The following is a 56838-nucleotide window of genomic DNA, read 5'->3' on the forward strand; positions in this document are numbered from 1 at the left end:
CCTGACCGACGCCCCGGCCGACCGGCCCGCCCTCCGGTTCGGCGAGCGCTCCCTGACCTACGCGCAGCTCGCCGCCGCGGCCGGAGCACTCACGGGCCGCATCGGCGAGGCCACGCGGGTCGCCGTATGGGCGACCCCCACCATGGAGACCGCCGTCGCCGTCGTCGCCGCACTGCTGGCCGGCGTCCCCGCCGTGCCGCTCAACCCGAAGTCGGGCGAGAAGGAACTCGGGCACATCCTGTCCGACAGCGCGCCCGAGCTGGTGCTCACGGCACCGGACGACCAACTCCCCGCCCCCGTTCGGGACCTGCCCCGCCTCGACATCGACGTGCACGGCACCGGGCCGGTCCCCGTGGACCAGGCCGACGAGTCCGCCCCGGCCCTGATCGTCTACACCTCCGGCACCACCGGCCCGCCCAAGGGGGCCGTCATCCCGCGCCGGGCGATCGCCTCGACCCTGGACGCACTGGCCGACGCGTGGCAGTGGACCGGCGACGACGTCCTGGTCCACGGACTGCCGCTGTTCCATGTGCACGGCCTGGTCCTGGGCACTCTCGGCCCGCTGCGGCGCGGCGGCTCGGTGCGGCACCTGGGCCGCTTCAGCACGCAGGGCGTCGCCCGGGAGCTGAACGCCGGGGCGACCATGCTGTTCGGCGTGCCGACGATGTACCACCGGATCGCGGAGGCGGTGACGAGCGACCCTGAGCTGGTGAAGGCGCTGACCGGGGCGCGGCTGCTGGTGTCCGGTTCCGCCGCGCTGCCCGTGCACGACCACGGGCGGATCGCGACGGCGACCGGGCGGCGGGTGATCGAGCGGTACGGCATGACGGAGACGCTGATGAACACCAGCGTCCGTGCCGACGGCGAGGCCCGCCCGGGCACGGTCGGCGTGCCGCTGCCGGGCGTGGAGCTGCGGCTGGTCGAGGAGGACGGCTCGGAGGTCGGCGCGTACGACGGTGAGACGGTCGGCGAGATCCAGGTGCGCGGCCCGAACCTGTTCACCGAGTATCTGAACCGGCCCGACGCCACCGCCGCCGCCTTCACCGCCGACGGCTGGTTCCGCACCGGTGACATGGCGGTGCGCGACCCCGACGGCTATGTCCGGATCGTCGGCCGCAAGGCCACCGACCTGATCAAGAGCGGCGGTTACAAGATCGGGGCGGGGGAGATCGAGAACGCCCTCCTGGAACACCCGGGGGTGCGGGAGGCCGCCGTCACCGGGGAGCCGGACGCCGACCTGGGCGAGCGGATCGTGGCGTGGATCGTCCCTGCGGAGCCCGGGTCCCCGCCGTCACTCGACGAGTTGGCGGATCACGTGGCCAAGCGGCTCGCCCCGCACAAGCGCCCCCGGGTCGTCCACCACCTCGACGCCCTGCCCCGCAACGACATGGGGAAGATCATGAAGCGGGCGCTGCCCCATGACTGAGCGCACCCCAGCGGCTGAGCGCCTCTCCGCCCGCGCGGTCGCCGACGCCATCGCCGACGACGCCACGTTCGCCGAACTGCCCGCCGTCATACGGGACTCGAAACCCGACGGCCCGCTCGGCTGGCCCGGCTACGACGCCCTGCGTGCCCGGGCCGCCGAACGCACCGGCGAGCAGGAGTCCGTGGTCTGCGGCACCGCCCGCGTCGGCGGTACCCGGGCCGTGCTGATCGCCTTCGAGTTCGGCTTCCTCGGCGGCTCGCTCGGCGAACGCACCGGCGACCGGCTGGAGGCGGCGTACACCTACGCCCGTGAGCACCGCCTCCCGGTCGTGCCGCTGATCGCCACCGGCGGCAGCCGGATGCAGGAGGGCATGCTCGCCCTGACCCAGCTCCAGCGCGTGGCCCGGCAGTCGGCGCTCACCAGAGAGGCGGGTCTCGCCCAGATCACCGTGGTGCGCGATCCGACGACCGGGGGCGGCTGGGCCACCCTGGGCGCGGGCGCCGACGTGGTCCTCGCGCTGCCCGGGGCCCAGGTCGGCTTCGCCGGCTCCCGGGTGCGGCCGGCGGACGCTGCCCCGGCGGCGTACACGGCCGAGGCGCAGGTCGCGGCGGGCGCGGCGGACGCGGTCGTAGGGCCGGAGGAGCTGCGCGAGACGCTGGGCCGGTGGCTGCGGCTGCTGACGTGCCCGTCCGGCACACCGGCCCCGCCGCCCGAGCCGCTCGGCGACGACGCGGGTCTGCCCGCCACCGGCTGGGACGCAGTCCGGCGCGCCCGCTCACCCCGACGCCCGCGCGCCGCCGCCTACTTGGACGCCTACTTCTCCGACCGGGCCGCGATCAGCGGCGACCGCTGCGGCGGCACGGACCCCGGCGGCATGCTGTGCGGCTTCGGCACGCACGAGGGCCGGACGGTCGCCTACGCCGCGCAGACCGGGACCGCGACCCGCCCCGCCGGTTACCGCACCGCCGCCCGTCTGATCCGCCTCGCGGACCGGCTGGGCATCCCGGTGCTGACCCTCGTGGACACCCCGGGAGCCGCCAACGACGCGGCGGCGGAGCGGCAGGGCGCGGGCGCCGCGATCGCGGACCTGTTCGGCGCGGTGGCGGGCGCCCGCACCCCGGTGACGACGCTGGTGATCGGCGAGGGCGGCTCCGGCGGCGCGCTGGCGCTGGCCGCGCCCGGCAACACCTGGGCCACCCCGGACAGTTACTTCTCGGTGATCGCGCCGGAGCTCGCGGCGGCCATCCTCAAGCGGCCGCCGCGCGAGGTGGAGGCGACGGCGGACCGGCTCCGCATCCGGCCGCAGGATCTGGTGGAGCTGGGGGTGATCCGGGGGACCGTGGGTCCGTGAGAGTCCGGTGGATGCCTCCCGCAACATCAAGTACCTTCCGTAACAATGAAAATGCTCAGTGCAGTGGAACGACGGGGGTGCCGTGGACGGGTTGGTCGAATTCAGGACCGGTGACGGTGCCGTGGTCGCGGTCGAGGCGGTGGAGGAGCGGTCCGGCTCCCGCCTGGTCTCCCGGGGCGACGGCACGGTCCAGGCGACCCGCACCTTCGAGGGCGCCCTGGAGGGAGTGCGCTCGGCGGCGGAGTCCGCGCTGCGGGTGTTCCGGGAGGGCTCGCTGAAGCCCGACGGCGTGGAGATCGAGTTCGGGGTCAAACTGTCCGCGGAGACGGGCGCGTTCATCGCCAAGGGCACCGCCGAGGGCCACCTGGTGGTCAAACTGACCTGGTCCCCGGCCGGTCCGGAGACCAGCCCCGCCTCATGAACAGCGCCGAGTGGCACGCCCGGGTCGAGTTACGGGGCCGGGTGGCCGGAGCGGGTTTCCTGGTCGCGCCCGGCACGGTGCTGACGTGCGCCCACGTCGTGGGGGACGGCGAGGGCCTGACCGTGACGTTCACGGAGCGGCCCGGCTCCCCGCCCGTGCCCGCCCGGGTGGTCGCCCACGGCGGCTGGTCCGGCTCCAGCACCGACGTCGGGGACCTCGCCGTGCTGGAACTCGACGAGGAGGTGCCCGTCGCCCCGGCCGCGCTGGCCCCGGTCGACGCCGCGCACGGCACAGCGCCGCGCAAGCTCGTCGTCTACGGCTTCCCGGCCGGCTTCGACGAGGGCACCCTCGCCGAATACCGCGTCACCGCACCCCAGTTGATCAAGCAGGAGTGGCTCCAGCTGGAGGCCTGGCACCCGGGCGGCCAGCCCCTGGCCCCCGGCTTCAGCGGGGCCGCCGTCACCCTGGCCGACACCGGCGAGGTCGTCGGCATGGTCACGGCGGCGGCCGGCACCCGGGAGGTCCGCACCGGCCGGATGATGCCCACCCAGGTCATGGCCCGCTACTGGCCCGCACTCCAGAGCCTGGTCCCCACCTCGGACCACACCACCGCCGACCGGGCCCGGCTGCGCGCCCTGGTCGAGAAGGCGGCCCGCGCGGGCGTGGAGTGCGACCCGGTCCGGCTCTACACCGCGGCGGCCGACCCGTTCGATCCGCCGCCGCCCGCGGAGGGGTTCGACTCGCTGTGGTCGGCGGCCCTGTTCGTGCTGTGCGAACTCGACGGCCCGAGCGCCGCCCGCACGGTGTCCCGGTTCGCCGACCGGCTCCAGGACCTGCTGCACACCCCGGCCGTGGAGCCGTCGGCGCCCGACTGGTCACCCATCCTGGTCGAACTCGGGCACAGCGGCGCGGGCGACGACCTGGTCCGCGTCGAGGTGTCCGCGTACAGCGAGGGGCGGCGGCACCCGGTGGACTCGGGCACGGTCGAGCAGCACCGGCTGGGCGCGTACGTGCAGGACCGTATCGAGGCGGCCTTCCGGTATCTGACGCCCGGCGCCGACGAGTTGGTCGCCTTCGCGCTGCCCCGGGACTGGCTGGACTGGCCCGTCGACCGCTGGGAGAGCGCCCCCGACGACGCCACCCCGCTCGGCTGCGTCTATCCGCTGGTCGTCACCGACCACGCCCGGCTCAAGGCCAGCACCCGGCACGTGCTGACCCGTACCTGGAAGCGCCTCGACGCCCTGCCGGGCGCGCGGATGCACCGCGTGGAGTGCGGCGGCCCGGAGGAGCCCGGGCGGCTGCGGCTGCGGCTGCGGCAGCCCGACGCCTGCCTCGCCGGGTTCGGCACCGCCCCGGCCGCCTCCCGCACCCGGCCGCACTTCGACACCTCGCTCACGGCGCCGGCCCCGGTGATCGTGTGGTCGCGCGACGGCTGCGGCTCGGGGCAGGAGGACTGTTCCGGAGCGGACGGCTGCACCGGCAAGGCCTTCCTCGACGCGCTCGACGCCTGCCTCAAGGCCGTACCGCCCGCCGAACTCCCGCGCCGGATCCTGGCCCTGCGCGAGGAGGCCGATGCCGAGGAGGACCACTGGGCCCACGGCATCCAGCTGCTCTGGGACGACCCGCGCGTCTTCACCGACCCGCACGCCGTGGCCGCCGCCCACGCCCGGACCCCCGTGGCCTGACCCACCGCGGGCCCGGCCCGGCGCACCTGAGAACCACCAGCTCGAAACGGAGAGCGGAGAACATCCCCCATGCCGCACTGGTCCGTCTACACCGGCGAGAACGAGCCGCACGACGGCATCGACCACCTCCCCGCCCCACCGCCCTGGCGTGCCTTCGACGGCGGGCCCGCCGTGCCGCCGCCCCTCGACAGCGACGACGCGACGGCCGTCTCCCCCGACCGCGTGCACCGGGCGAAGTCGTACGTGGCCACCCCGGAGAGCGTCCGGCTCGTCAACGCCGCGCTGTGCCTGCGCCGCCCCCTGCTCGTCACGGGCCCGCCCGGCACCGGGAAGTCCTCACTCGCGTACGCGGTGGCGCGCGAGCTGCGCCTCGGACCGGTCCTGCGCTGGAACATCACCAGCCGCAGCACCCTCGCCGACGGCCTCTACCAGTACGACCCGCTGTCCCGGCTGTACGCGGCCCGGGAGCGGCAGGGCGGGCCCGGCGGTGCCGCCGGCGACGTCGAGGACCACCTGCGCCTCGGCCCGCTCGGCACCGCCCTGCTCCCCTACGAGCGGCCCCGCGCCCTGCTCGTCGACGAGATCGACAAGAGCGACCTCGATCTGCCGAACGACCTGCTGAACGTCCTGGAGGAGGGCCAGTACGAGATCCCGGAACTGGTCCGGGCCGCCCGCCACTCGGGCGATGGCACGGCCGACGTCCTCGCGGACGGCACGGACACCCCGGTCACCGTGCACCGCGGGCGGGTCCGCTGCCGGGCCTTCCCGTTCGTCGTGCTGACCAGCAACGGCGAACGCGAGTTCCCGCCCGCCTTCCTGCGCCGCTGCGTCCGGCTGAAGCTGCGCCGCCCCGACCGGGAGCAGCTCACCGACATCGTCCGCGCCCACCTCGACACCCCGGACGGTCACGCGGACCGTCTGATCACCCGCTTCCTGGAGCGGGCCGGCGGCGGCGAACTCGCCACCGACCAGCTGCTGAACGCCCTCTACCTCACGGGAGTCGCGGGCCTCGACGCCGAGTCCCGCGACGACCTCGCCGAGCAGCTGATGCCGTACCTCAGCGCGACGGCCGACGGCGATGGTCTCTGACCACGGCCCCGGGCCGTCCCCGGTCGCCCGGCTGGCCGCGGCCCTGTCCGCGGCCGGCGCGTCGCCGACGCCGCGAGAGCTGGCCGAACTGCTGTGGATGGCCGCCCTGTTGGACCCGGACCGGCAGGAGGAGGAGCCGCTGCCGGAACCCGGCGACGGCCACGCCCCCTCGTCCGTCACGCCCGCACCCGAGGCAGGCGCCCCCCAGCAGGCGGAAATCCCCGAGAAGGCAGACACCCCCGCCCCCGCACCCCCGCAACCGGCGCCGGAGCCGGTCCGCCCCACCCCCGACCGCGTCCCGCTGACCCTGCCGGCCCCGCGCTCCCCGCACCACCGGCACGACTCCCCGCCCGGCGGCGGATCCCCCCTCCTCGCCCCCGCGCCCCCGATGCTGCCCCACCCCCTCGCGCTCCAGCGCGCCCTGCGCCCGCTCAAGCGCAAGGTGCCCTCCCCGCACACCCGGGTGCTGGACGAGCGGGCGACGGCCGACCGCATCGCCCGGCTCGGCGCCCACCCCGACGTGTGGTTCCCGGTCCTGCGCCCGGCCCCCGACCGCTGGCTGCGCCTGAACCTCGTGCACGACACCGGCCCCACCATGCCGGTCTGGCGCCCCCTGGTGAGCGAACTGCACTCCGCCCTCGCCCAGTCGGGCCTCTTCCGAACGGTCACCCTGCACCCGGCGACCCCGGACGGCCGGGCCCGCCACGTCCCCGTCCTCGACGACGGCCGCACCGTCACGCTCGTCGTCAGCGACTGCATGGGCCCGCAGTGGCGTCCGGGCGAGGCGGGCGAGCGCTGGTACCGCACGCTGCGCCACTGGGCCCGCCACCTGCCGCTCGCCGTGGTGCAGCCCCTTCCGGAACACCTCTGGCCCACCACCGCGCTCCCCGCCGAGCCGGGCCTGCTCACCTCCCCCTCCACGGCGGCACCTTCGGCGACCCTCGCCTTCACCCCCTACGAAGCCGCACCACCCCCCGACCAGGCCCTCCCCCTACCGGTCCTGGAACCGGGCGCCCCCTGGCTCGCGCACTGGGCGGCCCTGGTCGCAGGCCCGGGCGGGGCCCGCACGCCGGGCGCGGCCGCCTGGCTGCCGCCCTCCCCCGCCCCGCCCGCCGAACCGACCCCCGACATCGCCTCGTCCTCCCCGGAGGAGCTGGTCCTGCGCTTTCGCGCGACCGCGTCCCCGGAGGCCTTCCGCCTCGCCGGGCACCTCGCCCTGGCGGTCCCCTCGGTGCCGGTGATGCGCCTGGTCCAGCGCACCGTGGACCGCGACCCGCGCCCCCAGCACCTGGCCGAGGTGATCCTCAGCGGCATGCTCGCCTCCGTCCCCGGCCCACCCGGCTCCTACGAGTTCCGGCCCGGCGTACGGGAGTTGCTGCTGCGCTCCCTCCCCCGCACGGCCCGGGGCCGCACCCGCGAGTTCCTCGCACAGGTCGGAGGACTGATCGACGAACGGGCCGGGCTCGCGGCCGGCGATTTCCGGGCCGAGACGACCGGCGAACGCGACGGTTCGGGCACGGCGTTCGCGACGGTGAGCGAGGAGACCGTACGCCGGCTGGGCCACCGCGCCCGCCCCACGATCCTCTTCGAGGCCGACGACCTCACCGGCCACCCCGAGGCCCGTATCACCCTCGAACACGCGGTGCACGAGATGCTCTCCCGCGGCGCCCTCACCGCTTCCGGGTTCGACGTCCGGGTCCGCGGCAACGGCTACGTCGTCCACACCGAACCCGGCACCTATGTGCTCCCGGTGCTGGTCGCGGTCCTGCGCGGGCTGCCCGAGGTGCTCACCGGGCTGGTGGACCCGCCGCGTCTGACCGTGACGTTCTGGGACCGGCCCACCCCGCCGCCGGAGGAGGAACCGCACACCTCCGCCGACATCCAGGTGGTCGTCTCCCCGGAGGTGTACGAGCAGTTCGCCGGCAGCTCGGCGGCGCAGGGGCCGCAGCGCTTCCAGCCCCTCTACCGGGGCGGCGCCCCGGACACCCCGCCCGTCGCCTGGTACTGCCCGCTGTCCCCTGCCACGGCCGCCCCCGACCCCGAGGCCCGCGACCTGGTGCGGGGCCCGTTCATCACGCGCGACCTGCGCCGGCTCGGGATACCGGCCCCGGGCCGCACGGCCGTCGTCCACACCCGGCCCGACGGCCCGCTCACCCTCCTCAACCCCGCCCAGCCGCACGGCGACGGGCCGCCGCGGCTCGTGACGTACTACGAGGTGGACCTCACCACCCACCACTCCCACCACCAGGTCTCCCTGCCGAGTTCCGGCAAGGGCGCCTTCACCGCCGCGGTCGAACTGTCCTGGCAGGTGGACGACCCGGTCGCCTTCGTGCGCGCCGAGGTGCCCCGGGTGTCCGAGCCGCTGCTCGGCCGTCTGCTGGAGGAGGCGGCCCGTATCACCCGCCGCCATCCACTGCGCCGGGCGGGCGCGGCCCAGCGTGCGGTCAACGCCGGGCTGCGCAGGTGGCCGGTGCCGGGGCTGTCGGTGGCGGCCTCGGTGCGGCTCGCCCCGGAGGGAGCGGCACTGCCCGGACCGCAGGGCCCGGCCCCGTCGCCGGACCGCCCGCTGCCCGGCCTCCTCGGCGACGCCGAGACCGTGCTGTTCGGCTTCGACGGACCCGTTGCCCGGCTGTTCTCGGCGAGCACCGCGCGCGAGGCCGTACTGGATCTGCTCGCCCTCGTCGCCGAGCACCGCGGCCCTCGGGACACCGGGGCCGGAGCGGGGCAGGAGGCGTTCGCGCATCCACTGGACGTCCTGCGGGCCTTCGCGCAGGACCGGCTCGGTCCGCTGCTGCGGGAACGCCTCGACGACCTCGAACTCCAGGCCGTGCCGCACGCGCCGGCGACACACAACTTCGCGCCCCTGCTCCGCACCCTGCACGCCTCCGGCCGCCGCGTCTGCGTGGTCACGGATGCCTGCGCCGAGGCCGCCCACCGCTACCTGAGGCCCTACGGCACGCTCCCCCTGGCCGGCGTTCACGGCCGTGCCGAGGATCTCGCTCTCCTCACGCCGCACCCGGACTGCCTACTGCGCGCCCTGGACTCCGGCGCCGGGACCGCCACCACGGGCCTGGTCATCGGCTCCACGGTCGCCGAGCTCGCCGCCGCCCAGCGGGCCGGGCTGCGCTTCGTCGGCCTCGCCCGCAACGCCACCACCGACCGGCAGCTCCGCGAGGCCGGCTGCGAAACCACCGTCACTTCCCTGACACCGCTCCTGGAGGCCGCACGGTCCCTGTAGTCCGGTGGGGCCGAACCCCCCGTTCGGCGGCACCCCGCCCGGCCCCCTCAGAAAGGCGCCCCGGGCCCTTCCCGCGCAGGATGCGAGGGAGGCCCGCCGCCCGGCGGCCCCACGTCTGCGAGGCCCGCCACCTGGCGGCTTCCCACGGTCTGTGCTCTCGGGAGGACCTGCCATGACCGCCAGTCTGGAGCAGTTGCGCCGCTGCCACTTCGCCGTCGACCTGGGGGCGGCCCGCACCCGGGTCTACGTCAAGGGCGCCGGGCTCGTCGTCGACCAGCCGTCCGCCGCCGCTGTGAACACCCGCACCGGCGCGCTGATCGCGGTCGGCGAGCTCGCGGAGAAGATGACGGGCCGCACACCGGACTACATCCGGGTGGCACGGCCGGTCTCCGGCGGCACCGTCGTCGACATCGAGATGGCGCAGCGCATGCTGCGGCACCTGCTCGGCGACAAGATGCGCCGCAGCCTGCGCCGCAAGCCGATCCTGCGCGCCGCGGCCTGCACCCCGCACGACGCCGACCCGCTCGCCCAGCGCGCCGCCATCGAGACGCTGGTCGGCCTCGGGGCCCGCCGCGTGGAACTGGTCGACACGCTGATCGCCGCCGCCGTCGGCTGCGGACTGCCCGTGGAGCAGCCCGAGGCCACGATGATCATGGTGTGCGGGGCGGCGGCGACGCAGGTGGCCGTGCTGTCCCTCGGCTCGATCGTCACCGCCGAGCGCATCCCGGTGGGCGGCGAGGCCGTCGACCAGGCGATCGTGCAGCACCTGCGGCACCGGCACGAGCTGATGCTGCCCAGCCAGTCGGTACGGCCGCTGCAGCTCGCCCTGTCCGGCAACGGTCTCACCCCGCAGGGCCCGGCCTCGACGGAGATCCACGGGCGGGACGTCGCCACGGGCCTCGCCCGTTCCGTCCAGGTGGACACGGCCGCCGTCCGGGACGCCATCCAGACGCCGCTGACCGCCATCCTCGACGGCATCGGCGCGGTGCTGCGGTCCTGCCCGCCCGACCTGGTCGCCGACCTCGTCGACCGGGGGATCATGATGGTCGGCGGCAGTGCGCTGCTGCCGGGCCTGGACCAGATGCTGCGTCAGGCGACCGGTATGCCCGTGCACATCGCCGAGCGCCCGGACGTGTGCGCCGTGCAGGGCCTCGGCGCGATGATGGAGGGCAGGATCGCACCGCTGGCGCTGGATCCGCTGGGGTCCTGAGCCACCGGGCCCCGAGACCCTGGGGCCCTCAGCGGGCGAACCAGCAGCGCACGGTCGTCCCGCTGTCCCCCCTGTGCACCCGCACCAGGTCGGCGATGAGATTCACCAGCAGCAGCCCGCGCCCGCCGCGCTGGTCGCGGGGCACTGGCCGGCGCCCGGCCAGCGGGTCCGTGAGCCGCCCTTCGTCGCGCACCTCGCAGACCACGTACCCGTCCTCGGTCCACACCCGCAGCACCCCGCGGCCGCCGCCGTGCACCACGCTGTTGGTCGTGAGCTCGGCCACGGCGAGGGCCAGGTCGTCCAGCTTGACGCCGGTGAGGCCGAGCCGCGCGCCCTCCCCGACGGCCACGTGCCGGGCCTGGGAGAGCGAGCCGGAGTCGAAGGCGAACGTCAGCGCGTCCGGCACGGGCGGCAGCGCCTCGTTGTAGCGGTCGACGACGTCCCCGGGCGCGTACGCGTCGCTGCCCTGCTCCAGCCGGGAGCCGGAGGGGATGACGGTCGGATGGGTGGCGTAGGCGTCGGCGAGGACGTGCTCGGGGAGCTGCTCGACGTCGTACGGACACAGGATGGTCGCCGTACGGCCCCGGAAGGCCGCGTTGATGAGCGCCTCGTGCTGGACGCACGCGGGGTACTCGGTGTCGGAGCGCCCCGCCCAGATGGGCTCGCCGATGATCCGCACCCGGCGTCCGGGCGGCTGGGCGTCGGCGAACGCGCGTAGCACACCGGGGATGATCCGCCCGGGGTTGCGGCCGGCCTCGCGCATGTCGAGGAGCCGCACCGACTCGGCGGCCTCGCCCAACGCGTCCCGGATCAGCGCGAGGTTCTTGCCCGGCACCGCGACGGCCACGGGTTCGCCGGCCGCCAGGCCCTCGCGCACGAAGGGCACGGTGACGTCGAGGTACTCCGCCTCGTCGCGGTAGAAGAGCGCGGGATGGACGAAGGGTTCGAGAGGACCGAAGGGTTCGGCCACGGGAGCGGTCACGACACCGACACCTCGATCCCCGCGTGGTCGGGCCACAGCAGGTCCAGCGTCCGCCGCAGGGCGGGCGGTGGCCGTCGCACCACGAACCGCCGGCCGTCCCCGAGCTGCCCGGCGGCCGTCGCGAGCGCACCCGCGCCCGCGACGTCGACGAACGTCACGTCGGACAACTCCAGGTAGTACACGTCCTCATCCTCGCGAACGGCCTGCTCCAGTACGCCTTCCCAGATCGCACGTGTCGTCAGGACGACCTCGCCCGCCGCCCGGACACCCTGCCGCCCGGACAACGGGAACACAGCCAGGCCCGGCACGGGATCACTGGACCCGGCCGCCGGCACCCGATACTGAGTGTTCAAGCCCCTCTCCCCACGCTTGTGGACCACAGCGCTCGTACCCGCCCGGGAGAAGCTCATTCCCCGCTGTGGTGTGTAGTACGCCGTACGGCGGGCAGGCGCACCTCACACCGACGTCCACGGGGGCGAGTGACGTCGTGCGGTTCCGCGAGGAGGAACACGACCGAAGAGGACCGAAGAGGCGGTGACATGACGTCTGCGGCATCAGCACATCGCACAGGAGGGTTGAACACACTGGTCATCAGTGGCCGCGTGGACGCGGAACGGGCTGAGCTCACCCCGTGCGGTGAGCTGGTTCACGGCTGCGCGGAAACACTGGCCAGGACCCTGACCGAACTGCCGCCCACCATCACGCGGGTGGACCTGGACATGGGGGGCGTGCACTTCATGGACACGGCGGGTCTGCAGTTCCTCGACGTGCTGGGCGACTTCGCCCGGCAGCGATTCGTGACGGTCACGACCACGAACTGGAACGGCCAGCCGCGCCGGATCCTGGAACTGGCGGGCCTGGACACGACCGACCCGCTGCGCGCCACGCCCCACCCCGGCCCGGAGCCGGGCCGGCCGTCCGCCCCGGCCCCGTCCGCGGTCGCCCTGGAACGCTCGGAGCGCCTGCACGTCCTCCAGGAGGAGGTCCAGCAGCTCCGCCAGGCCATCGCCTCCCGCCCGGTCATCGACCAGGCCCGGGGCATCCTCATGGCCACCCACGGCTGCACGTCCGACGAGGCCTGGCACATCCTCCGCGAGACCTCCCAGCTCTCCAACACCAAGCTCCGCGACGTGGCCGCCGCCGTGACGGCCAGCACGAAGCCCGACGGTCCCCGCCCGTCCCCCGCCCTCCGTGAGGCCTTGCAGCGAGCCATCACCCGTCGCGGCCGGACCTGACCCCGGCCCGAGGAACCCACCCCCGGCCGCCGCCCCGGTACGCCGCCGGCCGGGCCGCCCGCCGCTGCCACGGTGCTTCGCAGCCCGTCGGGGTACCCGGCCCGGAGCGGAGCACGCGGCAGCTCCGGTCCCACCGGCACGGGAAGGAGGCACCCGATGAGCGACCACACCCCGTCCCAGGCAGAGGGCGACCGCGACGACCAGCAGGACACGCCCGACCGCACCGCGCCACCGCACCCCACGCCGTCCCAGGCGGAGGGCGACCGCGACGACACCGACACCGAGGACGACGGCACCGGCTCCTGACGGCACCCCGACCCACATGCACCAGCCCGGCCGCACGTCGCACAACCTGGACGTGCCGTCCTCGTTGTGTGCGGTGTGCCTCGCGCGAACACACGACCGGAAGACCGACGAGCGACCTCCGCACGGGCGGTGATCGGCGACGATCCGGCGCTGCGGGCCGCCTACGGGCTGTGCCGGCACCGGACCAGGGAGCAGGACCCGGCGGAGTACGCGCTGATCCAGCTGGTGCCCGCGGCGCTGCGGCCGGCCTGCTGGGCCCTGTGGGCGGCGGCCAACGCGCTCGACGACCTGGGCGACGACCGCACCGCGCCCGCCGCCGAACGGGCCGCCCGGGTCGAGGAGTGGATCACCGCCCTGCACCGCGAACTGCCCGCCGGCACCAGCCCGGACCCGGTCCGCCACGCCTTGGTCGACACCGCCGCGCGCTGGCGCCTGGACCTGTCCGAGCTGCACGGCGCCATGGTCCAGGTCCAGGACGACACCCGCGGCAGGCACTTCACCGACTGGGCCGCGTGGCGCGGCTGGGGCCGGGACAACCTGCTGCCCTGGTTCGGCCAGGTCCGCACCCTCTTCGACCGGGCGGGCGTCCCCGTGGCGCTACGGCTGGACTGCCGGGAGACCTACGAGGAGTTCCTCGACGGCGTCCGGCTCACGGACATCCTCACCGACCTGTCCGCCGACCTCGCCCAGGGCGACCTCCTCCTGCCCGACGAGGCCGTGCGGCCCTGTCCGGGAGCCGCGGACGACCTGGCGCACCGGCGCTGGAGCCCCGCCGTCGCCGCCCTGGTCACGCAGCTGACCGGCCTGGCCCGCCAGTGGGTGACCCAGGACGGCCTCGGCCGCGGCATGCACCCCGGGCCCGCCACCGTCGTGCACACCATGGCCGCCCTGCTCCACGCCCAGCTCGACGCGATCGACTCCGCCGGCCCGGCCCTCCTGCGGCGCCCGCCCCGGCCCGCGCTCCGCACCCGGGTCCGCATCCTCGCCCCCGCCCGGGCCCGCGCCGCGCTGGCCTGGGGTCTGACTCCGCTGACGGTGCCGCCCGCCCGGCCGGCCGGGCCCGGCAGCCCGCCCGCGGCCGGCCGGGCGGCACACACCCGGAGCTTCCGGCCCCCGCCACCGCACCCGGGCGGCCACCGGCCCCCGCACATCCCGCCGGACCGCCTCCCCGCCCACGTCGCCGTGATCATGGACGGCAACGGCCGCTGGGCCCAGCAGCGCGGCCTGCCCCGGCACGCGGGACACCGGGCCGGCGCCGCCGCCGTCCGCGAGGTGGTGCACGGCGCCCTGGACATCGGGCTGCGGCACCTGACGCTCTACACCTTCTCCACCGAGAACTGGCACCGCGATCCGCGGGAGGTCGACGCGATCCTGGACCTCCTGCGCCGCGAGGTCGTCGACGACCCCTTCCGCGATCTCGACGTCCGGCTGCGCTGGCACGGCCGCACCGGCCGCCTGCCGCCGGACCTGGCGGACCTGCTCCACCTGAGGGAGCGCGGCACCCGCACGCGCACCGGCCTGACGCTGACGATGTGCATCGACTACGGCGGCCGCGACGAGCTCACCCGCGCCGCCGCGGCCCTCGCCCGCAGGGCCCGGGCCGGCCGGCTGGATCCCGACCTGATCGGCGAGGAGGACTTCGCGCGGCACCTGCCCCACCCGGACATGCCGGACGTCGACCTGCTCTGGCGTACCGGCAACGAGCAGCGCACCTCCAACTTCCTGCCCTGGCACACCGCCTACGCCGAGCTGCACTTCACGCCGGACCTCTGGCCCGACACCGACCGCCGCCACCTGTGGCAGGCGATCACCACGTACACCCACCGCCAGCGCCGCCTCGGCACCGCCCCGACGTCGACGCCCTGACCCGAACACCGACGAGGACCACCCCCAGCCCCGAAGTGGCGGCACCACCAGGTCAGTCGCAGCAGGCGCCGGCCGGGGCGCAGCCGCAGGCGTCCTCGGCTCCGGCCGGATCGCCGCCGGCCTTCAGCGTGCTCAGCCCGGCCGGCGCGCAGCAGCCGTCTCCGCGCCACGCCTCCCGGCCCTCCTTCACGGCGATCCCCGCTATCACCAGAGCGGCCATGGGATCCGCCCACGACCAGCCGAACGCCGCGTTGGCGAGCAGTCCCACCAGCAGGACCGCCGACAGATAGGTGCACAGCAGCGTCTGCTTGGAGTCCGCCACGGCCGACGCCGACCCGAGCTCCCGCCCGGCCCGTCGCTGCGCGGCGGAAAGGAACGGCATGACCGCCAGGGACACGGCGGCCAGCACGATGCCGGTCACCGACGCCCCGGCTTCCCCGCTGCCCGCCAGGGACCGGACCGCGTCCACTGCCACGAAGGCGGCGAGCGTGAAGAACGACACGGCTATGACCCGCAGCGCCTTCCTCTCCCGCGCCTCGCGCACGGCGTGCTCGCGGGCCGAGAACTGCCAGGCCACCGCGGCCGCCGACGAGACCTCGATCACCGAGTCCAGACCGAAGCCGATCAGCGCGGAGGACGACGCGACCGACCCCGCCGTGATGGCGACGACGGCTTCGATCACGTTGTAGGTGATCGTCGCCGCCACCAGGAGCCGTATGCGTCGCGCCAGGACCTCCCGGCGCGCAGGGGCCGGGCCGAGGGAAACCTCCGCGGTCATCAACAGCAGCCCTTCTCCTCGGCGTCCGGGCACGTGCTGTCCTCGGCGACAGCCACGACGGCCGTGCGCAAGTCGTCCAGCGCGTGACCCAGACGGGGATCGGCGAGCTCGTAGCGCGTACGACGGCCCTCGGGAACGGCGACGACCAGTCCGCAGTCACGCAGACAGGCCAGGTGGTTGGACAGACGCGTGCGGGAGATACCGATGGCTTCGGCCAGATCGGACGGGTAGGCCGGAGCCGCACGCAGGACGAGCAGCAAACGGCAGCGGATCGGATCGGCGAGCGCGCGACCGAACCGCGCCAGCACCTGGATGTCGGACGCGAGGTTCAGCACGCGCACGACGATACACAAATCTCTGAATTCAGGAAAGCTTGAACTGAGCCCCAGCTGAGTCGGCGCCGGCGTCCTAGAGCGCGTCCACGGCGCTCACCTTCCAGCCCTCGGCGGTGCGGGTGAGCGTCATCCGCACCCGGTTCAGATCCACGCGGGACCCCCTGACCTGGGTGCTCGTGGTGACCTGGTTGACGAACAGCAGGACCACGGCCTTGTCCGGTCCGGCCGACACGACGGACGCCGCGGGCCGGCCACCGCCTGCGGGTGCCGCCACCGTCGCCTTCACCACGCCGTGGTACTTCCTGGCAGTCGGTCCGACGACCGTCTTCGTGGTCCTGCGGTACTCGTCGCGAAAGGTGCCGGTCAGACGGGTGCGGGCCTGGGCGAAGTCCCGGTCGAGATGCCGGTAGTCGTACGACAGGACGACGGGAGCCGCCTTCCGCGCGGCCGCGAGCGCCTCTCGCCGCGCCTGTTCCGCGCGCAACCCCTCCCGGTACTGCCACCCGAGCACGGCGATGGCGACCAGACCTGCCACGAGCACGGCGCAGAGCGCCATGGAGAGCGGCCGTCGCCAGGGCCGTACGGACGCGCTCTTTTCCGGCACCTCCTCGGACTCGGACACCTGGTCCGGCTCCGGGGCCGGCTCCGGCGGGTCGTCCCAGCCGCCCGCAGCCTCGATCACCAATGTGCGCCCGGAGTACCGCTCCTCACCCCCTGGACGTGCCTCGTCCGCGGGGTGCTCCGCGCGTTCGGTGCGCTTGGCCGCCGCGCGGGCGGCCGCGGTCATGGTGCGGCGGGCGGGGGAGCCGACGCCCCGGCCTCGCGAGGTCGTGTTCGCCACGGTCTTCGTCCTCAACTCTCGTGCCTGCTGTTCGTACGGGAGGCCGGTCGTCAGCCCACGAACTCGACGTCGGACGTCAGCCACCGGCCGCCCTCGAGTACGAGGTCGAGCTGGAGCCGGTACGTGCGTGCCTCTCCGTCGGGCACGGCGGTGTTGGTCACCTTGCTGTCGGCGACGACCAGGACCCGGGCGGACCGGGCGTCGGACCGCACGATGCCCGCTTCGAGGACCTGCCCCTCGGACACGGACTTGTTCTCGGCGACCAGTTCGGTCAACTGCTCGGTCTGCGCGGTGAACTGCTTCTTGAAGTCGCCGGTGGCGCTCTTGAGCACGTTCCCGCTGTCCCGCTGGTAGTGGCGGTAGTCGAGCGAGGTGAAGTTCAGCGCCGACTGGCGGGCCGCCGCCAGGACGTCCTGCCGCCGCTGCTCTGCCGCGCGCTGTCCGGTCAGCCCCACGGCGAGCCAGATCGACAGCGCGGTCGTCAGGACGGTCGCGACGACGAGTCCGACGGTCAGCGCCCTGCGGGGCCCCCGCTTCCTGCCGTCGGCCTTCATGCCATCGGTCTCGGCGTTCATGCCATCGGGCCGACGAGTAGCCATTGCCACGACTCCTTTCCGAAGACGGTCTGTTCGCCACCCGTCGAGCCGATCTCGACGGGTGTCCCGTCCGGGCCGGTGGCGGTGCCGGTGTCCGGGTCGTACGGGGTGACGTACGCGGCCCGGTCGGCGCCGTACGAACCCGCCGACGCGCCGGGGGCGTTCTGCGCGCCGCGCACCGAGGTGTCGCTGCCGCGCGGTGCCGTGCAGTGCGCGTCGGTGTTCGCCGGGCGGGTGCTGGTGTCGGCGGGGTCGCGGCGCCGCGTCCCGCCGTAACCCTGGGTGCACGCCGGCGGGTCGTCGGCGCCGAGGACGAGACCGAAGTGGGTGGTGCCGTCGCCCGGGACGACCGTGTAGCTGCCGGCGACGACGACCGGGAAGGTGACCAGGGCCTGTTCGACTCCGGGCAGCCGCGCCACGGTGACCTGGCCGCCGCTGATGAGGTTGGCCAGCAGGACCGGCAGATCCGGCCGGGTCGACTTCAGCAGGGAGTCGATCTCCTGCCCGGCGGGCACCGCGTTGCCGATCAGCCGGCGCAGGTCCCCGTCGCTCGACTTCAACTCGGCGGTGAGCGCCGCCAGGTCGCGGGAGAACGACTTGATGGCCGAACCCTGGTCGGACTGTGTCTTGAGCACCGTCCGTGAGTCCTCGATCAGCGAGACCGTCTCCGGGAGCGTGTCGGAGGCCTCCTCGACGAGTTCGTTCCCCGAGTCCACGAGCCGGCTCAGCCGTGGCCCGGTGCCGGCGAAGGCCTTGCCCAACTCGTCGACGGTGGTGCGCAGATCGTCCTTGCCGACCGAGTTGACCAGCCGGTCGAGGCTGACGACGAGGTCGGTGGTGGGCAGTGGCACGCGGGTGCGTGCGCGCGGTATCGGGCTGCCGTCGATCAGGTACGGGCCACCGGTCCGCCGCGGTTGCAGATCGACGTACTGCTCGCCCACCGCCGAACGGTTGGCGACCACCGCCAGGGTGTCGGCCGGTATACGGGGCGCGTCGTCCTCGATCTCCAGGGCCACCGACACCCCTGACCCGGACAGCCGCAGCTCGCCCACCCGGCCCACCGGCACCCCTCGGTAGGTGACCTCGGCGCCGGAGAAGATGCCCCCGGACGCGGCGAAGTCGGCCCGCACGGTGTAGCCCCGGTCGAGGACGTCGTCCACCAGGCCGGTGTACTCGGCGCCGACGTACGACACCCCGACGGCGGTGAGGGTGGCGAAGGCGAGCAGCTGGGCCTTGACCGTACGGGTGATCACGGCTGTATTCCCTTCAGCATGAGCTCGGCGAGCGCGAGGTCGATCCCCGCGGGGAGGCGCCCGGAGTCTCCTCGGGGGCCGTAGGCCGCGGTGCACACCGGCGGGCACAGCAGGTCGTCGCCGTCCGTGGGCGCCGAGGGTTCGACCGGAACTTCCGGGGTCTCGGGCAGCGGGGTGGGTTTCGGGAGGCCGGGCACGTCCGGGAGGTCCGGCACGTCCGGCAGGTCCGGGGTGTCGGGGCCGTCGTCCCCCTCACCGGAGCCGCCGCCGGGCTTGTCCGTGACGTTGCCGTAGATGCCCGCCAGGTCGAGGTCGGCGGTGACCGCGAGGTTGACGTAGTCGCCCTTGACAGCGTCGACCACATTGCGCGGAAACGGATAAGTGGTCAGCAGTTCAAGGGAGTTGGGCAGGTCGTCCCCCGCCTTGTTGAGCTGCTGCAGGATCGGCTTCAGCTGCTTGAGGTTGGCGACGGCGTCGTCCCGCGAGGCGTTCACGACCCGGGTGCCGGTCTTGCTCAGCTTCGACAGGGCGGTGAGCATCCGCGTCAGGTCGCGGCGCTGGTCGGCGAGGACCTTCAGCGCGGGCGGCAGCGTGTCGACGGCCTCGGCGATCGTCTTCTTCTCCGTCCTCAGCCGCTTGGCCAGCCGGTCGATGCCCTTGAGGGCGCGGACGATGTCCGCGCGCTGCCCGTCGAGGCCGCCGAGGAACGTGTCGAGTTCCGTGAGCAGGGACCTGACCCGGTTCTCGCGGCCCTCCAGGGCCTTGTTGAGCTCAACGGTGATCGTCTTGAGCTGGGCGACGCCGCCGCCGTTGAGGAGCGCGGACAGGGCGGACAACACCTCCTCGATCTCCGGGTTGCGGCCGCTGCGGGACAGCGGGACGCGATCGCCGTCGCGGAGCCGTCCGACGGGCGCGGTGCCGACCGGCGCGGACAGCGCCACGTACTTCTCGCCGAGCACGCTGGTCTGCCGGAGATCGGCGACCGCGTTGGCGGGCAGCTTCACCGAGTCGGCGACGCGCAGCCGCACCCGGGCGTGCCAGCCGTCCAGCTCCACCTTCTCGACCGCGCCCACGGTGACGTTGTTGACCTTGACCGCCGACTGCGGCACCAGGTCCAGTACGTCCCTGAACTCGACCGTGACGTGGTAGGCGCGGCCGTCCGCCGCCGCTCCGCCGGGGAGCTGGACGTCGTACCAGCCGTTGAACTGGCAGCCCGACAGCAGCAGCGAACCGGCGGCCGTCCACGCGGCCACGCCCGTCCTACGGGAGACACTCATGCGCGGGCCTCCAGGATTCCGCCGAGCGTCCGGTCGACCGTGCCCGTCACCGCGGGGGCCGTCGGCACCTCGGGCAGGGAGTCGAAGAGCTTCTTCAGCTCCGCGCAGTCGGGGTGCTTGCCGCCCTCGTCCCCGGTCGTCTTCAGCAGGGAGCACAGGAGGGACGCCGGGTCCTGCGGCCCCTCGGGGTTGTTGCGGGTGTCGAGGGTGCCGGCGGAGGCGTTGTAGGCGTTCTGCAGGTTCGACAGACCCGTGGGGGCGACCTCCAACAGCTCCTCCAGCGCGGCGCGTTGGGTGATGAGGACCTTGGTGACCCTGCTGAGGCCGCGCACGTTCGACGTCAGCGACTTCTTGTTCTCCTTCACGAACTGCGACACGTCGCCGAGTGCCGCACCCAGGTGCTTCAGCGCCGCCGCGAGGTCCTCGCGCTCTCCGGCGAGCTGCTCCGCCACCTTGGCGAGGCTGGTGTTGAACGACCGCACGCGTCGGTCGTCGGCTGCCAGCGCGGCCGTGAACACCTGGAGGTTCTGTACGGTGCCGAACAGGTCGCCCCGCCCGTCGGACAGCGTGGTGACGGCCTGCGAGAGGTCCTCGACGGTCTGGTTGAGGTTCTCGCCCTGGCCTTCGAGGTTGTCCGCGCTCACGCCCAGCAGCCGCGACAGGGAGCCGTCCTTGTTCGCCCCCTTCGGGCCGAGCGCCTCGGACGTGGTGTGCAGGCTGTCGAAGATCCGGTCCAGCTCGACGGGGACGGCCGTGCGGGACTCGGGAATGACGTCGCCGTCCCGCAGCACCGGGCCCTTCCGGTACACGGGCAGCAGTTGCACGTAACGGTCGCTGACCACCGAGGAGTTGATGATGGCGGCCTGCGCGTCGGCCGGCAGCTTGCGGCCCTCCTCGTACTCCAGCTCGACGCGCACCCGGTCGCCCTCCGGCGTGATCCGCTCGACCTCGCCGATGCGGATGCCGAGGACGCGGACGTCCGAGCCGGGGTAGATACCGACGGTGCGCGGGAAGTACGCCGTGACCCGGACGGTCCCGGGGCGGGGCCGGAGCACGACGGCGAGCGCGGCGACGACCACGAGCACGGTGAGCAGCACCAGGGTGCGCTGGGCGGACGAGCGCCTGGTCATCGTGAGCCTCCCGTACGTGGTGCCACCGGGGCGGCGACCAGGTTCTGAACGTAGGAGTCGAACCAGCGGCCGTTGCCGAGGGTGTTGGTGAAGACCCGGACGTAGGGCGCGAGCAGCTTGACGCTCCGGTCGAGGCTCGCCTGGTTGCGTTCGAGCATCCTGACGAAGGTGTTGAGGTTCTTGAGCGCGGGCCCGATCTCCTCGCGGTTGTCGTCGACCAGTCCGGACAGCTCGATGCCCAGCAGGGCGGTGCTCTTGAGCAGTCTGTGGATCGCCGTGCGCCGCTTGCTGATCTCCTTGAACAGCTTGTCGCCGTCCTTCACCAGCGCGGAGAAGTCCTTCGAGTGCTGGGCCAGCACCCCGGTGACTCCGTTCGCGTGGTCGAGGAGCTCGCGCAGCGCCTTGTCGCGCGAGGCCACCGTCCGGGAGATCCGTGACAGTCCCCTGATGGAGGCCCGGACCTCCGCGGGCGAGTCCTGGAAGGTGGTGGAGATCGTGTCCAGCGCCTTCGCGAGCCGCTCCGTGTCGACCTCCTCCGTCGTGGTGGTCAGGTCGCTGAACGCCTGTACGACGTCGTACGCCGACACCGTCCGCCGCAGCGGGATCTCGCTGCCCGGGTTCAGCCGGCCCGGCCCCTTCGGGTGCAGCGCCAGGTACTTCGCGCCGAGGATCGTCTTGACCCGGATCGACGCACCGGTCTCGGTGCCGAGGTCCGGGTCGTCCTTGACCTTGAAGGTCACCTTGACGTGGTCGCCGTCCAGATCGACGTCGTCGACCTTGCCGACCTTGACCCCGGCGATCCGCACCTCGTCGCCCGGCTTGAGGCCGCCCGCCTCCGAGAAGGCGGCGCTGTACGTCTCGCCGCCGCCGATCACCGGCAGGCTGTCGGCGTTGAACGCGGCCGCGGTCAGCAGCGCGAGGGTGGTGAGCCCGACCGCACCGACGACCACGGGGTTGCGGTCCCGGAACGGCTTCAGCCGCGGACCGCCCGCCTTCCGGCGCAGCCTGATCCTCGGCAGCTTCGGTGGCAGGACGCGCACCTTCACCAGGGGCTCGGGGCGGCGGCGCCGCGTCCTGCGCGCCGCGATGCGGATCCTCATGCGCCGCACCTCGCCCGCGCCACGTGGAACTCGGGGGTGAGCACCTGCTTCGTCTTCGGCAGCACGATCCGGCCGTCGAAGTCGCAGAGGTAGAAGTTGAACCACGAGCCGTAGGACGCCGTCCCCGTCAGCTCCGTGAGCTTGTTCGGCAGCCGCTTCAGCACGCCGTCCACAGTCCTCTCGTTCCTGTTCAGCGTTCCGGTGAGCTCGCCCAGCTCGGCGATGTCGTCCTTCAGCGGCGGGCGGACGTCGTGCAGGAGCCCCGACGTGGCCTCGGTGAGGTCGCCGATGCTCACCAGGGACTTCCCGATGGGCTTGCGGTCGGCGGACAGTCCGGAGATCACCCGCCGCAGCTGCTTCAGCAGTCCGGAGAAACGGCCACCGCGCTGGTCGAGCGTCTTCAGTACGGAGTTGAGGTTGTCGATCACGGAGCCGATCAGCTCGTCGCGGTCGGCGAGTGTCGTGGTGAGTGAGGCCGTGTGCGCGAGCAGGCTGTTCACCGTGCCGCCCTCGCCCTGCAGGGTTTTGATGATCTCGGTGGCGAGCTGGTTGACGTCGCTCGGGCTGAGCGCGGCGAACAGCGGCTTGAAGCCGTTCAGCAGCGCGTTGAGGTCCAGCGCGGGCTGGGTCCTGGACAGCGGGATGGTGCCGCCGGGCCGCAGCCGGGTGCCGTCGCCGGCGCCCTCCGTGAGCGCGATGTACCGCTGCCCGACCAGGTTCCGGTAGCGGACGACCGCGCCCGTACTGGTGAGCAGCGGGCGCTCCGCGGTGACCGTGAAGGTGACCTCGGCCAGTGTCCGGTCCTTGATCTGGATGCCCTCGACCTCGCCGACGCGCACCCCGGCCACGCGGATGTCGTCGCCCTCCTCCAGGCCGGTCACATCGCTGAACACCGCCCGGTAGGTGTCCTTCGCCGCGAAGGAGACGTTGACGATGGTGGCGGCGAGCAGAGCCGTCGCCAGGATCGTGGCCAGTGCGAAGAGGCCGAACTTGACCAGCGGGGCAGCGGTTTGACGGGCTCCTGTGGTCCTCATGCGACGCTCACCGCCGTTCCCCGGGCCAGCGGGCCGAACAACAGGGTCGCGACGGGCGGCACCTCATCCGCCGGTACGCCCATGACGGGGGCCACGAGCGAGCCCACGGCCCGCTGCTCGGCCGCGGTGGCGGACACGTCGACACCTCCGGGCAGGGCGCCGCCCGAACCACCGGGCGACGTGCCGTCGTTGAGCTTCGTGTGCGGTGCGGGCACCTGTGGACGTGGCAGATCCCGGCAGTTCGGCCCGGACCGCTCGGCGTAACGCGGCTCCTCGCCCGGCTCGTACGCGGCCTGCGGGCGTACGACTTCGAGGGTGATCCGCATCCGGCCGCCCCGGAACGCCTCCTCGGACGCCTTCTCCTGGCGGACCAGCCCTTCGAGGAGGCAGGGGTACTCGGGCGAGTAGCGGGCGAACAGCTGAAGGGTGGGGCGGGAGACCCGGCCCAGCGTGATCAGCCGGTCGCCGTTCGCGTCGAAGAAGTCCTCGCCGGTGCCCGAGACGGTCGCCGTGGTGCGGAGCGCGGCGGCCAGCCGGTCCTTCTTCTCGACGATCGTGCGGCTGGTGGTGACCGTGTTCCGCAGGATCCGCATCAGGTCGGGCGCGGCGTCCCCGTACACCTCGGCGACGTCGGCGAAGCGCGCGATGTCCTCCTTCAGGGACGGCAGATGCGGGTTGATGCGGCGCAGATAGCTCTCGACGCGGGTGAGGTTGTCGCCGATCCGGTCGCCGCGGCCCTCCAGCGCGGTGGCGAACGCCGAGAGTGTGGCGTTCAGTTCGGCCGGCTCGACCGTGCGCAGCAACGGCAGCAGGTCGTTCAGCAACTGCTGCAGTTCCATGCCCGCCTTCGTGCGGTCCTGGGTGATGACGTCCCCGGCGCGGATGGGCCGGGCCGAGGAACCGCGCGGGGCGACGAGGTCGACGTACTTCTCGCCGAACAGCGTCTTGGGCAGCAGCCGGGCGTGCACGTCCGACGGGATGAACGCGACGTACTCCGGCTTGAGCGCGATGTCGAGGGTCGCCTTCTCGCCGTCCGCGCGCACCGAGCGCACCTCGCCGACCAGCAGTCCGCGCAGCTTGACGTCGGCGCGCGGATCCAGCTGGTTGCCGAGGCTGCCGGCCTCCAGGGTGATGCGCACCACCGAGGTGAACGCCTGCTGGTAGACGGCCACGGCGAGCGACAGCAGCAGCGCGAGCACGGCCAGGAAGGCGACGCCGTACAGCCGGAGTCTCAGTACTCTCGTCCCTCTCATCGGCCTCACCCCGCGATCCGTACGGTCGTGTTGGCGCCCCAGATCGCGAGGCTCAGAAAGAAGTCCAGGACGTTGATGGCGACGATCGAGGTCCGCACCGCACGGCCCACGGCGACGCCGACCCCGGCGGGACCGCCGCTCGCGTAGTAGCCGTAGTAGCAGTGCACCAGGATGATCAGGACGGCGAAGACGATCACCTTGCCGAAGGACCACAGCACGTCGACGGGCGGCAGGTACTGGTGGAAGTAATGGTCGTACGTGCCGGTCGACTGCCCGTAGTAGACGGTGGTGATGGTGCGGGCGGCGAGGTAGGAGGACAGCAGGCCGATCACGTACAGCGGGATCACGGCGACGAAACCGGCGACCATCCTGGTGGTCACCAGGAACGGCAGCGAGGGCACACCCATCACCTCCAGGGCGTCGGTCTCCTCACTGATCCGCATCGCTCCGAGCTGTGCGGTGAACCCGGCGCCGACCGTGGCGGACAGGGCGAGTCCGGCCACCAGTGGGGCGATCTCCCGGGTGTTGAAGTACGCCGACAGGAAGGCCACGAAGTTGGACGTGCCGAGCTGGTTGAGGGCCGCGTAGCCCTGGAGACCCACCTCGGTGCCGGTGAAGAACGACAGGAACGCGATGACGCCGACCGTGCCGCCGACGACGGCCAGTGCCCCGCGCCCGAAGCTCACCTCGGCGAGCAGCCGCACGATCTCCTTCTTGTAGCGGCGCAGGGTGCGGCCCGTCCACGCGAGTGAGCGGCCGTAGAAGGAGAGCTGGGTGCCCAGTTCCTCCAGGCCTTTCAACAGCGCCATGCCTCAGCCCCTCTGCGGAACGACTTGGAAGTACACGGCGGTCATCACGAAGTTCGTCACGAACAGCAACATGAAGGTGATCACCACCGACTGGTTCACCGCGTCGCCCACACCCTTGGGGCCGCCCTTCGCGGTCAGCCCCTTGTACGAGGCGACGATCCCGGCGATCGCCCCGAACACCAGCGCTTTCAGCTCGGCCGCCCACAGGTCGGAAAGCTGGGCGAGAGTGGTGAAGGACGCCAGGTACGCGCCGGGCGTGCCGTTCTGGAGGATCACGTTGAAGAAGTAGCCGCCGGCCACGCCGACGACCGACACCAGGCCGTTGAGCAGCACGGCCACCACCATGGAGGCCAGGACGCGGGGTACGACCAGCCGGTGGATCGGGTCGATGCCGAGTACCTGCATGGCGTCGATCTCGTCCCGGATCTTGCGCGCCCCGAGGTCCGCGCAGATCGCCGTGCCGCCCGCGCCCGCGATGAGCAGCGCCGTGACGATCGGCGAGGCCTCCCGCAGGACGGCGAGGACGGAGGCGGCACCCGCGAAGGACTGGGCGCCGAGCTGCCGGGTCAGGCTGCCGATCTGGAGGGCGATGACGGCCCCGAAGGGGATCGACACGAGGGCCGTGGGCAGGATCGTGACGCTCGCGACGAACCACGCCTGCTGGATGAACTCCCGTGCCTGGAACGGCCGTCGGGGTATGGTCCGCACGACGTCCAGCGCCATGGCGAAGAGGTTGCCCGAGTGCCGCAGCGCTCCGGCCGGCGACAGGCTCACGCTCCGGCCACCTCCTTCTCGTGCAGCGCGGCCTCGCGTCTCGCGATCGCCTGCCAGCGGGGCGGGCGGGTGATGCCCGGGCCCGGCAGCAGGCGTGGAGTCAGCTCCTGCGCGGGTGACCTGTCGGTGAGCTGGGCGAGTTCCTGCTCGACCTGGGCGGCGTCCTTCTCCTCCGCCATGCCGATCGGCCCCTGCATCCGGCCGTTGAGGAACTGTCGTACGACAGGCTCGTCGCTGGTCAGCAGCTTCTCCCGCGGGCCGAACATGACCAGCTCGCGCCGGAACAGCAGTCCGATGTTGTCCGGCACCTGGCGGGCCGAGGCGATGTCGTGCGTGACGATCAGGAAAGTGGCGTCGATCTGCGCGTTGAGGTCGACGATCAGCTGGTTGAGGTAGGCGACGCGTACGGGGTCGAGCCCCGAGTCGGGCTCGTCGAAGAGGATGATCTCGGGGTCCAGCACCAGTGCCCGTGCCAGCCCGGCCCGCTTGCGCATACCGCCGGAGATCTCGCCGGGCAGCTTCCCCTCGGCTCCGATGAGCCCGACCATGTCCATCTTCTCCAGCACGATGCGCCGGATCTGGCTCTCGGACTTCCGGGTGTGCTCGCGCAGCGGGAAGGCGATGTTGTCGTACAGGTTCATCGAGCCGAACAGCGCGCCGTCCTGGAACAGCACCCCGAACAGCTTCCGCACCTCGTACAGGTCGTGCTCACGGAGCCTGGTGATGTCCCTGCCCTGGATCGTGATGGAGCCGCGTTCCGGCTTCAGCAGCCCGACGAGCGTCTTGAGGAACACCGACTTGCCCGTGCCCGAGGGGCCGAGCATGACCGATACCTCCCCGGCGGGCAGCGTCAGCGACACGTCCTGCCAGATGACCTGGTGGCCGAAGGACTTGGTCAGCCCTTCCACACAGATCTCGACCCCCATCCGGTCCACCCTTCAGCCGTGGAGCAGCTCCGACATCTGCTCTACGGGGGGTGGAGGGGCGTCCGTCGCTACGAGGCCGATTTTTTCGGACGGGTTTGCGGACGGCTGGGCACGCGGCCTTACCGGACGGGCCGTACGACGACGGACGTGTCCGGAACCGACGACACCGACGTCACTGAGGGGACGGCCGACTCGACCGGTACATCCGGTACATCCGGTACATCCGGTGCATCCGGCACATCCGGGATATTCGGCATGTCTGGTGTGTCCGGCGTGTCCGGCAGCTCGGGCACGCCCCGGACCTCGGGCATCTCAGGAACCTCGGGTGCCGGCAGCGCCGGAAGCGGGGACACCGAGACCTTGGGCAAGGGCGGCACGGACAGCGGCAGCACCGATCCGTCGTCGGCCGCGGCTCCCGCCGGACCGCCGCCGGGAGCCGCCGACGCGGGCGACGATTCGCGCGGCACCGGCGTGCGCACCCGGCCGTCCCCGTCGGTCGTGAGCGCCTCCGAGGGCCCGGACACGGAGGGCCGCGGAGCCGGACCGTCCCCGCCCCCGTCGAACGCGTACGGCAGCACGAACCCCGCCACCGCCAGGGTCGCCGCCGTCGAGGCGACGGCCAGGGCCTGTGCCCTCCCGCCTCCCCACGGCCGTCCGCGCCCGAGCAGGAACAGCGCTACCCCGAGCGTCCCGGCCAGCGAGGCGCGCAGCGTCCGCCGGGCCCGGGCGAGCAGCGACTCGACGGTCCGATAGCTCAGCCCCATCCGCAGGGCGACCTGGCCGACGTCGAGGTCCTCGGACTTGAGCCGCAACGCCTCCGCCTGCCGGGCGGGCAGCTCCCCGCTGCGCACGGCCAGCCACTTCGCCTCGGCCCGGTCGCACACCACCTCGTCGACGGGCACCGGGCCCGGTGCGATCAGCGTGGGACTGGTGCGCACCTCGGCCTCGCGGTTGACCTGCCGGTACCGGTCGACGCACAGCCGCATGGTCACGGTCGTCAGCCAGGCGCCGAGGCGCTCGTCGTCGAGGTCCGGGCGCTCGGCGGCGCGCAGCATGGCCTCGTGCACGGCGTCCTCGGCGTCCTCCGGGCTCATCGACCTGCGCCGGGCCACCTTGAGCAACTGCTCGCGGTGGCTCCACATGCGCTGCCAACGGTTGTCGTCCGTCACTGTCCCAGCAGCCATGGCCGCCTCTGTCTCAGCAGGCATGTCCGTCGCCATGAGGGCCCCTTCGCGCTCACTCCGCCGTCTCGTGCCGTCCGGCGGGGGGCGACATTACCGCCCGGTATCCGCGGTTGTGGAGGGGGAGGGGCGCATCGTTTCCTCACCGTTGCTGGTCAGGGGGCCGGCACTGGGCAGTACGTCGTCGGGCAGCTCCACGCCCGGATCCGGCACCGAGAGCGGCGGCTCCTCCGCCTCCCTCGCTCCGCCCGCCGGACGGGACGGGGAGGGAGAGGGGGATGGAGAGGCGGGCGGTGTGGACGGCCTGGGGGACGGGCTCGCGCCCGGGCGCTCGGACGGCTTCGGCGAGGGTTCGCGTGTGCTGCTCGGTCGCGACGGCTCCGGCCGCGGGGACGACCCGGCGCCCGGGTCCGGTACCACCCGATGCCCTTCCAGGAAGTAGGCGTACCAGGCCCTGACCGTGCGCAGATAGGCCTCCGAGTGGTTGTAGCCGAGGATCGCCCCATCCAGGTCGGCCGGGTCGGAGAGGTCCCGTCCGCCCGCGCACAGATAGCGCCCGGCTGCGAGTGCCGCGTCGAAGACGTTGTCCGGATCGGCCCGTCCGTCGCCGTTGCCGTCCGCGCCCCAGCGGGCCCAGGTCGACGGGATGAACTGCATCGGGCCCACCGCCCGGTCGTACGCCGTGTCCGCGTCGTACCGGCCGCCGTCGGTGTCCCGGATGACCGCGAAGGCGCCGCCGTTCAGCCGGGGGCCGAGGATCGGTGGCACGGCCGTGCCGTCCGAGGTCACCCGGCCGCCGCGCGCCTGCCCCGACTCCACCTGGCCGATGGCGGCCAGCAGCTGCCACTCCAGCCGGCATCCCGGCGCGGTGCCCGCCAGCTCCGACTCGGCGCGCCGGTACGCGGCGAACACGGTCGCGGGCAGTGCGGCGCCGGCCGGCCCCGCGGCCGTGTCCCCGTCGGGCTTCCCGGCCCGCAGCGGCGGAAGCTCGGTGCGGTACGGGGCGTCGCCGGACACACTCGGCCCGTGCTCGGCACGCGCCGCGTTCCGCGTCGGCTCCACAGCCTTTGCCGAGGTTCCCGGCGCCTGGGAGGCGGTCAGCGCGGCCATCGCCGCCGCCGCGATCGCCGTGCATCTGGTCCCTCTGCCTGCCCCTCTCGCCGTACCGACCGTTCTGAACAACATGCGCACCGCCACCTCGCGGCCCCTCCCTGTGCGGATTCCGTCCTCTGCTCTACGCGGGCGGTCGGCACGTCCGTCGCGGGAGGCGCACTGGCGCTCCGCACCGCCGCCGGCACCCTCACCGGGCAGGCCACCGGCGCGGCCGTCGAGGAGCAGGACGTCGAGACGATCCTCGATCACGTCCGCGCCATCTGGCCGGACGGCGTCGAAGCCGTGCACTCCCACCGGCTCGTCGGGGCCCTCGCCCGGTTCCATCCCGACCTGTACAAGCCGTGGACGGAGATGGACGCCGCCGGGTCGTCTACCGCACTCAGTGCGGCCCTCAAGCCCTTCAAGGTGGCCACCAGGCAGCTCACCATCCGCGACTGCTGCGGGGGCACCAAGGCCTGCGGCAGGCCGATCTCCCGGCCGCCGAGGACGGCGAGTAGGGGCCGCCAAGCCGGTTTCGGGAAGGGGTAGTAATTTCACCCCGCCCCGAAACCGGTTTCGCCCCCGATATCGGGGCTGAGCTGGGAAGTTTCTGGTTTCAGGGCCTCCCGTCGCGCCCAAGACGGACTCGACGAGCAGCATTCGCCAGAACCTCGGACACTGAAATCACCACCGAAGACCAGCATGATCAGCTAGGGGGCTCAGTGGTGGCTGCAGCACGATCAAGCAAGCGGTGGGCGCTGCTGCTCGCGATCGTCTCAGCGCTCGCACTGGCCGCTGGCGGCCTCCTGCTCTCGCTGTCCGTGAACCTGGGGCTCAGCCCTGATGCAGAGAGCCCCCCGCCTGCGTCTTCGCTTTCTCCACCTGAGGAAACCGACACGGATGAATTTCCGGAACCACCCACCGTGGGGTCACCCACTGAGGAGTCACCCCCGGACGAGGGCACACCGGACGAGACACGCCCTCCGGTGGGGTCACCCCCGGACGAGGGCACACCGGATGAGACACCCCCAGAGGAGGAGCCTGCACCGGAGGAACCGCCAGCCGCCTCCCCGACACCACCCCCCGCTGCGACTACCCCGGACGACGAATTCGGCGCCTCCGAGATAGTCACAGCGGTGACGGGAGCCATCTCTGCGTTGGGTGGCGCCTGCGGAGGCATCGCCGCCATCCTCACCGTCAAACGCTCCGCGCAAGCGCCCCAACCGGCAGACGGGTCAGACCGCAGACCACCAGCCGCCTGACGCGCATCATGGAGACCATGGAGTCGCAGATGATCCGGCCCGGCCACCTCACCGCACACCAGACCGCCCGCCTCCTCGACACTGACCTCGCCGGCGTCCGCAAGCTCGTCCAGCGCGGCCACCTCGAACGGTCCGGAGGAAGCCCGCGACAGCCTTGGTATCCCGCCGCAGGCGTCGCTGCGCTCGTTGCGAAACGCTCCGCAGCCAAGGCCGCTTGACCGCAGGTCAGCGCCCTGTCACGATCTCGGTGTACAACTGTGCCCTGAATCGGCATCACAGGCGCGCACGAGCCTCCGCCCTCGATTGCATAGCGGAGGCTTCGCCAATCCTCCCAATGATCTGGGCTACGTGCCCGCGTCACCCTGCCCTCATCGAAGAGAAGCGCAGCCAGCCGAGCTCTGCTCCTAGCCAATTCCTTCGACGTATCAAGCATGAAGAACACCGGGAACAACAGGACGGCGACGAAGCCAAGCACTGTCCCGGCCCACGCCAGCGAGCCCACAATCAAAGCAGCCGCACCACGCATCGGTGAGACCAGCCAGTACAGGCACATTGCCTCCAGCAACAACAGCACAACGGCGAGGCTGTAGTAACGGAACCAGTACCGCCGCACCACCCTCCAGTAAATGGGAGGACGCGCCCGGGTGGACATCAACAGACTGGCAGCCCTCATGGCCAGGTCAGGCGACGCGTCGCCGGCTGCGGAGTCGAGTAACTGGCGAGGTGCCCATGCCCCGGCGAGCCATGCAAATCTGCCCTACACCAGGCTGTCCCACCCTCACGCCGGGCGGACGCTGCGGCGACTGCCAGCGCCGCGCCGGCCGTCAACGCAGCAGCGCAGCCTCCAAGGGCTACGACGCACGATGGGCACGCACACGGGCCGCCTACCTGCGTGTCCACCCCATTTGCGAGTGCGAGGAGTGCGAGGCGCTTCCTGCCCTGACCAGGCCAAGGGCGACCGAGGTCAACCACCGTGACGGGCTGGGCCCGCTGGGTCCACGTGGTCACGACTGGGCGAACTTGCAGGCCATGACCAAAGCCCATCACAGCAGACACACCGCACGTGAGCAGCCAGGCGGGTGGAACGACCGCGCCTAGTCGAATGCCCCACAGGTGCACCAGGACTTGAAATCATCCCGGTTCATCAGCGTGGCGCGTTCCGCAATGTCCTTCAGTGTGACCGTCTCCCAGTCGTCCTGCTCTGCGAACCGAGCCAGGGTGTCCGTGAGTGACTCGGCGGATCCACGGTCTGCGCTGGGGTCCGGTCTGCCTGAGTCAGCATCCCTGCGGCAGCGATGGCCTGCCGAAGCCAGTGTCCCGAGTACAGCGGGCAAGTCCGGCAAACGCACGGGCGGCCCGGCGACGACGGCACCCGGACACGACAGGACAGGATGGCGAGCCGGGGGAGGACGGAGCCCCAGGCGCGGACGTAGAGTAGGGGCCGGCCGGGCCGGAGAGACCACAGGGACCACAGGGACCACAGGGACCGCCCGGCGGTCAGGGCCCGCACAGCGAGCAAGGCCCCCGCGACGAGCAAGGCCCTCCCGGCCAGGACTGCCCCGACGGCTACTCCCTTCAGGCCCCGAGCTGGGACCCGGATGCACTCGTGTGCCGCCGCGACGGTGCACCACAGCCGAGCCCGAGCGACGGCGGCGGCCTGCTCTCCATGGCCCTCGATCCGTACCGCCGGCAGTACCCGTGACGACCGCGGCCCCGCTCTCCTTCGGGGGGGGCGGGGCCGCTTCGTCGTGCCCGGGGTCAGTCGTCGAGGTCGATGCGGAAGTCGACGACGGTGGTGTCGCCGCGGCGCACGATCGGGTGGGCGACCTCGACGATACGGCCGGTGTCGGCGATGTGCCTGCGGGTGTACCGCAGCACGGGCACGCCGGCGCCGATCCGCAGGGTCGCCGCCTCCAGCTCGGTCGGCATGGCCGCGGTGAACGACTCCGTGATCTGCGTGACGCGGATGCCGAGACTCCCCAGCTGCGCGCGGGTGCCACCCGGCCAGGGCTCGTTGATGGGGTCGGCGACCGGGGTGTCCGCGACGTCGGCCCACCGCACGTAGGACGTGCTCATCTGGGTCGGCTGGTCGTTGTCATAGAAGACGAAGTGCCTCGCCAGCAACCTCTCGCCCACCTCGCACTCGAACAGGCCCGCCAGCTCGGCGTCGGCCTGGACCCGCTCGTACCGCTTGTCGAGCCGGTACTCCGACCAGGCGATGCCCTGATCCCGGGTGTAAGGCGTGGACTTGGTGCTCGGGGTCGAGCGGTACCGGTCGGCCGCCATGCGGTGAACCGGCGGACGCGGGCGGACACGCGTGCCCGCCCGGGCCCGTGCTTCGATCAGGCCCTCGTTCGTGAGTAGGCGCAGCGCGTTGCGGACCGGCGCCTCGGATACGCCGTACTCGGCGCATAGCTCGGGGATGGTCGGGATCTGATCTCCAGGCCCGAACTCGCCGCCCGGTGAGATGCGACGCCGCAGGTCGGCGGCGATCCGCAGGTACTCAGGCTGCGCCACCACGGCACCCCCACTTTGAGCGATCACGTCAATCCGGATACACATACTCTCCCCTCCCGCTTGACCAGCGCCAACCCCCGACAATCTGGATACAGATAAGCACTACCCGTATCCGGAAACCAGTGAAATCCGGGGGACACTCATGCCCGAGTCGGGTCAAACATGGCAGAAGCCATTCAAGGCCGAGCCCATCGAGGCGCGCCATGTCCGCCTGTGGGTTGCCGGCCGCGTCAAACACCAGGACGCCCCGGCCATCGCGAATGAGCTCTACGTCGCGATCCTCAGCTCGGGCGCCCCGCCGTTGCCGTAGAGATGGCCCTGTCGACGGCCGGACCGCGCATCCGCATCACAGTGCTCGGCCCCGAGCCACTCCCGCTTCTGTACAGCCACGGGCCCGGCTGGCAGATCGTCACCGGGCTCGCCAACACCTCCGGTCTCACCACCGACGAGTGCGGGCTGTGGGCGCAGTTAGGGACGAGCCGGTGACCAGGCCCCGGGAAACCGCCATCGCCAACCAGCACACCAAGAGGGGCAGCCGATGATCAGCAAACAGACCGAGTGCACACCCGTAGAGCTGGCGTTGGGACTTCTGGAGCTCCCCAGCCTCGACGGTCTCACCGAGGAGCAGGTGCGCGGCTTCACGTGCATCTGGGACAGCGACGAGAAGCCGCTCGCCGAGGAGGCCGCCGTCGCCCTCGGGCCGCGCCGCAAGGCGCGCCTGGACGGCGAGTACGACTGGCACCCCCGCGACTGCCCCGAGCACGTGGCGCACGCGGCCTACGAGGCCCTGTTCGTCCACTGCATGGGCGACTGCGAGCCGTGCAGCGGGGAGGAGGCCGTCGTCGTAGACGGCATCGTGCAGGAGGTCCGCTGTGAGATCGCCGTGACCCTGCGCCGACTGGCACTCCGGAAGGGGCGACTGTGCCCCCCCGACCCACACACGTCGACCTGCCGCTCCCTGAGCCGCCCCCAGTACATGACTGCGCGGAGTGTCAGGCGCTGGCCCGCCAGCGAGAAGAAGCGAGGCGGCAGCGTGACCACACCACCGTCATCGACTGCAACGTCCGCATCCGCCGCCACCCTCACGGACCGCCCTGGCTGGCTCTGCACCAGCCCACCGACGAGGACGTGGCCACCCTCAGGCGCACAGCTCTCCAAGATGGGCGCGAGGTCACGATCCACTGGATGCCCGACGGCTCTTGTGCCCTACAGGTGAACTACGGCGACGATCTAGAAGCCGCCCAGAAGCTGGTTGCGAAGGCGGACGAGCTCGCTGACGACGGCGAATGACGACCCTGCCCGTCTTTGATCGTCCGCCTTCCGGGCCAGCAGGGGGCCAGCTAATGATCTCCGGAGACGACGAAGCCCCCTCTCTTTGGAGGGGGTTTACGCTGCGCCGCAGGTGAAAACGTTCCTGCGTTGCCGCGCTGGAGTGGGGCGGGTGGGACTCGAACCCACGGCCGACGGATTATGAGTCCGCTGCTCTAACCGGCTGAGCTACCGCCCCATAGCGGCGTGTCGCGTACATGTGTGCGCGCCGTCTGCCGCAGCATAGCCGCTCATACGATCTCCTGCTTCGGATGGTCGGCTTCGCACGGCCTTCGCGACCATGAGGACTGCGCCCGGCGCCGCGCGGTTCCCGGAAGATCGGAACGGACATGAAAAAGGACCCCTGCGGGGGTCCTCGTTCACCATGCTCCCCCGACTGGACTCGAACCAGTAACCTGCCGGTTAACAGCCGGCTGCTCTGCCAATTGAGCTACGGAGGACCGAGCTCCCCGGACTGGACTCGAACCAGTAACCTGCCGGTTAACAGCCGGCTGCTCTGCCAATTGAGCTACCGAGGAAGGTCTCGTTTTGCATCGAACGTACCTACCTGGGTATTCGCCAGAGGGCGCGCGCTCGCTGCGACACATACATTAGCGCAAGCAGGGGGGTGCTCCGCCAATCGGTACTCCCCGGCGCCGTCGCCGCACCGGAGACCTACGCAAGGGAAGGGTGGTCGCCATGCGTTACCGGCTCACGTTCGTCGCCGGAGTCGTGCTGGGTTACGTGCTGGGCACGAGGGCCGGACGCGAGCGCTACGAACAGCTGAAGAAGTCGGCTCGCCAGTTCGCGCAGAACCCCGCCGTCCGCAACACCGCGGAGTCGGCGGCCCACCAGGGCCGTGAGTTCGCGGGCAAGGCGTACCACGTGGTGAGCGACAGGGTCGGCGACCGCGTCCCCGACTCGGTGGCCGAACGGGTCCGCCACCTCAAGGAGCGGGCCACCCACAACGGCGGCGAGGACGACTGGGGTACGAGCAACACGTAACAGTTCTTCGCCGACGCCGGGTGCGGGTCCTGCCACCTCAGGGGCGCGGGGACCTGCGCGACCAGCCACGACGCGCCCCGCGCCCGAAACCCGGCGTCAAGATCCACGGCGCCCACGGACCGACCCCGGCGGAGCGTGCGGCAGAATTTTGGCCATGGGGATAGTCGCCGGGTTGGACAGTTCACCCGATTTCACTCGCATCGTCGTCTGTGACGCGGACACCGGAGCCGTGCTCCGGCAGGGATATGCGCCGCATCCGGTGGAGAGCCCCGACGGCGGCCGGCCCTCCGACGTCGACCCGCAGGCCTGGCTGCTGTCCCTGGGCGAGGCCGCGGGCGGCGGGCTGCTGGAGGGCGTGCAGGCCATCGGCGTCTCGGCGCAGCAGAACGCCGTCGTGCCGCTGGACGCGCAGGGCAACACCGTGCGGCCGGCGATGGTCGGCGGCGACAAGCGGACGCAGGTCGCGGCGGCCGACCTGATCGACGCGCTCGGGGGGCGCGAGGCCTGGGCGCAGGCCGTGGGGTGTGTGCCCCAGGCCGCGCAGCCGGTGACGAAGCTGCGCTGGCTGGCCCGGACCGAGCCCGAGAACGCACAGCGCACCGCGATCCTCCTGCAGGCGCACGACTGGCTGGTGTGGCAGCTGCTGGGCCGGCCGGTCCGGAGAACCACCGACCGGGGCGGGGCGTCCGGCACCGGGTACTGGTCCGCGGCGACCGGCGCCTACCGGCCCGACCTGGTCGAGCTGGCGCTCGGGCACCAGGTGATGCTGCCGGAGGTGATCGGCCCGGCGGACGCGGCCGGTACGACGCCGGAGGGGCTGCTGATCTCCGTGGGGACCGGCGAGACAATGGCGGCGGCCTTCGGGCTCGGCATCGGGCTCGGGGACGCGGTGGTGTCGCTGGGCGCGTCCGGGTCCGTGATGGCCGTGCATCCCGAGGCGCTGGTCGACGGCTCCGGGATGATCACCGCGCTGGCCGACGCGACCGGCATGCACCTGCCGGTCGTCACCACGCTGAACGCCGTACGGACGCTGCGCGGGACCGCAGAGCTGCTGGGGCTGCCCGATCTGGAGAGCCTGTCCGAGCTGGCGATGAAGTCGACGCCGGGGGCGCACGGGCTGGTGCTGCTGCCCTATCTGGAGGGCGAGCGGACGCCGAACCTGCCGCACACCGCCGGGACCCTGGCGGGCCTGCGGCGCGAGTCGATGAAGGCGGAGCATCTGGCGCGGGCCGCGTTCGAGGGCATGCTGTGCGGGCTCGCGGACGCGCTGGACGTGCTGCGCGCCCGGGGCGTGGAGGTGCGGCGGGTGTTCCTGCTCGGTCCGGCCGCCGAACTGCCCGCCGTGCAGGCGGCCGCGCCCTCGCTGTTCGGGACGCAGGTCGTGGTGCCGCAGCCGGCGGACTACGCGGCGATCGGAGCCGCCCGGCAGGCGGCCTGGGCGCTCGGGGCGTCCCAGGGCACGCTCGACGCGCGGAACCCGCCGGCCTGGCAGGGCGCGGTCGCGCAGGTACTGGAGCCCGGGGAGGAACTGGCCGTGGGGCAGGCGGTGCGGCAGCAGTTCGTGTCGGTACGGGAGCAGACGCATCCGGGGGCGATGCGGCCGTAGTGGCCGAGGGTGCGGATCCGAGGGAGCCCGGGGCTTTTTGACCGCCTGTTGGGTTAATTCGGTTGAGGTAACGCGGGTGGAGTGTTCGACGATAGGGGCCAGGGGCAACGAACCGGCCCCGTCACCCACCCGAGAGAAGCAGCGTGCTCATACCACTCCTGCGGGTCCACCTCAGGCCCTACAAGAGACCCATCGTCCTGCTGGTGCTGCTGCAGTTCCTGCAGACCTGCGCCACGCTCTACCTGCCCACGCTGAACGCGGACATCATCGACCAGGGTGTTGTGAACGGCGACACCGGCTACATCCTGGGCTACGGCGCCCTCATGATCGGCATCTCGCTGGTCCAGGTCGTGTGCAACATCGGTGCCGTGTACTACGGCGCCCGTACGGCATCGGCGCTCGGGCGGGACGTGCGAGCCGCCGTGTTCGACCGGGTGCAGTCGTTCTCTGCGCGTGAGGTGGGTCACTTCGGCGCGCCCTCGCTGATCACCCGTACGACGAACGACGTCCAGCAGGTGCAGATGCTGGCGCTGATGACGTTCACGCTGATGGTGTCGGCGCCGATCATGTGCGTGGGCGGCATCGTGCTGGCGCTCGGTCTCGACGTGCCGCTGTCCGGGGTGCTGGTGGCGGTCGTACCGGTGCTGGGCATCTGCGTGACGCTGATCGTGCGGCGGCTGCGTCCGCTGTTCCGGGCCATGCAGACGCGGCTGGACACGGTGAACCGGGTGCTGCGCGAGCAGATCACCGGCAACCGCGTCATCCGGGCCTTCGTCCGGGACGAGTACGAGCAGCAGCGCTTCCGTAAGGCCAACACCGATCTCACGGACTTCGCCCTGGGCACCGGCAACCTGCTCGCGCTGATGTTCCCGATCGTGATGACGGTGGTGAACCTGTCGTCGATCGCCGTGGTGTGGTTCGGCGCGCACCGGATCGACAGCGGGGGGATGCAGATCGGTGACCTGACCGCGTTCCTCGCCTATCTGATGCAGATCGTCATGTCCGTGATGATGGCCACCTTCATGTTCATGATGGTGCCGCGCGCGGAAGTGTGCGCCGAGCGCATCCAGGAAGTGCTGGACACCTCGTCGAGCGTCGTGCCGCCGTCGGCGCCCGTGCGTGAGCTGCGCCGGCACGGGCATCTGGAGCTCCGCGGGGCGGGCTTCCGCTATCCCGGTGCCGAGGAGCCGGTGCTGCGCGCCGTCGACCTGGTCGCCCGGCCCGGCGAGACGACCGCCGTCATCGGCTCGACCGGCAGCGGCAAGTCGACCCTGCTGGGGCTGGTCCCGCGGCTGTTCGACGCGACCGAGGGGCAGGTGCTCGTGGACGGGGTCGAGGTGGCGGAGATCGACCCCGAGCTGCTCGCGAAGACCGTCGGCATGGTGCCGCAGAAGCCGTATCTGTTCGCGGGCACGGTGGCGACCAACCTGCGCTACGGCAATCCGGACGCCACCGACGAGGAGCTGTGGCACGCGCTGGAGGTGGCGCAGGCCAAGGACTTCGTGGAGCGGCTGGAGGGCCGGCTCGACGCGCCGATCGCCCAGGGCGGGACGAACGTCTCGGGCGGTCAGCGGCAGCGGCTCGCGATCGCCCGGACGCTCGTGCAGCGCCCGGAGATCTACCTCTTCGACGACTCCTTCTCCGCCCTCGACTACGCCACGGACGCCGCCCTGCGGGCCGCGCTCGCGCAGGAGACCGCGGAGGCGACCGTCGTGATCGTCGCCCAGCGGGTGGCGACCATCCGGGACGCCGACCGGATCGTCGTCCTCGACGAGGGCCACGTCGTCGGCACCGGCCGGCACCACGAGTTGATGGCCGACAACGAGACCTACCGGGAGATCGTGCTCTCCCAGCTCACGGAAGCGGAGGCTGCCTGATGGCGGGGCCCATGGGGCGGATGATGGCCGGGGGCGGCCCCGACCAGCGCTCGCTGGACTTCAAGGGATCGGGCAAACGGCTCGTCGCGCAGTTCCGGCCGGAGCGCATCACCCTCTTCGTGCTGCTGGCGTGCGTGGTGCTCAGCGTCGGCCTCAACGTCGTCGGGCCGAAGATCCTCGGCAAGGCGACCGACCTGGTCTTCGCGGGCATCGTCGGGCGGGACATGCCGGAGGGGGCGAGCAAGGAGCAGGTCCTGGAGCAGATGCGGCAGCGCGGGGACGGTGACGTCGCCGACATGCTGCGCAGCACCGACTTCACCCCGGGCGAGGGCATCGACTTCACCACCGTCGGGCATGTGCTGCTGCTCGCGCTGGGCGTGTTCCTGGTGGCCGGGCTGCTGATGGCGGTGGCGACGCGGATGGTCAACCGGGCCGTGAACCGCACCATGTTCCGGATGCGCGAGGACGTGCAGACGAAGCTGTCGCGGCTGCCGCTGTCGTACTTCGACAAGCGCCAGCGCGGTGAGGTGCTGTCCCGGGCGACGAACGACATCGACAACATCGGGCAGACGCTCCAGCAGTCGATGGGGCAGCTCATCAACTCGGTGCTGACCATCATCGGCGTCCTCGCGATGATGTTCTACGTCTCCTGGCTCCTGGCGCTGGTCGCGCTGGTGACCGTGCCGCTGTCGTTCGTCGTCGCCACGCGCGTGGGCAAGCGGTCGCAGCCGCACTTCGTGCAGCAGTGGCGCTCGACGGGCAAGCTGAACGCGCACATCGAGGAGATGTACACCGGGCACGCGCTCGTGAAGGTGTTCGGACGGCAGGAGGAGTCGGCGCAGCAGTTCGCCGAGCAGAACGAGGCGCTGTACGAGGCGGGTTTCCGGGCGCAGTTCAACAGCGGGGTCATGCAGCCGCTGATGTTCTTCGTGTCGAACCTCAACTACGTGCTGGTCGCGGTCGTCGGCGGGCTGCGGGTCGCCTCGGGTTCGCTGTCCATCGGTGACGTGCAGGCCTTCATCCAGTACTCGCGGCAGTTCTCCATGCCGCTGACGCAGGTCGCTTCCATGGCGAACCTGGTGCAGTCGGGCGTCGCCTCGGCGGAACGCGTCTTCGAACTGCTGGACGCGGAGGAGCAGAGCGCCGATCCGGTGCCGGGCGTGCGGCCCGAGGAACTGCGCGGGCAGGTGGCGCTGGAACACGTGTCGTTCCGCTACGACCCCGAGAAGCCGCTGATCGAGGACCTGTCGCTGAAGGTCGAGCCCGGGCACACGGTGGCCATCGTCGGCCCGACGGGCGCCGGCAAGACGACGCTGGTGAATCTGCTGATGCGGTTCTACGACGTCAGCGGCGGGCGCATCACCCTCGACGGGGTCGACATCGCTCGGATGTCCCGGGACGAACTGCGCGCCGGGATCGGCATGGTGCTCCAGGACACCTGGCTGTTCGGCGGCACGATCGCGGAGAACATCGCGTACGGGGCCGCGCGGGACGTCACGCGGGGGGAGATCGAGGAGGCGGCCCGGGCGGCGCACGCGGACCGGTTCATCCGTACGCTGCCGGACGGGTACGACACGGTGATCGACGACGAGGGAACGGGGGTCAGCGCGGGTGAGAAGCAGCTGATCACCATCGCCCGGGCGTTCCTGTCCGACCCGGTGATCCTGGTGCTGGACGAGGCGACCAGCTCGGTCGACACCCGCACGGAGGTGCTCATCCAGAAGGCGATGGCCAAACTCGCGCACGGGCGTACCTCGTTCGTCATCGCACACCGGCTGTCGACGATCCGGGACGCGGACACGATTCTGGTGATGGAGAACGGGGCGATCGTGGAGCAGGGCGAACACGAGGAGCTGCTGGCGGCGGACGGGGCCTACGCCCGGCTGTACAAGGCGCAGTTCGCGCAGGCGGCGGCCGAGGTCGACTAGACGGGCGGGGCCGCCGGGACGGGCGGCCCCCCTCTCACTCCGGCTCGGTCCGGCTCAGTCCAGGTAGCCCCGCAACTGGTCCGCGAAGGCGTGGTCGCGGAGCTTGTTCAGGGTCTTCGACTCGATCTGCCGTATCCGCTCCCTGGTGACACCGAAGATGCGGCCGATCTCCTCCAGCGTGCGGGGGCGGCCGTCGGCGAGGCCGTAGCGGAGCTGGACGACCTTGCGCTCCCGCTCCCCCAGCGTCGACAGGACCGCTTCCAGGTGCTCCTTGAGGAGGAGGAACGCGGCGGATTCGACGGGGCTGGTGGCGTCGCCGTCCTCGATGAGGTCGCCGAGGGCGACGTCGTCCTCCTCGCCCACGGGCGCGTGCAACGACACGGGCTCCTGGGCGAGGCGCAGCACTTCGCTGACGCGCTCCGGCGGCAGGTCGAGGTGGGCGGCGACTTCTTCCGGTGTGGGCTCGTAGCCCCGCTCTTGGAGCATGCGGCGCTGGACACGGACGACCCGGTTGATGAGCTCCACGACGTGCACGGGGACCCGGATGGTGCGGGCCTGGTCGGCCAGGGCGCGGGACATGGCCTGGCGGATCCACCAGGTGGCGTAGGTGGAGAACTTGTAGCCGCGGGCGTAGTCGAACTTCTCGACGGCCCGGATGAGTCCGAGGTTGCCCTCCTGGACGAGGTCGAGCATGGTCAGGCCGCGTCCGACGTAGCGCTTGGCGACGGAGACGACCAGGCGCAGGTTGGCCTCGATGAGGCGGCGCTTGGCCATCCGGCCCATGACGACGAGCCGGTCGAGGTCCAGCGCCAGCTGGCTGTCCAGGTCGGGGGCGAGCCGCAGCTTCTCCTCGGCGAACAGGCCGGCCTCGACACGGCGGGCGAGTTCGACCTCCTCGGCGGCGGTCAGCAGGGGAATGCGGCCGATCTCCCGCAGGTACTGGCGGAACAGGTCGGAGGAGGGGCCGCCGGTGTCGGGGCGGGCCGGCGGCGGTTCGACGGCCTCGGGAGCCTCCGCCGGCTCGATGGCCTCGGCGGGCGGCTCCTCCGGTTCCGTCTCGGGGCGGAGCACGACGCGGCCTTGCGCCGGGACCGCGGGGAGGACGTCGTCCTCCGCGTCCGGTGCGGCGCCGTCGGCGCCGTCGGCACCGCTGACGTCGGTCTGGGTGAGGGTCTGGGTCTGCACGGGGGCGACCTCCAGGATGATCGCTGCCAAGGCGGGCGGCAGCGGTACTTCGGGGGCGGAGTGGGCGGCCTCGCCGCTGTCCGTCCCGTACGCGATGAGCGGAACCGCGGGGGTCTGGGACCCGTCGGGGACGGATCGGCCGCGCTCCGAGGACTCAGGCACCGGAACCCAGTGTGGGGTAAGACACATCGTCGCCACGAGGGGCGTGCGATGACTTTTTGCTTCCGGTCCGTGACCGCGCGGTGACGTCAGAGCGCGGCGGCGCCGTGCTCCCTGAGGGCCTGGTCGTACTGCTGGAGGACCCAGAGTTCGTTCTGCACGGCGGCCAGCTGGGCCGGGTCGCCGTGGGTGCCGAGGCGGGTGAGCTGGCCGGTGATGTCGCGGATGCGGCGTTCGACGGCGCGGCGGCGGACGGTGACCAACTGGGCGCCCGCGTAGGTCTCGTCGACGCCCTTCACGCCCTTGTGCAGCAGGATCGCCTCGACGGCCAGTTCCGTCACCATCGCGCGGACCGCGTCGTCCGGGGCGGCCTCGCGGACCTTCACCAGGTAGTCCTGGGGGTCCGCGACGCCCAGTTCGGCGCCGCCGGCGTCCAGGATGGCCTGGCGTACGGCGGCGTAGGGCGGGGCGGTGAACTCGTCGACGCCGTACGCGTCGAAGGCCGGGGAGACCAACTCGGGGCGCTGGAGGGCGAGTTTGAGGAGTTCGCGTTCGGTGGCGTAGACGGGGTTGCGGAGGTTGAGGGCCGGGCCGCGGGGGGCGGCGGACGGCTGGGCGGCGGCGTACTGCTGCGATCCGTGCTGGTGCCGGTCCGGGGCCGGGCCCTTGCCGCCGCGGTCGCGGGCCCAGCGGGCCAGCTGGGCCACGCGCTTGACCACGAACTGGGTGTCGAGGATGCCGAGCATGCCGGCGAGCTGGACGGCGACCTCGTGCTGGGCGCCGCTGTTCTTGATGCGGGCGACGATCGGTGCTGCCTCGTCCAGGGCGGCGGCGCGGCCGGCCGGGGTGTCGAGGTCGTAGCGGCTCACGATCTGGCGGAGGGCGAACTCGAAGAGCGGGGTGCGGGGTTCGACCAGGTCCGCCACCGCCTCGTCGCCCTTGGCCAGGCGCAGGTCGCAGGGGTCCATGCCGTCGGGGGCGATGGCGATGTACGTCTCGGCGGCGAACTTCTGGTCGTCCTCGAAGGCGCGCAGGGCCGCCTTCTGGCCGGCCGCGTCGCCGTCGAAGGTGAAGATGACGCGGGCCGAGCCGTTGTCCATCAGCAGCCGGCGGAGGATCTTGATGTGGTCGCCGCCGAAGGCGGTGCCGCAGGTGGCGATGGCGGTGGTCACCCCGGCCAGGTGGCAGGCCATGACGTCCGTGTAGCCCTCGACGACCACCGCGCGGCTCGTCTTCGCGATCTCCTTCTTCGCCAGGTCGATGCCGTAGAGGACCTGGGACTTCCGGTAGATGGCCGTGTCGGGCGTGTTGAGGTACTTGGGGCCGTTGTCCGCCTCGTAGAGCTTGCGGGCGCCGAAGCCGACGACGTCGCCGCCGATGTCGCGGATGGGCCACATCAGGCGGCCGCGGAAGCGGTCGATGGGGCCGCGGCGGCCCTCCTGGGCGAGCCCGGAGAGCAGGATCTCCTTGTCGGTGAAGCCCTTGCCGCGCAGATAGCGCGTGAGGTGGTCCCAGCCCTGGGGGCTGTAGCCGACGCCGAAGTGGACGGCCGCGGCCTGGTCGAAGCCGCGCTCGGCGAGGAAGACCCGGCCGGTGTCGGCCTCGGGGGAGGTCGCGAGCTGTTCCGCGTACCACTCGGCCGCGATCTTGTGGGCCTCGACCAGGCGGATGCGTTCGCCGCGCTGGTGGGAGGGGTTGTACCCGCCCTCCTCGTAGCGCAGGGTGATGCCCGCCTGGCCGGCCAGGCGCTCGACCGCCTCCGAGAAGGAGAGGTGGTCGATCTTCATCACGAACGTGATGGTGTCGCCGCCCTCCTGGCAGCCGAAGCAGTGGAAGAGTCCCTTGCTCGGGCTGACCTGGAAGGACGGTGACTTCTCGTCGTGGAACGGGCACAGGCCCTTGAGGTTGCCGCCGCCCGCGTTGCGCAGCTGGAGGTACTCGGACACCACGGCGTCGATCGGGACCGCGTCCCGTACCGCCTTCACGTCCTCGTCGTTGATCCGTCCAGCCACGCAGCGATTCTACGGGGGCGGACCGACAGTGCTGACGGCTATGAGGCGAGGCTGTCCAGCGATGCGTGCGGGTCGGCCAGCGCCTCCGTGTTCACCCGGGCCTTGGAGCGGATCAGCTGCTGGATCTTGTCTGTGACATCCCACACGTTCACGTTCATCCCGGCCAGCACCCGGCCCTCCTTCACCCAGAAGGCGATGAACTCGCGCCGGCTCGCGTCCCCCCGGATCACCACCTGGTCGTACGACCCAGGGGGCGCCCAGCCCGAGTACTCCATGCCGAGGTCGTACTGGTCGGAGAAGAAGTAGGGCACACGGTCGTAGGTCACGTCCCGGTCGAGCATGCAGCGGGCCGCCGCCGGGCCGCCGTTCAGCGCGTTGGCCCAGTGCTCCACCCGCAGGCGGGTCTCGAACAGAGTGTGGTGGAAGGAGGCCACGTCGCCGGCCGCGTAGATGTCGGGGTCGGAGGTGCGCAGCCGCTCGTCGACCACGACGCCGCCGCCGCGCGCCCGGTCGGCGATCTCCAGCCCGGCCGCCTCCGCGAGAGCGACCCGCGGGGCCGCGCCGATCGCGGCCAGGACGTCGTGCGCCGGGTGTTCCTCGCCGTCGTCCGTGCGGGCCGCGAGGACCATGCCGTCCTGGCCGACGATCTCGGTGAGCCGGCTGCCGAAGTGGAAGCGGACGCCGTGAGCGCGGTGCAGATCGGCGAAGAGCTGGCCGAGCTCGGGGCCGAGGACGTGGTGCAGCGGGGTCGGCCCGCTGTGGACCACGGTGACCTCGGCGCCGTACTCGCGGGCGGCCGCCGCGACCTCCAGGCCGATCCAGCCGGCGCCCGCGATCACGAGGTGGCCGTTGTCCCGCCCGAGGTTGGTCAGTACGTGCTTGAGCCGCTCGGCGTGCGCGAGCCGGCGCAGGTGGTGGACGCCGGCCAGGTCCGTGCCCGGGATGTCGAGGCGGCGGGGTTCGGCGCCGGTCGCCAGGAGCAGCTTGTCGTAGCGGACGACGGTGCCGTCCTCGCCGAAGCGGACCGTCTTGGCCGCACGGTCGATCGCGTCGACGGTCTGACCGAGGTGCAGCTCGATGTCGTTCGCCGCGTACCAGGCGGGCTCGTGCACGAAGACGCTGTCGCGTTCCTCCTTGCCGAGGAGGTAGCCCTTGGACAGCGGCGGGCGCTCGTAGGGGTGGTCACGTTCGTCGCAGATCAGTATCACCCGGCCGGTGAAGCCCTCCGCCCGGAGCGTCTCGGCCGCCTTGGCGCCGGCGAGTCCGCCTCCGACGATGATGAAAGTCTGATCCGCGTCGACCACTTGATGCCTCCTCGTAAGGGTGTCGCCACTTGCGAGCGTCCCGCACGGAGCGTGATGCGGGAAGAGGGAGTGACCCGATCAGGCCACGGAGGGTCACGATCGGGCATGCCGGGATCCCGTGTTTCCCGGGTGTTGTCCCCTGTTTCCCACGGGTTTTTCCACCAGTCTCATGCGTGCCCCGTCAGACGGGCGTGAAGCGAACGGGCGGAGGTGTCGGTGAGGGACGCGATCTGGTCGACGATCACCCGTTTGCGGGCCCGGTCGTCCGGCGCCAGGTCGAACAGCGCGCGGAACTGCGGGTCCAGGCCGTCGGGGGCGCGGGCGGTGAGCGCCTCGGCCAGTTCGGCGACGACGACGCGCTGGTCGGCGCGCAGGCGTTCCTGCTCGGCGCGCTGCATGACGTAGAGGTCGGCGACGGCCTTGAGGACGGCGCACTCCAGACGGGCTTCGCGCGGCACGACCAGTTCCGCGGCGTACCGGGTGAGCCGTCCGGCGCCGTACGCGGTACGGGTCGCGGTCTCGGCGGCCAGGCAGAAGCGGCCGATGAGCTGACTGGTGGCGTCCTTCAGCCGGGCCTGGGCGACGGCGGTGCCGTCGTAGCCGTGCGGCCACCACTCCTGGACGAGCAGCCGGTCCAGGGCCTCGGCGAGTTCGGCGGGGTCGGTGTCCGCCGGTACGTAGCGGTCCCGGGCGACCTGGAAGACGTCCTGCCGTTCGGGTTCCGCGTGCAGGCAGTTCGGGTCGATGTGGCCGGCGTGCAGGCCGTCCTCCACGTCGTGCACCGAGTAGGCGACGTCGTCGGACCAGTCCATGACCTGCGCCTCGAAGCAGATGCGGGTGCCGGGGGCGTCCTTGCGGACCCAGTCGAAGACCGGGCGGTCGTCCTCGTAGACACCGAACTTGCGGGACGCCGGGTCGGTGGGGTGGGCGCCGCGGGGCCAGGGGTACTTGGTGGCTGCGTCGAGGGCGGCGCGGGTGAGGTTGAGGCCGACGGAGCCTTCGGGGGTGAACCGTTTGGGCTCGATGCGGGTGAGGAGTCTGAGGGACTGGGCGTTGCCCTCGAAGCCGCCGCAGTCCGCCGCGAACTCGTTGAGGGCCTGTTCGCCGTTGTGGCCGAAGGGCGGGTGGCCGAGGTCGTGGGAGAGGCAGGCGGCTTCCACGAGGTCGGGGTCACAGCCCAGGGCTGCGCCCAGCTCGCGGCCGACCTGAGCGCATTCGAGGGAGTGGGTGAGGCGGGTGCGGGGGCTGGCGTCCCAGGCCGGGCCCAGGGTGCCGGGCGTTACCACTTGGGTCTTGCCGGCGAGTCTTCTCAGGGCGGCGCTGTGCAGGACTCGGGCTCGGTCGCGTTGGAAGGCGGTGCGGCCGGGGCGTTTGTCTGGTTCCGGGGCCCAGCGGTCGACTGACGTCGGGTCGTAGGCCGGGGGGGTTTGTGAGGTGCCTGCCATGTGTCGACAGTACGGGCATGGGTGTGCTGTCTGCCTGAGCGTTTGCGGGGTTCAGTTGTGTGGCGGGTGCGGGTTGGGGGTGGCTGGTCGCGCAGTTCCCCGCGCCCCTTGGGTAAGTGCGGTACCCCGCGTTCTATGCCGAAGCCAATTCGGGCACAGCCGACGAAGCCGCCGCCAGCGTCTCGTCGTAGCGGTGGAGGAGGAGGCGGGCCATGGACGGGTGCGTGCCGAGGGGGGCCGCCGCTATCCAGGGGGCCGACCGGGCGCATTCCGTGGCGAAACGGCCCGGGGCCGTGAAGTAGGAGGCCAGGGCGATGCGGTGGCGGCCCCTTGCGAGGAGGGTGCGGACGGCCGACTGGACCGTCGGGGTCGCTGCGGAGGCATAGGCGGGGATGACGGGGACGCCCAGGCGGGCGGCGAGGAGGTGGGCCGTGCGGCCGGTGTCCGTCTTGGCGTCGGGGTCGCGGGAGCCGGCGGCGGCGAGGACGACGGCGCTGGTGCGGCGGGTCGCCTCGTCCAGATGCGTGGGCCAGCCGGCCTCCGTCAGGCGGGCCTGGAGGGCGTCCACCAGGAGGGGGTGCGGGCCCAGGGGAGCCGCCAGGTGAGTGCGGGCCTCGGCGGCCGCGGCCATCTCGGGGATGTCCTGCTTGACGTGGTAGCCGCGGCTGAGGAGGAGGGGGACCAGGACCGCCTCCGTGTCTCCCAGGGCGGCGAGCGTGTCGGGAAGCAGGGGGGCGTTCAGTTCGATGTGCCCGAGGTGCACCGGCACGTCGGGGCGCAGCGCGCGGACACGGTCCAGGAGCGCGCGTACGGTGCTCAGCGCGCGGGGGTCGCGGCTGCCGTGCGCCACGACCACGAGGGCGGGCGGGGCCGGGCGGCGCGTGGCGGGCGGCGGGACGAGGCTGAGCTGGCTGGACATGCCACCGATGGTCGCCGCCGCACGTTGCCTTCCCGTTGCATGGGCGTCACGGGTGTTTTCCAGCGGTTCACCATGTGGGACAGGTGGAGTGTGAGGCTGCTTGACCTGGGAGTTCCGTGTAACGCGTGAAGCTGGTCACGCGCGGGCGGATGAACCGGGCGGCCCTGGCGCGCGTCCCTGACTGTCGAGGGGCCGACCTGGGGAGGGACCGTCCGATGCGTCGTGTGACGTTCCGCAGACCGCGGCTGCCGCGTACCCGGCGAGGTCAGCGGCGCCTGGTGCAGGCCGTGATGGCCGGGTGTGTGCTCGCGCTGCTTCCGGCGACCTGGATGTACGTGGCCGCGGGTGACCGGCTGCGGACGGCGGCGGACGTGCCGCGGACCGAGGTGGCCGTGGTGTTCGGTGCCGGGCTGTGGGACGGGGAGCCGTCGCCGTACCTGGCGCACCGGCTGGACGCGGCGGCCGCGCTGTACCGCGAGGGGCGGGTCGAGGTGGTGCTCGTCACCGGGGACAACAGCCGCGAGGACTACGACGAGCCGGACGCGATGCGGGTGTATCTGACGCGGCACGGGGTGCCCGACGGGCGGATCGTCAGCGACTACGCGGGGTTCGACACCTGGGACTCCTGTGTGCGGGCGAAGAAGATCTTCGGGGTGGACGAGGCCGTGCTGATCAGCCAGGGCTTCCACATCCGGCGGGCGGTGGCGCTGTGTCAGGCGGCGGGGGTCGAGTCGTACGGGGTGGGGGTGGACGCCGTGCATGACGCGACTTGGTACTACGGGGGTGCGCGGGAGATCCTCGCCGCCGGGAAGGCGGCCCTGGACGCGGTGTTCCGGCCGGATCCGCGGTTCCTGGGGCCGAAGGAGCCGGGCGTGGAGCGGGCGCTGGCGACAGCGGCCGGGTGACTTGGCGCAGGTGCCGCGCTCTCGCACGCCGGGCTTGACGCGCTCACTTCACCCTGCGGTGTGAAGAACGCCTCGGATGCTCTCCGCAGTCATTCGATCACGGATAGTGTCCACGGTGTGCGGCGGCGGATCGGGCCGTCCGCCGCGACTTGGGGGAAAGGACACCTGATGACTGGACTTCGCTCCGCGTTCGTCACGGCGGTGGCGGCGGCGCTGTTCGCCGTCCCGGCCGCCGTGGGGACCGCCTCGGCCGCACCCGCGGGCGAGGCGCAGGTGAGGGAGCCGGGCTGCGCCAAGCTCGCCGGCTCCGGCCACGGGTGGGCGAACATCTACAACGCGTGCGGGCACACCATCTCGGCCAGTGTCGAAGTGGACGGGTGGGACCCGGACTGCATCCAGATCTCGGCCTACGCGACCGAGACCATCGGCCTGGAGCCGGGTGACGAGCCGTACTACGCGTACGAGTGCTGACCCGGGGGACTGAGCGCAGTCCCTGAACGGGCCGGGGACGGGAGTGGCGGCCGGCACTCCCGTCCCCGGCGGGTCCGCGGGGCTCGCGCCCCTCACCGGCCGCGGAACACCGGCGCCCGCTTCTCCAGGAACGCGCTCATCCCCTCCTTCTGGTCCTGCGTCGCGAACAACGCGTGGAACACCCGCCGTTCGAAGCGCAGGCCGTCCCGCAGGCCCGTCTCCAGGGCCCGGTCGACGCACTCGCGGGCCGCCCTGACCGCCGTACGGCCGTACGAGGCGATGGCCGCCGCCGCTTCCAGCGCCTCGGCGAGGACCCGGTCGTCGGGGACCACGCGGGAGACCAAGCCGCAGCGCTCGGCCTCCCGGGCGTCCATCGTGCGGCCGGTGAGCACCAGGTCCAGGGCCTTGGCCCGGCCCACGAGCCGGGTCAGCCGCTGGGTGCCACCGATGCCGGGGATCACGCCCAGCTTGATCTCGGGCTGGCCGAAGAGGGCCGACTCGCCCGCGACGACCAGGTCGCACATCATGGCCAGCTCACAGCCGCCGCCGAGCGCGTAGCCGGACACGGCGGCGATCTTCGGGGTGCGCAGGTCCGCGAAGTCCTCCCAGGCCGCGAAGTAGTCCTCGGACATCATGTCGACGGCCGACCTGCCCGCCATCTCCCGGATGTCCGCGCCGGCCGCGAAGACCTTCTCCGAGCCGGTGACGACGAAGCAGCCGACCTCCGGGTCCTGGTCCAACGGGCCGAGCACGCCGAGGAGTTCGGCGAGCAGCTCGGAGCTGAGCGCGTTCAGGGCGTGCGGCCGGTGCAGGCGTACGGTCACCACGCGGCCGTCCCGTTCTGCTTTCAGGTGGTTCATCTTCACTCCCTGGAAGGTGGGTTACGAGTCCCAGATGGCGCCGTACGCCGGTATGCCGCGCCGTTCCAGGCCGTGCACGACCTGCCAGGTCAGCCGCTTGTTGGAGATGCAGATGACCGCCTCCGCCCCGAAGTCGCGGTACGCGGCGTGGGCGAGCCGCACCATGTCGGGTTTGCCGTGCCGGGAGGTGTCCCAGACCAGGGCGTGCGGCTGGACGGCGAGGATCTCGTCGACGAGGGCGTCGCCGTAGGTGGCGCGGGGGTCGCGGGTCGCCCAGACCAGGCGCGAGGGGACCTCCGCGGCGAGCAGGTGGGGCAGGCAGGGGCCGATGCCGCTGCCGGTCGCGACGTAGACGACCTTTCGGAACAGGACCTCGATGTTGGCGACACCGGCGGTGGTGATGCCCTTCACCCACACCCGCGAGGGCATGTCGTCGATGAAGGAGCCGGTCCAGTCACCGGCGCGGGAGATGGTGAGCCGGAAGCCCGAGCGGCCCGGGGCGGGGACGTTGGCGAAGGAGTGCCACTCCTTCAGCGGACTGCGGCTGATGGCGGTCGAGGAGCCGGCGAAGGGGGTCTCGCCGTAGTCGAAGTGAGCCAGCGTCACGTGCGGGGAGGGGCGTTCGGTGCGGACGTCCACCTTGCGCAGCCGCAGCCAGGGCAGGGCCACGCTGAACGTGACGACGGCGAGGACCGCGAGCGGCACCGGTCCCTGGCCGGAGAGCAGGGTGTGGGTCCAGAAGAGCACGAGGGCGCCCCAGCCGCCGAAGCGGTGGATCCTCTCGAAGTGGTCGTGGTGGCGGGAGCGGAAGGGCGGCAGCGCGGTGCCGACGATCAGGGCGAGGAGGGCCACCAGGGTCCAGCTCACCGTGATCAGCGGCACGTCCGTTCCGGCGCGGGTCACCGCGACCGTCAGGACCAGGAACCAGGCCGCCCCGGCCAGCGCCCCGCCCACGTGCAGCCCGCCGAAGTGGTACACCTTCCCGAGCGTCCAGCGGACCCTCAGCGGCCAGCTGACCGGGGCCGAAGTCGCCAGCCGGAACAGGAGGTTGATGACGTACTGCTGGCGCGCCAGGACGGCGAGGGCGAGGTTGGCGAGGGCCGCGTGCCCGAGGGTCGGCGTGGCCAGGGGCCGGGCGGCCCACAGGAACGCCGCGTTGGCCAGGAGGACCAGGGCCGCGAGGCGGTTGTAGTGCATCAGGCGGGGGTGCTTGAGCAGGCGGCGGGGGGCGGACAGGAGCGGCGGGAGCTCGCCCGTGTCCTGGCGGGTCCGGGTGGGGGACGTGGTCATCGGGCCACCGCCAGGCGCTGTTCGAGCATGCCCAGCAGGGCCCGTTTGTCGACCTTGCCGCGGTCGGTCTCGGGGAGGAACGCCAGGGGCAGGACCTGCTCGGGGACGCAGTAGTAGGGCAGGGCGTCCGCGACCGCGCGGCGGGCCGTGTCGGGGTCGACGTCGGCCGGACAGACGAAGGACACCAGGGTGCGGGCGTCGCACTTCAGTGTGACGGCACGGGTGCAGCCGGCGGCCGTCTCCAGGACGGAGGAGACGGAGTCCAGCTCGACGCGGAAACCGCGCACCTTGACCTGGTCGTCGGTGCGCCCGAGGTGCTCCAGTTCGCCGCCGGGCGTCCAGCGGCCGAGGTCCCGGGTGCGGAACATGCGCCGGCCGCCGCCGAGGAAGGGGTCGGGGGCGTAGCGCTCGGCGTTGAGGGCGTCGTCGCCGAGGTAGCCGGCGGAGACGCAGTCGCCGCCCGCCCACATCTCGCCGGGTTCGCCGATGGGCAGCGGGCGCCGGTCGGCGTCGAGGACGTAGACCGTGTTGTTGGGGGTGGGCCGGCCGATGGTGAGCAGCGGGGCGGCCGGGTCGTGGCGGCTCATCGTGTTGACGATCGTGGTCTCCGTCGGGCCGCAGCAGTTGTGGAAGACGGCCCGCCGGGCCCAGCGGTCGGCCAGCGGGCGCGGGCAGGGCTCCCCCGCGACGGCGACCGTGCGCACGCGCGGGCAAGCGGCGGGGTCGAGGCCGGACAGCACGGTCGGGGTGGCGATCAGCACGTCGGCGGTGCGGGCCGCCGCGGCGATGTCCTTGCCGCGGATGACGAGGGTGCCGCCGTGGGCGAGGCAGCCCAGGATCTCCCAGGCCGCCATGTCGAAGGCGATGTTGAGGAGCTGGGCGACCCGGTCGCCGGGGCGGATGCCGAGGCCGCCCGGTTCGGTGAGCAGGATGTTGGCGACGTTGCGGTGGGTGACCTTCACACCGTTGGGGCGGCCGGTGGTGCCGGAGGTGAACAGCACGTAGGCGCCGTCGTCGCCGGTGACGCGCGGGCGGGGGGCCGGGGCGTACGGCTGCGGCTCGTCCAGGGCGAGCAGCAGGTGGCCGTCGGGCAGCGGCACCCGGTGGGCGTGTTCGGCGACCGTGAGGACGACCCGGGTCCGGGCGGTGCGGATGACGTGGGTGAGCTGGGCCGGGGGCGCGAGGCCGATGTCCTGCGGGACGTAGGCGGCGCCGGCCTTCAGGATGCCGAGCAGGCCGACGAGCATCGGGAGCGAGCGGCGGACGAACAGGCCGACGTGGTCGCCGGGGCGTACGCCCTCGCGGACGAGGCGGGCAGCGAGGGCGTCGGCGTACCGGTCGAGCTCGCCGTAGGTGAGGTGCGCGCCCTGGTGTTCGGCGGCCACGGCGTCCGGGGTGGCCGCGGCGTGCCGGGCGACGGCGTGGTGCAGGAGCGGGTCGGGGACGGGGACGGTGGGGCCCCGGCCGTACTGCCGGAACAGGTGCCGGTCATGGGGGGTCAGATGGCGCAGTGGCATGATCGGTTGGCCTCCTGGCTGTTTCGAGTGTGGGAGTCGAACGCCGTTCGGAGTCGTGCGAGCGCTGCGCGTAGCGAGAGCGTAGTGGCGCTGATTCAACTCTCAACGAGGTCGGATCAGCCAAGAAAGGAGAGCAATGAGCCACATGTGACGTTTTTCGTCACAAGGGCAACGTCCGTGCCGGTCGGCGGCGACCTGAAGGCGGGCAGGCGTGTGCCTCACGCGGGCGGGGTGGCGGCGGGGAGGTTGCCGTCCCTGCCGCGTAACAGGGAACCGTCCCGCGCGTAACACGGCCGAAGCAGGCTGAACGGTATGAAGACCACCGCCACGCCCACGCACTGCCCGTACTGCGCCCTGCAGTGCGGGATGAACCTGACGCCCGTGCCCGACGGGACCGTCGAGGTGAGCGAGCGTACGGACTTCCCGGTGAACCGGGGCGCGCTGTGCGGCAAGGGCCGTACGGCCCCGGCGGTACTGGCCTCGAATGTGCGCCTGACCTCGCCGTTGGTGCGCGAGGGTGGCACGCTGGTGCCGGCCTCCTGGGACGAGGCGCTGGACCGGATCGCCGAGGGGCTGCGCCGGACGCGCGCGGAGTACGGGCCGGACGGGGTCGGAGTGTTCGGCGGGGGCGGTCTGACGAACGAGAAGGCGTACACGCTCGGCAAGTTCGCGCGGGTCGTGCTCGGCACCTCCCAGATCGACTACAACGGCCGTTTCTGCATGTCGTCGGCCGCGGCGGCCGGGATCAAGGCGTTCGGTCTCGACCGGGGGCTGCCGTTCCCGCTGGAGGACATCCCGAAGACCGGCTGCGTGATCCTGGTCGGGTCGAACCTCGCGGAGACCATGCCGCCGTCCCTGCGGTTCTTCAACGAGCTGAAGGAGAACGGCGGCACGCTGATCGTCATCGACCCGCGCCGCACGAAGACCGCCGAGCAGGCGGACCTGCATCTGGCGCCCCGGCCGGGCACGGACCTGGCGCTCGCCCTGGGCCTGCTGCACCTGGTGATCGCCGAGGGGCGGGTGGACGAGGAGTACGTCCAGGAGCGGACCGTGGGCTGGGAGGATGCCCGGGCCGCCGCGATGGCGCACTGGCCGGAGTACGTGGAGCGGATCACGGGGGTGTCGGTTCCCGAACTTCGGGAGACGGTACGGATGTTCTGCGAGCCCGAGTCGGCGATGGTGCTCACGGCACGCGGGCCCGAGCAGCAGTCCAAGGGCACCGACACGGTGGGCGCGTGGATCAACCTGTGCCTGGCGACCGGCCGGGCGGGCCGCCCGCTGTCCGGGTACGGCTGCCTGACCGGGCAGGGCAACGGGCAGGGCGGCCGCGAACACGGCCAGAAGGCCGACCAGTTGCCGGGCTACCGCAAGCTCGACGACCCGGCCGCGCGGCGGCATGTCGCCGAGGTGTGGGGCGTGGACCCGGACAGCCTTCCCGGCCCGGGGCGCAGTGCGTACGAGCTGCTGGACGCGCTCGGCACCGATATCAAGTCCCTGTTGCTGATGGCGTCCAACCCGGTGGTGTCGGCGCCGCGCGCCGCGCACGTCGAGGAGCGCATCAGGTCCCTGGACTTCCTGGCCGTGTGCGACGTGGTCCTGTCGGAGACGGCAGCGCTCGCGGACGTGGTCCTGCCGGTCACCCAGTGGGCCGAGGAGACGGGCACGACGACCAACCTGGAGGGCAGGGTCCTGCTCCGCCGCCAGGCCATCACCCCGCCCGACGGCGTCCGCAGCGACCTGGAGGTCCTCCACGAACTGGCCGCCCGCCTGGGCGTGGAGAAGGGCTTCCCGACCGACCCGGAGGAGGTCTTCGAGGAACTCCGCCGGGCGAGCGCGGGCGGTCCCGCGGACTACTCGGGGATCACGTACCGCAGGATCGTGGAGGAGGACGGGGTGTTCTGGCCGTGCCCGACGGCGGAGCCGGAGGACCTGACGGGGGCCGGGGACGGGGCTGGTGGCCCCGGCGCGCAACGGGGCGCGGCGGGCCGCCCGGCCTCCACACGGGACGCGACGGCCCCGGCGGAAGACTCGACGGCCGCGACGGGGGACACGGCGGGCCGTGTCCACCCCGGCACCCCGCGCCTCTTCCTCGACCGTTTCGCCACCCCCGACGGACGCGCCCGCTTCGTCCCCGTCTCGCACCGGGCCATCGCCGAGGAACCGGATGACGAGTACCCCGTGCTGCTCACCACGGGGCGGGTCGTGGCGCAGTACCAGTCCGGGGCGCAGACCCGGCGCGTGGCGGAGCTGAACGCCGCAGCGCCCGGGCCGTTCGTGGAGCTGCATCCGCGGCTCGCGGCCCGGCTCGGGGCCGCCGAGGGCGATCCCGTGGCCGTCGTGTCCCGGCGGGGCCGGGCCGTGGCGCCCGCCCGGATCACCAACGCCATCCGCCCCGACACGGTCTTCATGCCGTTCCACTGGCCGGGCGAGGGCCGCGCCAACTCCCTCACCAACCCCGCGCTCGACCCGACCTCCCGGATGCCGGAGTTCAAGGCGTGCGCGGTGCGGCTGGAGGCGGTGCGGCCCTAAGGCCGTCGGCCTGTCAGGGCCGAAGAGGCCGTAGAGGCCGTAGAGGCCGAAGATGCCGCCATGCCCAGGTCGGGGATGTCGTCCCGGCTGCGCAGGGCCGTCGCCGCCGACCGATGGGCGCGACGCAGCCGGGACATCTCATCGGCGTCCTCCAGGACACCGGACAGATACCCGGCGGCGAAGGCGTCGCCCGCGCCGACCGGTTCCACCACCTCGACCGCGAGGGCGGGGGCGAAGGTGACCTCGCCGCCCGCCGCGTACGAGGTCGCGCCGTGCTCCGCGTCCTTGACGACGACCCGAGGTGCCGGGGCGAGCAGGCCCGCGATGTCGTCGGGGTGGCGCGTGCCCCACAGGGCCTCGGCCTCGTCGCGTCCCACGAACACCAGGTCCGCGGCCCGGGCCAGGTCCCGCAACGCCGCCGCCGCGTCGGCGGCACGCCCCTTCCACAGGGCGGGGCGGTGGTTGACGTCGAAGGAGACGACCGGCCGGACCGCCGCCGCGCCCCAGGGCGTGCGGCGTACGACGATCTCCTCCAGCAGTCGGGCGCAGCTGTCGGACAGCGCGGCGGTGATGCCCGAGACGTGCACGATGCGCGGCCCCCGCAGCTCGGGCGCGCGGGCCAGTTCCGGTCCCATGCGGGCCGCGGCCGATCCGCTCCGGTAGTACAGGGGCCGGGTCGCGTCCGGCCCCGGGTCCTTGAAGTACACGCCCGTCGGATGCAGCGGATCGACACCGACGGCGCCCACCTCGACTCCCCGGGCCGCGAGCTCCGCGCGGACGCGCTGCCCGAACGCGTCGTCGCCCACCCGGCTCAGCCAGGCCGCGCGGTGCCCGAGCGCGGTGAGCCCGCAGGCCACGTTGGACTCGGCGCCACCGACCGAGAGGCGGAGCGCGGACTGGTCGGCGAGCGGCCGGTCGTCCGGCGGGCTGAGGACGGCCATGGTCTCGCCCAGGCACACGACGTCCGCCGCGGTGTGCTCGTGAGCGGGTTCGGCGGCCCGGGAACCGGCGGTCGGGTGGGGCAACGTGCTCTCCTGTTCTCCTGGCGGGGCGGCCGGGGGAATGCGTGGGTCCGTCAGACCGTGACCGGCGTGCCCCCGCCGAGCCGCAGCATGACCTTGCTGCTCGCGCTCGCCGGGTCCGCCGCGACCGCGAGGGCCTGCTCGGCCTGGTCCAGCGGGAAGCGGTGGCTGATGACCGGGGAGACGTCCAGGCCGTCGCGCAGGGCGCGCAGGGCGTCGTCGATCTCGTCGACGAAGCGGTAGGAGCCGATCCAGGTGATCTCGCGGGTGACGAGGTCGCCCAGGACAGCGGGCTCGGCCGTGCCCGGCAGGTTGCCGACCTGCACGAGGGTGCCGCCGCGGGCCGTGGCCCGCAGGACCGCCCCCAGCGCGGCCGGGGCGCCGGACGCCTCGAAGACGATGTCGGCGTCCCGCGGCAGTTCCTCGCCCCGGGAGATGTCGACGGTCGTGTCCGCGCCCATCTCGCGGGCCACGGCCAGCGACGCGGCGGACAGGTCGGCGGCGCACACCGACTGTGCGCCGAGATGCC

At 72.4% G+C, this 56838-nt stretch carries 47 protein-coding genes and 3 tRNA genes (2 of these 50 only partly in view); 19 read left to right on the top strand and 31 right to left on the bottom strand.

The genetic code is table 11. The annotated features are described in order from the left end of the window. From ACH4G3_RS07300 to ACH4G3_RS07330, 7 genes are all read left to right on the top strand, one after another. A protein-coding gene (locus ACH4G3_RS07300) for an acyl-CoA synthetase (RefSeq protein ID WP_397623568.1) crosses the window boundary here: on the top strand, window positions 1-1426 show its 3' portion. The gene continues 20 nt to the left of window position 1, outside the view; the window shows 1426 of its 1446 coding nt (coding positions 21-1446); the start codon falls outside the window, past its left edge; its stop codon occupies window positions 1424-1426. Further along, window positions 1419-2777: a carboxyl transferase domain-containing protein gene (locus tag ACH4G3_RS07305; protein ID WP_397623569.1), complete on the top strand. Its 1359-nt coding sequence runs from the start codon at window positions 1419-1421 to the stop codon at window positions 2775-2777. The genes ACH4G3_RS07300 and ACH4G3_RS07305 overlap by 8 nt, the downstream gene beginning before the upstream one ends. Before the next feature lie 82 nt (window positions 2778-2859). Next, the gene (locus ACH4G3_RS07310) at window positions 2860-3198 is read left to right on the top strand and encodes a CU044_2847 family protein (protein WP_397624086.1); all 339 of its coding nucleotides are present in this window, start codon (window positions 2860-2862) and stop codon (window positions 3196-3198) included. Next, complete coding sequence (locus tag ACH4G3_RS07315) at window positions 3195-4883, top strand: VMAP-C domain-containing protein (protein WP_397623570.1); 1689 nt, start codon at window positions 3195-3197, stop codon at window positions 4881-4883. Before ACH4G3_RS07310 ends, ACH4G3_RS07315 begins: the two co-directional genes overlap by 4 nt. A 69-nt stretch (window positions 4884-4952) precedes the next feature. Continuing rightward, window positions 4953-5972 (top strand): AAA family ATPase, encoded by a 1020-nt coding sequence (locus tag ACH4G3_RS07320; protein ID WP_397623571.1) that lies wholly within the window; start codon window positions 4953-4955, stop codon window positions 5970-5972. Beyond that, window positions 5962-9210 (top strand): SAV_2336 N-terminal domain-related protein, encoded by a 3249-nt coding sequence (locus tag ACH4G3_RS07325; RefSeq protein WP_397623572.1) that lies wholly within the window; start codon window positions 5962-5964, stop codon window positions 9208-9210. Before ACH4G3_RS07320 ends, ACH4G3_RS07325 begins: the two co-directional genes overlap by 11 nt. A gap of 172 nt (window positions 9211-9382) precedes the next feature. After that, window positions 9383-10420 (top strand): rod shape-determining protein, encoded by a 1038-nt coding sequence (locus tag ACH4G3_RS07330; protein ID WP_397623573.1) that lies wholly within the window; start codon window positions 9383-9385, stop codon window positions 10418-10420. Between the two features lie 28 nt (window positions 10421-10448). Here ACH4G3_RS07330 and ACH4G3_RS07335 read toward each other — a convergent pair whose 3' ends face one another. After that, on the bottom strand, window positions 10449-11402 hold the full coding sequence (locus tag ACH4G3_RS07335; protein ID WP_397623574.1) for an anti-sigma factor RsbA family regulatory protein: 954 nt from the start codon (window positions 11400-11402) through the stop codon (window positions 10449-10451). Then, entirely contained in the window at window positions 11399-11755 is a 357-nt protein-coding gene (locus ACH4G3_RS07340) for an STAS domain-containing protein (RefSeq protein WP_354735508.1), read from the bottom strand. Before ACH4G3_RS07340 ends, ACH4G3_RS07335 begins: the two co-directional genes overlap by 4 nt. Before the next feature lie 186 nt (window positions 11756-11941). Between ACH4G3_RS07340 and ACH4G3_RS07345 the strand changes: the two genes are divergently transcribed. From ACH4G3_RS07345 to uppS, 3 genes are all read left to right on the top strand, one after another. Then, on the top strand, window positions 11942-12637 hold the full coding sequence (locus ACH4G3_RS07345; protein WP_397623575.1) for an ANTAR domain-containing protein: 696 nt from the start codon (window positions 11942-11944) through the stop codon (window positions 12635-12637). Window positions 12638-12793: 156 nt separating this feature from the next. After that, window positions 12794-12943 (top strand): hypothetical protein, encoded by a 150-nt coding sequence (locus ACH4G3_RS07350; protein ID WP_397623576.1) that lies wholly within the window; start codon window positions 12794-12796, stop codon window positions 12941-12943. Between the two features lie 129 nt (window positions 12944-13072). Beyond that, window positions 13073-14809, top strand: coding sequence for a polyprenyl diphosphate synthase (gene uppS, locus ACH4G3_RS07355; protein ID WP_397623577.1), 1737 nt, complete (start codon window positions 13073-13075; stop codon window positions 14807-14809). A gap of 52 nt (window positions 14810-14861) precedes the next feature. On the opposite strand, the gene ACH4G3_RS07360 is transcribed toward uppS, so the two are convergent. The 16 genes from ACH4G3_RS07360 to ACH4G3_RS07435 all read right to left on the bottom strand — a co-directional run bounded on the left by ACH4G3_RS07360 (window position 14862) and on the right by ACH4G3_RS07435 (window position 32970). Further along, the gene (locus ACH4G3_RS07360; protein ID WP_397623578.1) at window positions 14862-15587 is read right to left on the bottom strand and encodes a cation efflux transmembrane domain-containing protein; all 726 of its coding nucleotides are present in this window, start codon (window positions 15585-15587) and stop codon (window positions 14862-14864) included. After that, complete coding sequence (locus tag ACH4G3_RS07365; protein WP_397623579.1) at window positions 15587-15922, bottom strand: ArsR/SmtB family transcription factor; 336 nt, start codon at window positions 15920-15922, stop codon at window positions 15587-15589. The genes ACH4G3_RS07360 and ACH4G3_RS07365 overlap by 1 nt, the downstream gene beginning before the upstream one ends. Window positions 15923-15995: 73 nt before the next feature. Further along, window positions 15996-16763, bottom strand: coding sequence for a hypothetical protein (locus ACH4G3_RS07370; protein ID WP_397623580.1), 768 nt, complete (start codon window positions 16761-16763; stop codon window positions 15996-15998). A 50-nt stretch (window positions 16764-16813) separates the two neighbouring features. Beyond that, entirely contained in the window at window positions 16814-17362 is a 549-nt protein-coding gene (locus ACH4G3_RS07375) for a hypothetical protein (RefSeq protein WP_397623581.1), read from the bottom strand. Further along, on the bottom strand, window positions 17335-18612 hold the full coding sequence (locus ACH4G3_RS07380; RefSeq protein ID WP_397623582.1) for an MCE family protein: 1278 nt from the start codon (window positions 18610-18612) through the stop codon (window positions 17335-17337). Before ACH4G3_RS07380 ends, ACH4G3_RS07375 begins: the two co-directional genes overlap by 28 nt. Beyond that, the gene (locus ACH4G3_RS07385) at window positions 18609-19889 is read right to left on the bottom strand and encodes an MCE family protein (protein ID WP_397623583.1); all 1281 of its coding nucleotides are present in this window, start codon (window positions 19887-19889) and stop codon (window positions 18609-18611) included. The genes ACH4G3_RS07380 and ACH4G3_RS07385 overlap by 4 nt, the downstream gene beginning before the upstream one ends. Further along, complete coding sequence (locus tag ACH4G3_RS07390) at window positions 19886-21019, bottom strand: MCE family protein (protein ID WP_397623584.1); 1134 nt, start codon at window positions 21017-21019, stop codon at window positions 19886-19888. Before ACH4G3_RS07390 ends, ACH4G3_RS07385 begins: the two co-directional genes overlap by 4 nt. Beyond that, window positions 21016-22119 carry an MCE family protein gene (locus tag ACH4G3_RS07395; RefSeq protein WP_397623585.1) on the bottom strand — a complete coding sequence of 368 codons (1104 nt, stop codon included), beginning with the start codon at window positions 22117-22119 and terminating at the stop codon, window positions 21016-21018. The genes ACH4G3_RS07390 and ACH4G3_RS07395 overlap by 4 nt, the downstream gene beginning before the upstream one ends. Next, window positions 22116-23153: an MCE family protein gene (locus ACH4G3_RS07400; protein WP_397623586.1), complete on the bottom strand. Its 1038-nt coding sequence runs from the start codon at window positions 23151-23153 to the stop codon at window positions 22116-22118. Before ACH4G3_RS07400 ends, ACH4G3_RS07395 begins: the two co-directional genes overlap by 4 nt. Continuing rightward, the gene (locus ACH4G3_RS07405) at window positions 23150-24406 is read right to left on the bottom strand and encodes an MCE family protein (RefSeq protein ID WP_397623587.1); all 1257 of its coding nucleotides are present in this window, start codon (window positions 24404-24406) and stop codon (window positions 23150-23152) included. The genes ACH4G3_RS07400 and ACH4G3_RS07405 overlap by 4 nt, the downstream gene beginning before the upstream one ends. Window positions 24407-24411: 5 nt before the next feature. After that, complete coding sequence (locus ACH4G3_RS07410; RefSeq protein WP_397623588.1) at window positions 24412-25215, bottom strand: MlaE family ABC transporter permease; 804 nt, start codon at window positions 25213-25215, stop codon at window positions 24412-24414. Window positions 25216-25218: 3 nt separating this feature from the next. Continuing rightward, window positions 25219-25989 (bottom strand): MlaE family ABC transporter permease, encoded by a 771-nt coding sequence (locus tag ACH4G3_RS07415; protein WP_397623589.1) that lies wholly within the window; start codon window positions 25987-25989, stop codon window positions 25219-25221. Beyond that, entirely contained in the window at window positions 25986-26915 is a 930-nt protein-coding gene (locus ACH4G3_RS07420; RefSeq protein ID WP_397623590.1) for an ABC transporter ATP-binding protein, read from the bottom strand. Before ACH4G3_RS07420 ends, ACH4G3_RS07415 begins: the two co-directional genes overlap by 4 nt. 119 nt (window positions 26916-27034) lie before the next feature. Then, a complete protein-coding gene (locus ACH4G3_RS07425) occupies window positions 27035-28099 on the bottom strand; it encodes an RNA polymerase sigma factor (RefSeq protein WP_397623591.1) in 1065 nt (354 codons plus the stop codon). A gap of 90 nt (window positions 28100-28189) precedes the next feature. Further along, on the bottom strand, window positions 28190-29533 hold the full coding sequence (locus tag ACH4G3_RS07430; protein WP_397623592.1) for a lytic transglycosylase domain-containing protein: 1344 nt from the start codon (window positions 29531-29533) through the stop codon (window positions 28190-28192). Window positions 29534-32208: 2675 nt separating this feature from the next. Continuing rightward, window positions 32209-32970, bottom strand: coding sequence for a GntR family transcriptional regulator (locus ACH4G3_RS07435; protein WP_397623593.1), 762 nt, complete (start codon window positions 32968-32970; stop codon window positions 32209-32211). Between the two features lie 309 nt (window positions 32971-33279). On the opposite strand from ACH4G3_RS07435, the gene ACH4G3_RS07440 reads away from it, so the two are divergent. After that, window positions 33280-33453, top strand: a complete 174-nt coding sequence (locus tag ACH4G3_RS07440; RefSeq protein WP_397623594.1) for a hypothetical protein — start codon at window positions 33280-33282, stop codon at window positions 33451-33453. Window positions 33454-33505: 52 nt separating this feature from the next. Beyond that, window positions 33506-34183 carry a hypothetical protein gene (locus ACH4G3_RS07445; protein WP_397623595.1) on the top strand — a complete coding sequence of 226 codons (678 nt, stop codon included), beginning with the start codon at window positions 33506-33508 and terminating at the stop codon, window positions 34181-34183. 217 nt (window positions 34184-34400) lie between these two features. Here ACH4G3_RS07445 and ACH4G3_RS07450 read toward each other — a convergent pair. The 3 genes from ACH4G3_RS07450 to ACH4G3_RS07460 all read right to left on the bottom strand — a co-directional run bounded on the left by ACH4G3_RS07450 (window position 34401) and on the right by ACH4G3_RS07460 (window position 34814). After that, a tRNA-Ile gene (locus ACH4G3_RS07450) sits at window positions 34401-34474 on the bottom strand. 189 nt (window positions 34475-34663) lie between these two features. Then, a tRNA-Asn gene (locus ACH4G3_RS07455) sits at window positions 34664-34736 on the bottom strand. Between the two features lie 5 nt (window positions 34737-34741). Continuing rightward, window positions 34742-34814, bottom strand: a tRNA-Asn gene (locus ACH4G3_RS07460). Between the two features lie 160 nt (window positions 34815-34974). On the opposite strand from ACH4G3_RS07460, the gene ACH4G3_RS07465 reads away from it, so the two are divergent. From ACH4G3_RS07465 to ACH4G3_RS07480, 4 genes are all read left to right on the top strand, one after another. Beyond that, a complete protein-coding gene (locus ACH4G3_RS07465; RefSeq protein ID WP_354735567.1) occupies window positions 34975-35280 on the top strand; it encodes a YtxH domain-containing protein in 306 nt (101 codons plus the stop codon). Window positions 35281-35434: 154 nt separating this feature from the next. Then, on the top strand, window positions 35435-36886 hold the full coding sequence (locus ACH4G3_RS07470; RefSeq protein WP_397623596.1) for an FGGY family carbohydrate kinase: 1452 nt from the start codon (window positions 35435-35437) through the stop codon (window positions 36884-36886). Window positions 36887-37029: 143 nt separating this feature from the next. Next, window positions 37030-38763, top strand: coding sequence for an ABC transporter ATP-binding protein (locus ACH4G3_RS07475; RefSeq protein ID WP_397623597.1), 1734 nt, complete (start codon window positions 37030-37032; stop codon window positions 38761-38763). Beyond that, window positions 38763-40691 (top strand): ABC transporter ATP-binding protein, encoded by a 1929-nt coding sequence (locus ACH4G3_RS07480; RefSeq protein WP_397623598.1) that lies wholly within the window; start codon window positions 38763-38765, stop codon window positions 40689-40691. Before ACH4G3_RS07475 ends, ACH4G3_RS07480 begins: the two co-directional genes overlap by 1 nt. 54 nt (window positions 40692-40745) lie before the next feature. Here ACH4G3_RS07480 and ACH4G3_RS07485 read toward each other — a convergent pair whose 3' ends face one another. The 5 genes from ACH4G3_RS07485 to ACH4G3_RS07505 form a co-directional block, all read right to left on the bottom strand. After that, window positions 40746-42038, bottom strand: a complete 1293-nt coding sequence (locus ACH4G3_RS07485; RefSeq protein ID WP_397623599.1) for an RNA polymerase sigma factor — start codon at window positions 42036-42038, stop codon at window positions 40746-40748. Between the two features lie 86 nt (window positions 42039-42124). Then, the gene (gene dnaG, locus ACH4G3_RS07490) at window positions 42125-44047 is read right to left on the bottom strand and encodes a DNA primase (RefSeq protein ID WP_243380817.1); all 1923 of its coding nucleotides are present in this window, start codon (window positions 44045-44047) and stop codon (window positions 42125-42127) included. Window positions 44048-44085: 38 nt separating this feature from the next. Beyond that, window positions 44086-45351 carry an NAD(P)/FAD-dependent oxidoreductase gene (locus tag ACH4G3_RS07495; protein WP_397623600.1) on the bottom strand — a complete coding sequence of 422 codons (1266 nt, stop codon included), beginning with the start codon at window positions 45349-45351 and terminating at the stop codon, window positions 44086-44088. A 167-nt stretch (window positions 45352-45518) separates the two neighbouring features. After that, on the bottom strand, window positions 45519-46796 hold the full coding sequence (locus ACH4G3_RS07500) for a deoxyguanosinetriphosphate triphosphohydrolase (protein ID WP_397623601.1): 1278 nt from the start codon (window positions 46794-46796) through the stop codon (window positions 45519-45521). A 133-nt stretch (window positions 46797-46929) separates the two neighbouring features. Next, complete coding sequence (locus tag ACH4G3_RS07505; RefSeq protein ID WP_397623602.1) at window positions 46930-47715, bottom strand: sirohydrochlorin chelatase; 786 nt, start codon at window positions 47713-47715, stop codon at window positions 46930-46932. A 215-nt stretch (window positions 47716-47930) separates the two neighbouring features. Here ACH4G3_RS07505 and ACH4G3_RS07510 point away from each other — a divergent pair, with 215 nt between their 5' ends. Together ACH4G3_RS07510 and ACH4G3_RS07515 are read left to right on the top strand one after the other, a co-directional pair. Further along, on the top strand, window positions 47931-48620 hold the full coding sequence (locus tag ACH4G3_RS07510; RefSeq protein WP_397623603.1) for a SanA/YdcF family protein: 690 nt from the start codon (window positions 47931-47933) through the stop codon (window positions 48618-48620). 168 nt (window positions 48621-48788) lie between these two features. Beyond that, complete coding sequence (locus ACH4G3_RS07515; protein ID WP_397623604.1) at window positions 48789-49091, top strand: hypothetical protein; 303 nt, start codon at window positions 48789-48791, stop codon at window positions 49089-49091. Window positions 49092-49183: 92 nt separating this feature from the next. On the opposite strand, the gene ACH4G3_RS07520 is transcribed toward ACH4G3_RS07515, so the two are convergent. From ACH4G3_RS07520 to ACH4G3_RS07530, 3 genes are read right to left on the bottom strand one after another with little or no spacing between them, the layout of a single operon-like run. Further along, window positions 49184-49951 carry an enoyl-CoA hydratase-related protein gene (locus ACH4G3_RS07520; RefSeq protein ID WP_397623605.1) on the bottom strand — a complete coding sequence of 256 codons (768 nt, stop codon included), beginning with the start codon at window positions 49949-49951 and terminating at the stop codon, window positions 49184-49186. Between the two features lie 21 nt (window positions 49952-49972). Then, a complete protein-coding gene (locus ACH4G3_RS07525; protein ID WP_397623606.1) occupies window positions 49973-51241 on the bottom strand; it encodes a ferredoxin reductase domain-containing protein in 1269 nt (422 codons plus the stop codon). Beyond that, complete coding sequence (locus ACH4G3_RS07530; RefSeq protein WP_397623607.1) at window positions 51238-52758, bottom strand: amino acid adenylation domain-containing protein; 1521 nt, start codon at window positions 52756-52758, stop codon at window positions 51238-51240. Before ACH4G3_RS07530 ends, ACH4G3_RS07525 begins: the two co-directional genes overlap by 4 nt. 312 nt (window positions 52759-53070) lie before the next feature. Here ACH4G3_RS07530 and ACH4G3_RS07535 point away from each other — a divergent pair, with 312 nt between their 5' ends. Beyond that, window positions 53071-55287: a molybdopterin oxidoreductase family protein gene (locus ACH4G3_RS07535; protein ID WP_397623608.1), complete on the top strand. Its 2217-nt coding sequence runs from the start codon at window positions 53071-53073 to the stop codon at window positions 55285-55287. Here the strand turns inward: ACH4G3_RS07535 and ACH4G3_RS07540 are convergent. Together ACH4G3_RS07540 and ACH4G3_RS07545 are read right to left on the bottom strand one after the other, a co-directional pair. Next, a complete protein-coding gene (locus ACH4G3_RS07540; RefSeq protein WP_397623609.1) occupies window positions 55284-56312 on the bottom strand; it encodes a sugar kinase in 1029 nt (342 codons plus the stop codon). The genes ACH4G3_RS07535 and ACH4G3_RS07540 overlap by 4 nt on opposite strands. 50 nt (window positions 56313-56362) lie before the next feature. Then, on the bottom strand, window positions 56363-56838 hold the 3' portion of the coding sequence (locus ACH4G3_RS07545; RefSeq protein ID WP_397623610.1) for an L-idonate 5-dehydrogenase. The gene runs 574 nt beyond the window's last position; 476 of the gene's 1050 nt are visible here — the last part of the coding sequence; the start codon falls outside the window, past its right edge — the gene reads right to left on this strand; its stop codon occupies window positions 56363-56365.

Origin of the sequence: Streptomyces afghaniensis, from assembly GCF_044327915.1 — a bacterium.
Classification (GTDB): Bacteria; Actinomycetota; Actinomycetes; order Streptomycetales; family Streptomycetaceae; genus Streptomyces; species Streptomyces afghaniensis.

What these genes read in the sequence shown, in the direction of transcription:
- ACH4G3_RS07530 (WP_397623607.1), bottom strand. Translation starts at nt 52,758, where the DNA reads ATGCCACTGCGCCATCTGACCCCCCATGACCGGCACCTGTTCCGGCAG.
- ACH4G3_RS07375 (WP_397623581.1), bottom strand. Translation starts at nt 17,362, where the DNA reads ATGGCTACTCGTCGGCCCGATGGCATGAACGCCGAGACCGATGGCATG.
- ACH4G3_RS07410 (WP_397623588.1), bottom strand. Translation starts at nt 25,215, where the DNA reads ATGGCGCTGTTGAAAGGCCTGGAGGAACTGGGCACCCAGCTCTCCTTC.
- ACH4G3_RS07385 (WP_397623583.1), bottom strand. Translation starts at nt 19,889, where the DNA reads ATGAGTGTCTCCCGTAGGACGGGCGTGGCCGCGTGGACGGCCGCCGGT.
- ACH4G3_RS07440 (WP_397623594.1), top strand. Translation starts at nt 33,280, where the DNA reads ATGGCCCTGTCGACGGCCGGACCGCGCATCCGCATCACAGTGCTCGGC.
- ACH4G3_RS07445 (WP_397623595.1), top strand. Translation starts at nt 33,506, where the DNA reads ATGATCAGCAAACAGACCGAGTGCACACCCGTAGAGCTGGCGTTGGGA.
- ACH4G3_RS07315 (WP_397623570.1), top strand. Translation starts at nt 3,195, where the DNA reads ATGAACAGCGCCGAGTGGCACGCCCGGGTCGAGTTACGGGGCCGGGTG.
- ACH4G3_RS07515 (WP_397623604.1), top strand. Translation starts at nt 48,789, where the DNA reads ATGACTGGACTTCGCTCCGCGTTCGTCACGGCGGTGGCGGCGGCGCTG.
- ACH4G3_RS07390 (WP_397623584.1), bottom strand. Translation starts at nt 21,019, where the DNA reads ATGACCAGGCGCTCGTCCGCCCAGCGCACCCTGGTGCTGCTCACCGTG.
- ACH4G3_RS07405 (WP_397623587.1), bottom strand. Translation starts at nt 24,406, where the DNA reads ATGAGAGGGACGAGAGTACTGAGACTCCGGCTGTACGGCGTCGCCTTC.
- ACH4G3_RS07360 (WP_397623578.1), bottom strand. Translation starts at nt 15,587, where the DNA reads ATGACCGCGGAGGTTTCCCTCGGCCCGGCCCCTGCGCGCCGGGAGGTC.
- ACH4G3_RS07425 (WP_397623591.1), bottom strand. Translation starts at nt 28,099, where the DNA reads ATGGCTGCTGGGACAGTGACGGACGACAACCGTTGGCAGCGCATGTGG.
- ACH4G3_RS07325 (WP_397623572.1), top strand. Translation starts at nt 5,962, where the DNA reads ATGGTCTCTGACCACGGCCCCGGGCCGTCCCCGGTCGCCCGGCTGGCC.
- ACH4G3_RS07465 (WP_354735567.1), top strand. Translation starts at nt 34,975, where the DNA reads ATGCGTTACCGGCTCACGTTCGTCGCCGGAGTCGTGCTGGGTTACGTG.
- ACH4G3_RS07350 (WP_397623576.1), top strand. Translation starts at nt 12,794, where the DNA reads ATGAGCGACCACACCCCGTCCCAGGCAGAGGGCGACCGCGACGACCAG.
- ACH4G3_RS07505 (WP_397623602.1), bottom strand. Translation starts at nt 47,715, where the DNA reads ATGTCCAGCCAGCTCAGCCTCGTCCCGCCGCCCGCCACGCGCCGCCCG.
- ACH4G3_RS07510 (WP_397623603.1), top strand. Translation starts at nt 47,931, where the DNA reads ATGCGTCGTGTGACGTTCCGCAGACCGCGGCTGCCGCGTACCCGGCGA.
- ACH4G3_RS07520 (WP_397623605.1), bottom strand. Translation starts at nt 49,951, where the DNA reads ATGAACCACCTGAAAGCAGAACGGGACGGCCGCGTGGTGACCGTACGC.
- ACH4G3_RS07535 (WP_397623608.1), top strand. Translation starts at nt 53,071, where the DNA reads ATGAAGACCACCGCCACGCCCACGCACTGCCCGTACTGCGCCCTGCAG.
- ACH4G3_RS07395 (WP_397623585.1), bottom strand. Translation starts at nt 22,119, where the DNA reads ATGAGGATCCGCATCGCGGCGCGCAGGACGCGGCGCCGCCGCCCCGAG.
- ACH4G3_RS07320 (WP_397623571.1), top strand. Translation starts at nt 4,953, where the DNA reads ATGCCGCACTGGTCCGTCTACACCGGCGAGAACGAGCCGCACGACGGC.
- ACH4G3_RS07480 (WP_397623598.1), top strand. Translation starts at nt 38,763, where the DNA reads ATGGCGGGGCCCATGGGGCGGATGATGGCCGGGGGCGGCCCCGACCAG.
- ACH4G3_RS07500 (WP_397623601.1), bottom strand. Translation starts at nt 46,796, where the DNA reads ATGGCAGGCACCTCACAAACCCCCCCGGCCTACGACCCGACGTCAGTC.
- ACH4G3_RS07470 (WP_397623596.1), top strand. Translation starts at nt 35,435, where the DNA reads ATGGGGATAGTCGCCGGGTTGGACAGTTCACCCGATTTCACTCGCATC.
- ACH4G3_RS07305 (WP_397623569.1), top strand. Translation starts at nt 1,419, where the DNA reads ATGACTGAGCGCACCCCAGCGGCTGAGCGCCTCTCCGCCCGCGCGGTC.
- ACH4G3_RS07330 (WP_397623573.1), top strand. Translation starts at nt 9,383, where the DNA reads ATGACCGCCAGTCTGGAGCAGTTGCGCCGCTGCCACTTCGCCGTCGAC.
- ACH4G3_RS07345 (WP_397623575.1), top strand. Translation starts at nt 11,942, where the DNA reads ATGACGTCTGCGGCATCAGCACATCGCACAGGAGGGTTGAACACACTG.
- ACH4G3_RS07400 (WP_397623586.1), bottom strand. Translation starts at nt 23,153, where the DNA reads ATGAGGACCACAGGAGCCCGTCAAACCGCTGCCCCGCTGGTCAAGTTC.
- ACH4G3_RS07525 (WP_397623606.1), bottom strand. Translation starts at nt 51,241, where the DNA reads ATGACCACGTCCCCCACCCGGACCCGCCAGGACACGGGCGAGCTCCCG.
- ACH4G3_RS07430 (WP_397623592.1), bottom strand. Translation starts at nt 29,533, where the DNA reads ATGGAACCGGGCGAGGGCCCCGACGAGCCGGTGGGAGTGCACGGCTTC.
- ACH4G3_RS07420 (WP_397623590.1), bottom strand. Translation starts at nt 26,915, where the DNA reads ATGGGGGTCGAGATCTGTGTGGAAGGGCTGACCAAGTCCTTCGGCCAC.